The sequence below is a fragment of the Halobacillus sp. GSS1 genome (assembly GCF_017307035.1).
GTDB lineage: Bacteria > Bacillota > Bacilli > Bacillales > Halobacillaceae > Halobacillus > Halobacillus litoralis.
This window is the reverse complement of the sequence record NZ_JAFLHE010000001.1, coordinates 914,120-971,790: the sequence shown is the minus strand read 5'-3', so window position 1 is coordinate 971,790 and position 57,671 is coordinate 914,120. Positions and strand designations below refer to the sequence as shown.

Here is a 57,671-nt window from a genome sequence, read left to right as displayed (position 1 = left end):
GGCTCAGGTTGAACCTATGTATTTCAAGACGATCTTGAAAATCATCGGCATTGCCTATATCGCAGAATTTGGAGCCCAACTTATTCGAGATGCCGGGCTCAACTCCCTGGCTTCTAAAGTGGAATTAGCAGGGAAATTGTTTATATTAATGCTTGCCATACCGATTGTAACAGCTGTGATCGAGACCATTTTGAATTTCATTCCAGGTGCATAGGAAACTCGGGAGGGATGCCATGAAACGGATGTTGTTGTGTTGTCTAATCGTGATCGGTTGCTTGAACTCTCCAATCATCGTTGCTGCATCTCCCTCCCCTGCTGATCCTGATATTTCTATGCTCGATCATATATCTACAGAAGAGTTGGAGGACAATTGGAATCAATTGAACCAGCAGTATGGAGAGTATCTTCCCAATTTTCATACGAATAACTTTCGTGAATTTATCCAAAGTGAAAGTTCGGTTGAATCATCGGATTGGTTTTCAGGAATACTGGAATTCTTCTTTCATGAGCTTCTCTTCAACGGGAAGTTACTTGCTTCCTTATTGTTCTTAACACTTTTCAGTACTTTGCTTCACTCGGTGCAGTCGGCATTTGAGGATTCTGTAGTCAGTAAGATTGCATACATGGTGGTTTACCTTGTTTTGTTGACGCTTGCACTGGAGAGTTTTAGGCAAGTCATTGAATATACACTAGGGGCCATTGAACGAATGAGCAGCTTCATGATTGGGTTGATTCCTCTGCTTCTTGGAATCATGGCTTCCTTCAGTCACCTGATGTCCATATCCTTTTTTCACCCTATTATTATTGCTCTTGTCCAATCAAGCGGCCTGCTGGTCAAGTACTTACTGATTCCATTGTTTGCTTCCTCCGCTCTTTTGTTAATTGTGGGAAGTTTGAATGAGACATACAAAGTAGATCAACTGGCTGAACTTCTAAGAAAAACAGGTATGGCGATCATGGGAGTGTTTTTAACTATCTTTCTTGGTGTGATATCTGTTCAGGGTACAGTGACTGCGGTACAGGATGGGATCACAATGAAAACCGCTCGTTTTGTTACCGGAAATTTTGTTCCTGTTGTGGGGAGGTTGTTCACGGATGCCACCGATACAATCCTTGGGGCTTCCCTTGTACTAAAAAACACCCTGGGAATTGCCGGAGTGGTCATATTACTTGGAATCGCAATATTTCCAGCTATTAAGGTGTTAGCCATTGCTCTCATTTACAAAATTGCTGCAGCTCTTCTTCAGCCACTCGGGGACGGGCCGATCATTCAGGCGATGGACGTTGTCAGCAGGCACATTCTTTATATTTTTGCTGCACTATTAATGGTTTCTATGATGTTCTTTCTTGTCATCGTCATTATGGTGGCGGCTAGTAATATTACGATGATGGTCAGATAGGGTGGTGAATATGGAGTATCTCATTGAGTGGATCACAAAGATTGTTCTCTTTCTTTTATTGGCGATGGTAGCAGACGCCCTTCTCCCGTCCGGTGTCATGAAGAAGTACGCCCGTCTGGTCATGTCTATTTTGCTGCTACTGATCTTTATGGGGCCACTCTTACAAATTTTAAACATTGATCCTGAGAGTCTTATACAACGCGCTGACCAGACCATGCAGCAACAAATGGACGCAGAAGTATTTGAGGAAAATGTAGAAGCAAAGAAAAATGAAATACTCGAAGGACAAGATGCATATAAATTAGAACAAGTTACCCAGGCGCTTGCAGCTGAAATTGAAACGCCATTGAAAGAAGAACAAAACCTGGTTCTCGTCAATGCTGAAATGAGCTTCCATCAACAGCCTTACAGTTTAGAAACGTTGGACAAGCTGACCCTCACGCTTTCACGTGATGAACAGACCCAGTCGGTCGAAGATGTAGAGATCTCTATCATGGAAGAAGGGGAGACAGAAGAAGAAAAACAAGATCCAGAATTAATAAAATGGATCGCTGACTATCTTGACTTGAACAAGGAACAAATCATTATCCGCTGGGAGGATGAGGATGAATAAATGGTGGAACAAGCTGACGGAACCTCTATCTAACAAAGAGGGGAGAAAGCTGAATAAGACTAAGTATTTAATCGCCATTGGCATTATCGGAGTGTTGATAATTCTAACAAGCAATTGGTTCCAGCCGAGCGATTCTCCTTCACCGGCCCTCGATGAAGGAAATGTGCCAAGTCAAGCCGGGGAGAACGCAGCGGCTGCACAGACTCCTGAAATGACGGACTCTATTTCCCAGTTGGAAAAAGAGTATGAAAAACAGCTTAAGCCTCTTCTTGAAAACATTCAAGGGGTATCCGCTGTGGACATTATGATCAACCTGTCATCGACACATAAAAAAGTGTACGATAAAAATTTAATCGTCGGAAAACAAACAACCAAAGAAAATGATAAGAACGGAGGGGAACGTGAAATTGAGGATTATTCGAGAGAACAGCAGTTAGTTCTCGTCCGCCAAGGCGATCGGGAGGTTCCGCTGCTAACGCAAACATCTAAACCGGAGGTAAGCGGAGTTTTCGTAACAGCTGCGGGGGTCGATCAAATGCAGGTGAAAGCATGGGTGGTGGAAGCTGTCTCTAGAGTTTTGGATGTCCCGACTCACAGGATTTCTGTTTTGCCTAAACAATAAGGAGGGGTTACTTTGGTTAAAAAACAAACGGTTTGGTTGTTGACAATGTTGAGTCTCTTGATTGTGCTGAGCGTATATTACATGACTTCCCCGGACAATGGTGAAATGGCCTTTATACAGGAAGATGAATGGGCAGAGATTACAGAAGATGCTGCTGGCGAAGAAGGGGTAGAAACTACTGGCGATGGCACAGTCATCTCTCAGATTTCTACAGACGAGCTTTTCTCAGCCATCCGCCTCGATATGCAAAATCAACGGGATCAAATGCAAGAACAGCTATCAGAAATCGTTGCCTCCAGTGATTTTAGTACAGAAGAAAAAAATGAAGCCTTAGAAAAAATGGAGACAATCAAAGCCAACCAATCCAAAGAATCCATCATCGAAAATACCATTCGTGCCAGTGCTTCCTATGATGATGTACTAGTAAGAGCGGAAGATGATGTCGTCCACGTTACGGTGAAAGCAGCTGAACTATCGAAAACAGAAACGAACAACATCATCCAAATGGTCTCTGACGAATTTGGCCAGAAAGAAGTCCAAGTACAATTCCAGCCAGCAGGCTGAAAATAAAACAAAAGCCTCACTCCTTCAAAAAAGGAGTGAGGCTTTTGTGTCGTTTGTCTTCATTTATTAAGCTATCTGGCAGGATTGTAGGACACTCAGTTTCGAAATGTTTGTGTCTCGTTGCTGTATTGAGTGTCATGGGTGGCAGGGAAGCTACTCACTTTCCTGGGGAGATGACGGCAAGCCTTCTCGTGCTTCGCACTGTGGGGTCTTGCCAGCCAATCCATTCTAACAGGAGTCTCGCAGCCCCCATCAACTCAACAAAAGTATCGGTGCTGAGCTTTCCAGAAATGGGAGCTATTGTGGGATAGTTGTCAGAATATTACTGGAGGTTATTCTTGTAGCGAGTTGCAGGGAGGTGGTAATGTATAATAGAATATGAAGAGGTATTAGTACCAGTTTATAAAAAGTAACTTTACATAAGAGGGGTGCCACAAATGCTAAAGGTACAAGAAATCAGAGAAATCATTAAATTGATTGATCAATCCAATATCGATGAGTTTTCTTATGAAGCAAATGGAACTAAAGTTCACATGAAAAAGCCACAGGGACAGGTTGTTGCTGAACCAGTACAAGTCCAACAGCCAGTACAAGCTCCACCAGAAACAGAGCCTAAACAAGAAGCTGCCGTGCAAGCGCCTAAACAAGAGGTCAAAGAAGAAGCAGCAGAAAGCGAAGCTCCAAAAGCCCAAGGTAGTGCCGATTACGATGCAGAGGTGAAATCACCGATGGTCGGAACTTTCTATGCATCTCCTTCACCTGAAGAGGATGTGTATGTGAAAGTCGGAGACTCAGTTAAAGAAGATTCCGTCGTCTGTATCGTTGAAGCGATGAAATTATTTAATGAGATTGAAGCGGAAGTATCAGGGGAAATCGTTGAGATTCTCGTTAAAGACGGTGAACTAGTGGAATATGGTCAGCCGTTGTTCCGTGTGAAGTCCAAGTAAACGGGGGTTTGAGACGTTGATTAAAAAAGTTCTGATAGCAAACAGAGGAGAAATCGCTGTGCGTGTCATCCGCGCTTGTAAAGAGATGGGGATTGAAACGGTAGCGGTTTATTCCGAAGCTGACAAAGAAGCGTTGCACGTTCAGATGGCTGATGAAGCGTATTGTGTTGGACCGACGCTCAGTAAAGATAGTTATTTGAATTACACGAACATTATGAGCCTAGCTACATTGACGGAGACAGATGCGATCCATCCAGGATACGGCTTCCTTTCGGAAAATGCAGAGTTCGCTGAGATGTGTGAAGAGTGTAACATTACTTTCATTGGGCCATCCTCTTACGCCATTCAAAAGATGGGGACGAAGGACGTCGCTCGTGAAACGATGAGAGAAGCAGGGGTACCGGTTGTTCCTGGTTCATCAGGTATTATCAAGGATGAAGAGGAAGGGCTGAAAGTAGCTGAAGAGATCGGTTACCCAGTCATTATCAAGGCAACAGCAGGCGGGGGCGGTAAAGGTATTCGTGTAGCCCGCAACGAAGAAGATTTGAAAAAAGGAATTCGTATGACGCAGCAGGAAGCAGAGACAGCTTTCGGTAACCCTGGCGTCTATATCGAAAAGTTCATTGAAGATTTCCGCCACGTCGAAATTCAAGTACTTGCCGATAACCATGGTAACGCCGTACACCTTGGTGAAAGGGACTGTACCATTCAACGCCGCCTACAGAAGTTGATTGAGGAAACGCCATCTCCGGCGATTACGGAGGAAATGCGTGCGAAAATGGGAGATGCAGCAGTAAAAGCAGCTCTTGCCGTCAACTATTCAGGTGCGGGTACCGTTGAGTTCATCTATGACAAAGAAGATGATTCTTTCTACTTCATGGAAATGAACACAAGAATTCAGGTGGAGCACCCAGTTACGGAAATGGTTACAGGTGTAGATTTGATTAAAGAAATGTTATTGATTGCAGACAACAATGAACTTTCTTTCAAACAGGAAGAGATTGAATTCGAAGGCTGGTCCATTGAATGCAGGATCAATGCAGAAAACCCTCACAAAAACTTTATGCCTTCGGCGGGGAAAATCGATATGTACCTTCCTCCTGGAGGTCTTGGTGTCAGAGTGGACTCAGCAGCATATCCTGGCTACATGATCCCGCCTTATTATGATTCTATGGTCGCTAAGCTGATCACGTATGGTCGTGATAGAGATGAAGCGATTCGCCGGATGAAGCGTGCCCTTGATGAATTCGTCATTGAAGGGGTTCATACTACAATTCCTTTCCACCAACGGATGATGGAACATGAAGTATTTGTTGGCGGAGACTTTAACACAAAGTTTTTAGAGAAATATACTATAATGAAGGATGAATCATAAAAAGGAGTGGTCATTGTGAGTGATAAGCAATTGTTGAATGTGACAGATGGATCGACATTAGGTAACATCGAGATTGCTCCTGAAGTCATTGAAGTGATCGCTGGAATTGCTGTTTCAGAAGTGGCTGGTGTTGCTTCGATGAGAGGCAATTTTGCATCAGGCGTAGCTGAGCGTCTTGGTGGTAAGAAGAACCACGGAAAAGGCGTGAAGGTGGAGCTCACTGAGAATGGTGTCTTGATTGATGCTTATGTAGTCATGGATTATGGAATTTCCATACCTGACACGGCACAGAAAATTCAGGACAACACAAGGCAGGCGCTTAAAAACATGACAGCACTTGATATTAATGAAATCAATGTCCACATTGTCGGCGTACAAATGGAAACAGGGAAAGAGGAAGAAGTGGAAGTAGAAGAATTGTAAGAGTAATCAGAAAGGGGGAGACCCCTTTCTGATTTTTTGTTTTACTCCTGGCCCTTTCGATTTGATGAGCGGCAAAATTTTGCTATCACCTGATTACAATGGCTTTTATCAAGCTAAAATGTTATTATTCTAACGGATATTACCTTAAAGGAGAATGAAGATGAAACGACGCACAGCACGTGAAAAAGCTTTCCAGGCGCTTTTTCAAACGATTACGAGTGATATTGAAACCGATGAGGCCATTGCTCATGTAGTCGAAGGCCAGGAAGTGGACGAGTTTTTATATGATCTTGTACATGGAGTCATCCAAAATCGAGAAGAGTTGGATCAGTGGATTTCTGACAATCTTGACAATTGGACGTTCCCACGGTTAGCCAAAGTAGAGAAGACTGTCCTGCGCATGGCAGCCTACGAAATAAAATACAAAGAAGACGTCCCTTCGCAAGTAGCGATAAATGAAGCGATCGAGCTCGCAAAAATTTTCGGAGAAGAGGAATCCGGTAAGTTTGTGAACGGCGTATTATCTAAAATGGTTTAAACAAATAAGGGGGAAATGGGATATGTCAGCAGAAGTGATCTATGGAAAACAACTGGCAGAAGATCTGCGTCAAGAAATGAAAAATGAAGTGAGTGAACTGCATACAAAGGATATTCGTCCGAAACTGGTCGTTGTCATCTTAGGTGAAGATCCTGCTTCCATGTCTTACGTAAAAGGAAAGCAGCGCGCTTCCGAGAAAATCGGTATGGATTCTGATCTGATTGAATTACCAGTAGAAACTTCCGAACGAGAACTGCTGGACTTAATTGAAAAGTTAAACCAGGACCATACTGTTCATGGAATTCTTGTTCAGTTACCAGTACCTGACCATATTTCTGACCAAAAAATCATTGAAGCCATCCATCCAGATAAAGATGTGGATGGATTTCATCCGGCGAATGTCGGAAAAATGATGACAGGCCAGGACACCTTTTATCCATGTACACCATATGGAATCCTTGTCATGCTTAAACGCGCAGACATTAAGCTTGAAGGAAAGCACGTGGTCATCATTGGTCGAAGTAACCTGGTAGGGAAACCTGTAGGTCAATTGCTGCTTAACGAAAACGCAACCGTTACCCATTGTCACTCCCGTACTAAACATTTGCAGTCACACACGAAGCAGGCAGATATTCTTATCGTTGCTGCAGGTAAACCTTCCTTGATCTCTGGCGAAGATATCAAAGAGGGAGCGGTTGTGATCGATGTTGGAGTTAACCGTGTGGATGGTAAGCTGACAGGGGATGTGGACTTTGAGTCTGCGAAAGAAGTAGCTTCCCATATCACTCCCGTTCCTAAAGGTGTAGGTCCGATGACCATCACTATGCTCCTCCATAATACGATTAAAGCTGCTAAGCGAATTCATAATCAGTAAGGAGGATGGGTATGCAGGATCAGTACTTGAGCGTTACGGCACTAACGAAGTACATTAAACGTAAACTTTCAGGGGATCCGCATTTGAAAACGGTTTGGCTCAGAGGAGAAATTTCGAATTTCAAACACCACAGTCGAGGGCATATGTATCTTTCCTTAAAAGATGACCAGGCCCGAATTCAGTCTGTTATGTTTGCTGGGAACAACCGGTCCCTGAAATTCATTCCTGAAAATGGAATGAATGTCCTTGTCAAAGGGGAAATCAATGTTTATGAACCTATGGGACAATATCAGTTGTATATTAAAGAGATGCAACCGGACGGGATCGGAGCCCTTTATTACGCTTTTGAGCAATTAAAGGAACGATTGGAAAAAGAGGGCTTATTTTCACTTGAACGTAAAAAGCCTCTCCCTACATACCCAAAACACATTGGTGTCATTACTTCTCCGACGGGAGCAGCTGTACGGGATATCATGACAACGATAAAAAGGCGTTATCCTATCGTACCAGTCACAGTTTTGCCTGTCCTTGTCCAAGGTGAGCGAGCGGCCTCTTCTGTTGTCAATGCTATTCAATATGCGAACGAAAAAATGGATGTTGATGTGCTTATTGTTGGCAGGGGCGGTGGTTCTATTGAAGATTTATGGGGGTTTAATGAAGAGGTGGTTGCCAGAGCGATCGCGGCCTCTGAAATTCCCATCATCTCAGCTGTGGGTCATGAAACTGACACAACCATCAGTGATTTTGTGGCAGATGTAAGGGCAGCGACTCCTACAGGAGCTGCTGAAATTGCTGTTCCGTCAATTGTAGAGTTGAAGGATCAGGTCAAGTCGATGGATCATCGCCTCCATAGGGTAATGGAAGTGAAAAAGACAGAGGCCAAGCAGCAATTGGAACGTCTGAAAAAATCATATGCTTTTAAATATCCTGAACAGATGATGAAACAAAAAGAGCAGGATTTGGATCGGGTTATTGAACGTATGGCAATCCAAATGAAGCACCTCCATCAAGCGAGCCATGTTCAGTGGGGAAACATGGCTCGAAGGTTACGACAGCAAGGTCCGGAATTGAAGATTAAAGAAGGTGCAGAATCTCTGGAACGGCAAAAGAAACAATTGCAGAAGCGGTTTGAGTCCCTTTTTCAGCATAAAAAGGAACGCTTCTATACGAATGTCGATAAACTGACCTTAGTCAATCCTTTAGACATTATGAAGCGAGGCTTCGCTGTTCCCTTTGATTCAGCAGGAGACGTCATAAAAAGTACTTCTGAGATTACAAAAGGTCAATCCCTTTCCTTGAAAATGCAAGACGGAATCGTTGATTGTCACGTAACGGAGGTAAAGGAGGATGAAAATGACAGATAAGCAGGAAACCATCAGTTTTGAGGAAGCGATGAAACAGCTCGAAGAGATCGTGGAGAAGTTAGAAACAGGAGAAGTTCCCTTGGAAAAAGCGATTCAGTATTATCAGGAAGGCATGAAGCTCTCCAAGCTTTGTAGTGAAAAGCTTGGAAATGTGGAGACTCAAATGCAGCAGATCATGAATGAACACGGAGAGTTGGAACCCTTCTCTGTCCAGGAGGAAGACTGAGCAGTGCATTTAGCTGAATATCTTACAGAAAAAAGACAACGAATTAATCAGCAGCTGGAAATGCTTGTCCGCGACTATACGGTTTCAGGACGTCTTCAGGATTCCATGTTATATTCCATACACGCTGGGGGAAAAAGGCTGCGCCCTATTTTATTAATGGCGACTGCTCAAGCTTTTCGAGTTCCTGAAGAGAAAGTGATAGGAGTAGCCTCAGCCCTTGAAATGGTCCATACTTACTCCCTGATTCATGATGATCTACCTGCCATGGACGATGATGATTTAAGACGAGGAAAACCAACGAATCACAAGCGCTTCGATGAAGCAACGGCAATCCTTGCAGGAGATGCATTATTGACTCTGAGTTCACAGGTGATTACAGAAGATGCGGGTTTAAGTGATGCTGAACGCGTCTTTTTAGTCAGAGAATTGACGAAAGCCAGCGGTTCGAGAGGTATGGTTGAAGGTCAAATGCAGGACATGCTCAGTGAAGGTACTGAAATCACTTTAGAAGCCCTTGAAAATATTCATAGAAATAAAACAGGGCAATTGCTGAGGTTCTCTATCCTCGCTGGAGCGTATTTAGGCGGAGCGTCAGCAGAAGTACTAGAAGAAATGACCGAGATGGCTGAAGCCCTGGGTCTTGTTTTCCAAATTCAAGACGACATTCTTGATGTCACTGGTGATTCGGAGGTTATCGGTAAACCTGCAGGAAGTGATGAAGGCAACCATAAAAGCACTTATCCCAAGCTTCTGGGATTAGATGGAGCTATAGCTCAAAAGGATAAATATGTCCAAAAGGCTCAACAAGCTCTCAAAAATGCAGGAGTAGAGGGAACCACTCTTTCTGAGCTCATTCACTATTTGAGTAACCGTGATCATTGACGTGAATGATTTCGATTGAGCCACATGACAAAATGTGATATATTATCATTACAGAAGGAATGGTGCAGTATTCTAGTCGGCCCTCCGTTCCTGAAGGCGGGCCTAAAAATCCGCCGAAGGGCACATCGATGAAGTTCCTTGTGTTGGCTTGAGGCGCCCAGCCTTGGGTCGATGCTGGGAGTTAAGGTCGCAGGGCGATCCACAAAGGCATGTGGGCGTTGACCCTGCTTCCGCGGAGGCCCATTATTGTAATGGCATCTGAGCCAGATGCTGTTATGAAATGGGGTATGAACCTGCAGCATATGGAGTAACATCTATATGCGCAGCGTAGCCTGCCTTGAGTGGTTCTTGAGGGGATTATAGTCAGTGAACATCATGCAGCTTCAGATGGCCACTGAGGTGCTGGTGCAGAAACTATATGAAATCAGAACTGCAAAAGAGGCTAAGGAACGGCTAAAGGCTGTCGGGGAAATCCCCTAGACTGTTCCAAGGACATGATTTAGGAATTATAGTGCGGACTAAGTGGCAATCTAGTCCAGCTGCCGGAGACGGGGCTGAGTCGAGTTTAAAGGGGAACCGCCAGAATGGTGACATTCGGTACTCGACTGGGAAAACCTACTAGACCTAAGCCGCAATTTTTACTTAAATCATGACCATTCCTTTCCTTACATAAGACACGTCAATTTAGTGATATAGAGGGTATATATGGATAACAAATTAAAAAAATCTTTAAAATTCAGTTTGAGTATCGCCGTTATCACATTCGTGTTAGCGGCTATTTTTTCAGTTATATCTTCTTCCGTTTTAAGTGGTGTCGTATGGATCATCGGACTCGTCCTTGTATTCATTATCGTCTTTACGGGTGTCGTTTTCGATATGCTGGGTATCGCAGCCACCGCTGCACAGGAGCAGCCTTTCCATGCGATGGCGTCTGAAAAGGTGAACGGAGCTAAAGAAGCGATTGCTATAGTCAGAAATGCGGATCGATTTGCAAGTTTCTGTAATGACGTAATAGGGGATATATCTGGTATAGTTAGTGGTACGGCATCTGCGGTTGTGGTCATCCAACTGGCCAATAACTTCGGCTATAGTGATGGATCAACAGTGCAAATCGTAATATCTGTGATCCTGACAAGTATTGTAGCTGCACTTACTGTCGGTGGAAAAGCGCTTGGGAAATTTTTTGCCATCAATAAGTCCACGGATATCATTTTCTTCGCTGCAAAGGTCATTTCATGGTTAGAAAAGCGGCTAAAAGTTAGAATAGTAACAAGTGCGCCGTCGTCCACTAAAAAATCAAGATAAATACAAGGGGGTCCTTCAATGGATCTGTGTAAAATTAAAGACCCTTCAATTCTTAAGGGTATGAATACAAACCAACTAGAACAATTGGCAGATGAAACGAGGCAGTTTCTCATTGAAAACCTGGCAACAACAGGAGGACACTTGGGCGCGAACCTCGGAGTCGTTGAGTTGACCCTCGCTCTTCATAAAGTGTATAAAAGTCCGGAAGATCGTTTTTTATGGGACGTGGGGCACCAATCCTATATCCATAAGATTTTGACCGGCCGTGGTGGCCAATTCGAAACGCTCCGCCAGTACAAAGGCCTTTGCGGCTTCCCGAAACGCGACGAAAGTGAACATGATGTCTGGGAGACAGGCCACAGTTCCACATCCTTATCTGCAGCGATGGGAATGGCCATTGCAAGAGATTTGAAAAAAGAAAAGCATTCCATTTTACCGATCATCGGTGATGGAGCACTTACAGGTGGAATGGCTTTAGAAGCCCTGAACCATATTGGACACGAGAAGAAGAATGTAACCGTTATCCTTAATGACAATGAAATGTCGATCGCTAAAAATGTGGGGGCTCTTCACGGTGCGCTGGGAAGAATGAGAAGCGCAGGGAAATACCATCGCGTGAAAGACGACCTTGAGTGGGTATTAAAGAAAATTCCTGCTGTCGGAGGAAGAATTGCGCAGGCTGCTGAACGGTTGAAGGACAGCATGAAATATTTTGTTGTCCCTGGTATGTTCTTTGAAGAGCTTGGTTTTACGTACTATGGGCCAGTAGATGGTCATGATTTTGATGATCTCATCGAGAACTTGAATTACGCGAAAAAGACGGACGGACCTGTCATCGTCCATGTGATGACACAAAAAGGAAAAGGCTATCACCCGGCAGAGACTGACGTGAAAGATAAATGGCACGGGGTAGGACCATATAAGATGGAGTCCGGTGAAAAAATTAAACCTGTAGATGCTCCACCTGCGTGGAGTTCGGTTATCAGTGATGCTTTGAGCAAAGAAGCAAGGAAAGATGATCGGATTGTTGCCGTAACACCAGCAATGATTCTTGGATCTAAATTGGAAAAATTCGGTGAAGAATTTCCGGATCGACTCTTTGATGTGGGCATAGCTGAACAGCATGCAACGACAATGTCTGCCGGTCTTGCAACACAGGGTATGAAACCATTTTTGGCTATCTATTCCACTTTTTTACAAAGAGGATATGACCAGGTCGTCCATGATGTAGCAAGGCAAAAATTAAATGTAATTTTCGGCATTGATCGAGCGGGATTGGTAGGAGCTGATGGTGAGACACATCAGGGTGTTTTCGATATCGCATTCCTACGCTCTGTTCCGAATTTTGTGATTTCCATGCCTAAGGACGAAAATGAAGCGCAACACCTTGTTCACACAGCCACTCATTATGATGATGGTCCATTTGCGATACGTTATCCAAGAGGCAATGCAAAAGGTGTACAAACAGATGACCAGCCCGAAATCATTCCTATAGGAAGCTGGGAAGTCTTAAAAGAAGGAAAGGATGCTGTAATCCTAACCTTTGGTACGACCATTGATATGGCTCTTGAAGCTAGTGAAAAAATGGAAAAGGCTGGCCGTTCCGTAAAAGTCGTGAATGCGCGATTCATCAAGCCATTGGATGATGCCATGCTTCATGACATCATGAAAGCAGGTCTCCCAATCCTTACTGTAGAAGAAGGTGTCCTTCAAGGTGGATTCGGTTCAAGCGTTTTAGAGTTTGCAGAAGAAAATGAATATTCCTCTCAGTGGGTCAAGCGTATGGGTGTGCCGGATCGCTTCATCGAACACGGCAGTGTCCAAAAGCTTTGGGAAGAAATTGGATTAACCGCCGATCACATCGAGCAGAATTTAAAGCAAATGATACCGAATAAACAGCAAAGGGCTTAAATCTATGGGAAGAAAAGTAAGACTAGATGTATTATTAGTAGAAAAAGGGTACGTGGAAACACGCGAAAAGGCGAAACGGACCATCATGGCAGGGCTTGTTTTTCATAATCAAGTCCGCCTGGATAAGCCTGGTCAAAAAATCGAGGAAGACGCTGAGCTCACAGTCAAGGGTAAAGCAATTCCATATGTAAGCAGGGGTGGACTGAAGCTTGAGAAGGCTTTAAAAGTCTTCGATCTCTCCGTCCAGGATAAAGTAATGGTGGATATCGGTTCGTCAACTGGCGGTTTTACAGATTGCGGTCTGCAAAATGGAGTCAAGCTCAGTTATGCGATTGATGTCGGATATAACCAGTTGGATTGGCGTCTTCGTAACCATGAACAAGTCATTGTTATGGAAAGGACGAATTTCAGGTACGTGACGAAAGACAATTTGTCAGAAGGGCAGCCGCAATTTGCTTCGATTGATGTTTCTTTTATTTCGTTACGAATCATTCTTCCCGTACTGGCGACACTTTTGGACCAGGAAGGCGATGTTGTAGCCTTAATCAAACCTCAATTTGAGGCTGGACGTGAGCAGGTTGGGAAAAAAGGAATTATCAAAGACCCGTCGATACATAGACAGGTGATTGAGAATATTCTTGATTTTGCAACTCAACACGGCTATTCTGTACATGGACTCACTTTTTCGCCAATCACAGGCGGTGATGGGAATATCGAATTCCTCGTCCATTTACGTTTGAAAGAGGAAGGACAAGCTGGGATCTCCGAAGAAATCAATATCGGGGCGGTCGTAGAAGAGGCGCATGAAGCGCATCGTAAAAACGCATAATGAACGTAAAAGGGCTTATGAAAAGCCCTTTTCTTATGGAAGGACTGGAAACGGAGGATGGTCATGAACAAAGGACAACGTCATATCAAAATCAGGGAATTGATTACGAATGACGACATTGAAACCCAGGATGAGTTAGTCGATCGATTAAAGGGTATGGGCTATAATGTTACTCAAGCTACAGTTTCAAGGGATATAAAAGAATTGCACCTTGTTAAAGTACCGATGATGGATGGACGTTATAAGTACAGCCTGCCGGCAGATCAGCGTTTTAATCCTTTTGAAAAACTAAAACGCTTGATGATGGACGCCTTTGTCAGCATTGATCGTGCGGGTCATTTCATTATTCTAAAAACTCTTCCAGGAAACGCGAATGCTGTAGGGGCACTGGTCGACAATTTAGAGTGGGATGAGATCATGGGTACGATTTGCGGGGATGATACATGCTTAATCATTTGCCGTAGTGCGGAACAAACAGAAACGATTAGTGAGCAGCTGCTCAATATGCTATAACTGAGGTGAAAGTTTCATGCTAACAGAATTGTCTATTCGTGATTTTGCAATCATTGATCGAATTTCAATTACGTTCAAAGAGGGTCTCACCGTACTCACAGGGGAAACAGGTGCGGGTAAATCGATCATTATCGATGCCATACAACTGCTATCTGGTGGACGAGGGTCTGTCGAGTTCGTGCGTCATGGAACAAAAAAAGCTGAGATTGAAGGGTTGTTCACCGTTGGAACCGATCATCCCATTCATAAAGTGGGCGAAGAATTCGGTGTGGATATTGATGAAGATGGAATGGTCGTACTGCAACGCACCATCACCCATCAAGGAAAAAGCATTTGCCGGGTGAATGGGAAATTGGTCACACTAGCCATCATGAAAGAATTCGGTCATTCTTTAATCGACATCCATAGTCAGCATGAAACACAATCACTCATGGATCCGGACCGTCACATCGAGCTGCTCGATATTTTTTCGGACGATATGAAGTCTTCTTTGGAAGAATATCATCGGGTATATGACAAATACCGTGTGCTGAAAAAGCGTTACAAGGAATTGAGTGAAAATGAGCAGGAGATGGCACAACGGTTGGATTTGCTTGAGTTTCAACTGAGAGAACTGCAAGAAGCCGAAATGCAGCCACTGGAAGATGATGAACTTTCAGAAGAGCGAAAAAAGCTGATGAATTATGAAAAGATTTATCAAGGAATTCATGATGCTTATTATTCCTTATACGGGGAGCAAAAAGGCTTGGACTGGCTAAGCCATGCCATGACATCGCTTGAGAGCACAGCAGACGTGGATGACGAACTGAGCAAGCTTTCTGAAGAAATGTCGAATTCCTACTATATCATTGAAGAATTGACCTTCCAATTAAGCAATCAAATGGCAGCGCTTGAATTTGATCCTGAACGCTTAAATCAAATTGAATCACGTTTAAACGAGTTGAACCGTTTGAAAAAGAAGTATGGAGCTACGGTCGATGATATGCTTCAGTACGCTTCAAGGATTGAAGAAGAAATTGATGAGATTAAAAATAAGGATTCTCACTTGAATAAGATGGAAAGTGAAATCCATGAGCTGGGTCAGGATGCAGTGATGGAGGCGAAAACCCTTCACGACATCAGAACAAATTCAGCGGTCACTTTATCAGAATATATCCATGAAGAACTCAGGGATTTATATTTAGAAAAAGCATCTTTTGCTGTTGATATCAACTTGAAAGAAGGGCGTGAATCTGACCCTGAGCTTGATGGGCATCCCGTACAATTGCTCCCTAATGGTATAGATATCGTTAAATTTCTAATTACTACAAATCCAGGAGAACCATTAAAAGAATTACATAAAGTTGCATCGGGGGGAGAAATGTCACGAATTATGCTTGCTTTGAAACGCATATTTTCTCGTCACCAAGGCGTTACAAGTGTGATTTTCGATGAAGTAGATACAGGCGTAAGCGGTCGAGTAGCCCAGGCAATTGCTGAAAAAATCTACGGGATATCGGAAGGTTCACAGGTCTTGTGCATCTCACACCTCCCACAAGTAGCTGCTATGGCCGATACTCACGTGAGAATTGAAAAAAGAGTAGATAATGACCGAACTCATACAGCAGCAAAAGAATTGACATATGATGAAAAAGCGGATGAAATATCCAGGATGATTACAGGCGCAGAGCTTACAGAAACAACGGTTGAACATGCGCGTGAATTGCTCCTCATGGCTGATAAACATAAGAAAAGATAAATGAACAAAGGATAAGCGTATGGATGTAAAATCCATACGCTTTCTTAATGTATTCTTAGTCTCCACAAAATTTCATTGGATATTCCAATCTTTACATATACGTTGGAGAATGTTTCTACAGAAGGGAAAGGGTACTATAATTACTGTGATTATGCTCGTTTAAAAAAGCTTATGGAAGACCACATTATAAGTAAGCCATTTAGTTGGTACTGGAGTGATAAGGAGTGTGAACCCGTGAAAGATCAACAGACATTTAAATATATATGCGGTTCCGTTCTCCTGCTGTTCATGCTCATTTTACCCTTGATCGCCCCTGTTCATGATTATCTGTCCATCCCTACCGATGTAAAAATCAACGCATCCAATGAATCAGAAGCCCTTACTGAATTGGAAGAGACAGAAGCGTTGACCGCTTTTTCATCCACTGATGATCACCAAGTTTTTTATGAGTTCGCTGGAGTTCCTCTCAAGAAAACAGATGTCACTCAAATGCGTGATATCCGTTTGATCCCTGGCGGACAGTCCGTGGGTGTTGAATTGCATACAAAAGGAGTTCTCGTCGTCGGCCACCATTTAGTAAATGGAGAAACAGAGACGAAAAAATCACCAGGGGAGGAAGCGAATGTCCTAGTTGGTGACATTCTCCTAGAAGGGAACGGAGAAGAACTCAATAGTATGGAAGAGCTCTCCACCATCGTCAAAAAGTCAGGCGAGGCGGAGAAACCCATAGAACTAAAAATCAAACGAGGGAAAGAGATGATTTCTACCTCTTTAACCCCTGTTTTTAACGCCCAAGAAAAGGAATACCAAATCGGTCTCTATATTCGTGATTCGGCTGCAGGTATAGGGACAATGACGTTTTATGATCCAGAAACGAAGAAATATGGAGCCCTTGGCCATGTGATTTCAGATATGGATACGAAGAAGCCCATTGAAATCCATGAAGGCACGATTGTTCGCTCCCACGTAACTTCTATAGAAAAAGGAAGCCAGGGAATTCCCGGTGAGAAAAAAGCGAAGTTTTCGTTGCGCGATGACCGTTTAGGCACTATAACGAAAAATACACCTTTCGGAATTTTTGGTGAATTGGATGGGGATATGGAGAATGAAACGTATCCTAAAGGTGTCCCTGTCGGATTTGCGGAAGAAGTCGAAGAAGGACCTGCACAGATTATGACTGTGTTAGATGGTGAAGAAATGCAGACCTTTGATGTGGAAATCGTCAGTAACATGCCGAAAAAATCCGCAGTAACAAAAGGGATGATTGTCAAAATCACTGACCCTGAACTTCTTGATAAAACAGGCGGGATTGTCCAGGGAATGAGTGGAAGCCCGATTATTCAAAATGGAAAAATCATTGGTGCAGTCACCCATGTGTTTGTCAATGACCCAACCAGTGGGTATGGTGTACACATTGAGTGGATGCTACAAGAAGCCGGAATAGAATTATACGAAGATCATGCCAATAAGCAAAAAGCAAGTTAGAAGAGCCTACCTAAGGCTCTTCTCTTTTTATGCAATTCAATAAAACATTCGACAAATTTCGACAAATGATGAATAAGGATGTCGAATATATGCGAATTCGTGAGTAATTTAAAGCATTTTCAAGATAATCTCAAATATTGAAATTTTTTTGTTATAATAAAAGAGGGTTAAATTCCTGGATGTCGAATATGTGTATTACGGAAAAAAGAAGGACTATTTTGTAAGGAGGAAAATAAATGGAAAAGATTCGAGTCTGTCTTGCTGATGATAACCGTGAGCTTGTAAAGCTACTTGAGGAATATTTTGATGATGCGTCGGATATTGATGTTGTGGGCACGTCTTATAACGGAAAAGATTGTCTTCAAATGGTTGAGGAGAAGAAACCGGACGTCCTAATATTGGATATCATTATGCCTCATTTAGACGGTCTTGCTGTGTTGAATAAATTAAAAGATATGGACAAGCACCCTGAGGTTATTATGTTGACGGCTTTCGGTCAGGAGGAAGTCACGAAGAAAGCGGTAGAACTTGGAGCAGCTTATTTCATGATGAAACCATTCGACCTTGACCATCTTGGCGAGCAGGTTCGTCAGATTAAACACGCCGGTGATCCGATCAATCGTGCACTGGGGAACAGTTACACCTCAACCAAATCGAAAAAACCTGATCTTGATACAAGTATTACTCACATTATTCATGAAGTGGGAGTACCTGCACACATTAAAGGGTATCAGTACTTAAGGGAAGCCATTACGATGGTCTACCATGATCTTGAACTTCTAGGTTCCATTACAAAAGTCCTTTATCCCGACATTGCAACGAAATATAACACAACAGCATCCCGTGTGGAACGTGCTATCCGGCATGCCATTGAAGTAGCCTGGAATAGAGGAAATATCGATGCGATTTCTTCTCTCTTTGGTTATACAATCTCCAATACAAAAGCGAAACCTACAAACAGCGAATTCATCGCCATGGTGGCGGACCGCCTTCGTTTGGAACATAAAGCGTCGTAACGTTGATATAACAGGCTTTAATGGCTATCGGGTAAATGAGAGTTAACCAACTAACTTCTTTTTTAGCCCATAAATAAACATTTTGTTTACCGAAAGACATTTTCCTTTATTGGTTTGTAGATAAACCAGTGAAAGGAGGTGTCTTTTTTTTGTTGCTTACAGATATTGAACTACAGATGGATAACTTTATGCTGTACTGTTCCAGCAAAAACTTATCACAAAAAACTTTGAGAAGTTATGATCAAACTTTAAGGTTGTTCATTTTCTATTTGGATGATCAGTTTCAGATTACTGAAGTAAGTAAAGTGAAATCAGCACATATCAGACATTACATTAAATACTTGCGTGAACGGGGTAAATACACCGTTGTTTCAAGTGTAATTTCCAAAAAAGTGAATCACCCTGATCATAGGAACGATTTTAACAAGCCGTTAAGTGATACTACAGTAGCCAATTATTTACGTAACATTAAGGTGTTCTTTAACTATTTGTACAGTATTGAACACGAAATTAAAGTAAATCCAGTTGAAAGTATCAAAAACATAAAACCGCAACGAAAGCAGAAAACTTTATTGAAGACTGAAGAAATCGTAAATGTATTAAAACAATTTGATGTGACAACATTTCATGGCTATAGAAATTGGATTGTAACTCGTTTATTACTTGATACAGGGCTTAGGATTTCTGAATGTCTTTACTTAAGGCATGATCAAATTGATTTTAAGAACAAAGCCATATTAGTCACCAATTCAAAAAATAAACAAGAAAGGTACGTGTATTTCTCCTATAGGATGTCCACTGATTTGAAAAGGTGGCTTCAGTATCATGATCGATTTTCAAGTAGTGAGTACGTTTTCCCTACAATTCGTGGCACGGTATTGGAAATTAGAAATTTTGAGAAATCCTTAAGGGATGCTGGAAGAAGGGTTAATGTTTCAATACATCCGCACCAGTTGAGAAATAACTTTGCGAAGTATTATTTACTGAATGGTGGAGACTGGGTGACTTTATCCAGAATATTAGGACATTCAAGTGTAGAAGTAACTCAAAAAGCATATTTAGATTTTACCGATGCAGAAATTAGTAAGAAGTATCAGAAGCACTCACCTCTAAGCAATTTAAAAGTATGAGTGTAATTCGGTATGAATTGGAAGGAGTGTAATTGGCAAATAAAAATGCCACCCACTGCCATGGGTGGCTTACTAAAGAACTAGTAGGACTTCACAACTAAATAGCTGAGAAGCAAAGTTCACCTTCATATTATCCGAAAAAATCGGCTAGTGCAAGGCTTAGTTCCCTATACACTTTTTTAGAAGGAGTTGTTTCTCACTTGCTGGAAAGCCTAATAATAGCAAGTCAAAATAACCTTGTCAGGTTAGCTGAAGCCAATGCAGAAAGTTCAGCGTTCCCACATATAATCGTTCCTTGTTTAGGTTGTGGGAGACTACGTGAAAGCTACGTTAGTGCTAGTCGTGGACGAGTGTTGCAATTACGGTTGCAGTAGATCAAACCATAGTAAGATCACATAGTTGTGATTTGAAACTGTCAGGGGCACTTGAAACAATGTAGGTTTGGTATGGAGAAATCCAACGATTAAACAAGGTGCAAACACACGGAAACCTGAGTTCGATATACCATGTTGTGCAAATCGTTTACTACTTACAAGATAATTTATTTTTATTTTGTCTTGTAGGTAGCCAATTTTATGCACCAGCCGTTTTCCTGGATTCTCAACCCATGTTGGCAAAAACCATCTCAATACTACAAATATTTAAACAAGATTTTGTGAGTAATTATTTTGTAAATAGTATATCTTCAATTTCTTTTGTTGAAGATAAGAACATTTCATCTAGGAATTTATTTTTTCTTATGTGGTAATTATTATCCATTAAAAAATTCTTGAAAGAAAGAAACTTGTTTTTAGATTTATTTTTGTTTTCGAGTACTCTGAAGATTGGCCTTCTTCTTTCCATTAAATGACACAACATCTCAAATTCTTCTATATCAAGATGATAATGACCCTTGGGCTTAATGTTGAAATGGGACTCAAGCTGATCATGTATTTTATCTTCAAAGAAGGCTATAGTAGGGAAGTGTCCTTGTGTAACTACCATAAAATAGATATCTGTTACACCTTCAAGATTTTTATGGTTGTCTTCAAGTAATTCATTAATTCTGTCGTGAACTTGCTTTAATGGGGAAATTACCATCTTTTTAATATCCTTATTAATTGAGTGAACATCTCCATCAGTAATAGACGGTAACCTCAATCTGTAGCTTTTCACTTCAATAGCAAGTAATTTATTTCCTAACCTTATCATTAAATCAGGGGAATCTTTAGTTTTTTTATATCTGAACTCAGGAATTATAAGATACGGTAATTGGGTATGTTTAATAGCATTATCCATTAAAATTTCTGTATACTTTTCGAATGGTTTCCCATAGAAGTCTAAAAAAGACCTGTCTTCAAGTGGATATACATGCCTAACTTTATGAAATAAGCCTGAGAATAACTGTTCCTTTAATAACTTTTGACTAAAGGGTAAATATTCATTTTTATTAACTAACAACAAAGGTTTTTCCCTAAATTTTTGGAAATTCCAAGGTGTATCAATATTTTGTGAAGCCCATTTAGAAGCTTCATCAATATTAACAATTAGCGATGAAACTATTTCTTTTGAAGTTTCATGTAGATGTGACTTTGAGAAGGTACTTTCTATATTCTGGATCCATTGTTCTCCTAATACTTTTGGACTCATGAAAATTGCAATCAAACCAAAAATTACGGCTATATGTTCTTTGATGGAATATCCATATTTTATAACAAAATCATTATTTACATCTAAATAATTCTTTGAGTTCGATAAATCGTTTGCAATTACTGTATAAATAGCAAACGTTCTTGATATGGTATTCAAAGGGTTTTCTTCATGGTTAAATACATAATTACTAAACACCTCCGCATATAAACTTTCTTTTGATTTATTACCTAAGTAAAGGTAATCATTCGTCATTAAAGAAAGATTTACAAGTGCTGCAATATTAGTGTCAGTAATAGCAGATTTTAATTTATCTTTCCTTCCATAAACCAAAAACCACTTCCATAAATTTAATATACTTTGAGGTGGAAAAGTAACCGTTTCATCCAGTTTTTCAATGTTTTTAATGAGTTTATTGCGTGACTTGATACTTATCATGCTAGGGTTCTTTTCTCGTTCAATTATTTCATGCAATTTATTTAGATAAAGGTTTTTAAGTTTATGTTTTAATTCATTTTCATTATAATTGTCAGTTGAGATTTGTGACAGTAACACAAATGAGGTTAATGATGGCATTTCTTGAATTAGTCTTACTATATCTTCTTTTCTTTTCTTTTCCCCAAAGATATGTGAATAGGTAGATAGAATCCCAACATACTTCACCTAAAATCCCTCCTAAAACTTCCATATACATATTTTAACATTATTCATACCTTTTAAGGTATGTTCGAAGTATGTTGGAATTCTATCTATATTTCTTCTATATAGTTAGCACTTTAAGGGAGTGAATTGCTTTGGCTATAGTGAACTTCAATGTGTTAGTATAATCAGTATTATAAGCTAAAATAACTAATCTTTAGAATAGTGAGGGGGAGTATGATGGGGGAAAATTACAAGGATAACTCCATTAAAGAAAAAGTAGACCAGGAAAAAAAAGTAAAGCAAGAACTAAAGGAGGAACGAACAAATCAAGATAAAAATTTAAGCAAAGAAGAACAGTTTATCAATATGTTAGAACAAATATCACCACGTGAACTACTTGAAGACGTGTCACAGGGAAATCGTGCTAGCACACAGGATCTCAATTTGATAAGAAATATAATGACTGAACAAAAATTATCTCCTGGTGTAATGAATGTATTGATTCATTATGTACTTTTAAAAACTAACATGAGTTTATCAAAGCCGTTTCTAGAAAAAATCGCGAGTCATTGGAAGCGAAAAAACGTTGAAAGTGTTAGACAAGCTATGAACTTAGCTAAGGAAGAACATCAAAAATATATGGAATGGACAAAGGGAATAAAACATAAGGAAGGGAACGATAAAGTTACTTTTGAAGAAAAATACATATATTCTTTATACAATCGATATGGGATGAAAGAAGAAGTGTCTAGAGAAGTAATTGAGTTTTCTAGGGAAATTAACCAAGGCTTTATGATTTATTGGTTTATGAATAGAGTTGCAGAATTTCTGAACTATCATAACGCACAGAGTAGGAATGCCGCCCAGTCATTACTCAGAACTTTCTACCAAAAGTACATTGATCCGTTTGGTAGGTCTTAACTGTTTATATTTAGGTATACCCCCCATATTTTGTAGTATGGGGGGCATTATTAGTGTACACCTTCAAGATATTCTTCAAAAAGCCTTCGCATTCGTTTGCTAGGAATATATAAATTAATGGATTCACCATTTCTAATTCTACTTCTCCAAATCCACTGAATAAGTTCTGAAAGTGCATATAAATCTTCTTCAACCTCAACTCCCCTAGAGGTGAAAAACCTTTTCTCATAAGGATTCATGAAACGGTTAATGACGTATGCAAGTGATTCCTTATGGGCGAAGTTATTTGTTGCACGAGTGTTATGTGGTACAAAACATATCTTTCTTATTTTATTTACATCTGTTACATCTTTATAGTCTTTAGCTAAGCCAGCATAACATTTTCCCTTTAACTTTGGACGATCATCCTTGTAGGAAGTCCACATATTAACGGATGTCGCTGTTTTAGCATGTCTCTTAAAATAAGTGTGTAAGTTCCTTCGCATTCTTTCTTTTAATGAATTAGGTTTCTTTCTAAACCAACTGAAGGAAAGGTCATATTCATTTTCACCAATGTTATTTAATTTTCCATCGTATATGTTTATTAAGGGTTTAATTTTTTTACGTATGAATTCTTTTTCTTTAGCTTTGTAAGCAGAATGTTCTTCTAATACATATTCATTGTTAATGAACTGGACCCCTTTGTAGATATACTGGATATCGTACATGTCATAGTAATAACGTTGTTGCTGTGCTTTAAATAGGTACGTCATTATATATACATCCTTAAAATGGGAGAATACTGAAATAGGGAAAGTCCAAAACAGTATCGTATCATCAAAAAAATATAGATTCTCAGTTTTGGCTAGGTTTTTAACTTTATCGTACTCGGTTTCTTGATATTCACTTTCATCATTCCACTTCACTAAGCCACCGTTATCTTTTTCGACAGATACCATACCTGAATCAATAAGAAGCTTAAAGTCATCGTTGTTCATATCGTACCGTTCAACTACATCCATAGCTTCATCTAAAATAAGCGTATAATTAGTTGCTTTTAATAAATCGTGAATTTCGTCATCAACGTTCTGAAAGAGTTTGTGAGTAGCTGCTATATCTTTTTCATTGGTAATAAGTTGTTTTAAGTTAGCTAATTTACCTTCCCCCTTGTTTTCAGGAGAGTGAAAATTACGATTGGGTACGTTTTCTTTTATACGATCCACTTCTTTTAGAAATGGTGTAATATAAATGAAATTGGTATCCTGATGAGTTCGATTCATGTGCTGTAATGCCCAGGATGTTTTACCACTCCCCATGATGGAATCTATTACTGTAATATTACTTTGTTTCATTAACTATCATTCCTTTCTAGTGTTTATACTTCCTACACAACAGTTAGAAGGTAATCAGACAGTCAATTCAAAAGGTGGACAAATTTTTATGGGGATTTCATAAGTAAAGATTTATAATGTGAAAAAGCGAAAAATGTGCTATTTGAAGGGGTTTTAGGGTTTTTTAAGCCTTTTTTTACCTATAAAAAGGAAATTTTGTGGTTTGTGTACATAGAATACAGATTACAAAGAATTACCCCTTAAAAGAAGATAAGTAAATAGTGGACAGAATGTAATGCTTCACTTCGTTCAGCATTGCGATAGACAAGCTATCGCTATTATAAACAACAAAAAAAAAGAACTGATATTATACCCTGACAAATAGTAGTATCAGTTCATTAAATAGTATATATATTAGACTCGGAGAAGCTTTAGCTTCGACAAGTGCGGAGTGAGTGAAACTAACGAAGCAGGTGTTTTTATAATTATGTCTGAAAAGGATTTATTTGGAATTTCGTCGAAATTTATTTTATGACCTAAATTATTAAAGGTGGGATGGTATGAATAGAAATGTTAAGCTGAAAAACCTTTCAATGTTGGATACCTTTGAGGTACAAGGGTATTGGTGGCTTCCTGGTGAAAAAACAGAAATTGCAGGAACTCTATATTCAGATAGTACAGGTATTTATCTTGAAACCATAGATTTCGGTGAATTATTTGATGATGACCGTGACTATGGAATTATTCATGGTTTCACAGTAAAAGGTGAAGAAGTGACGCTGCTTAGAAATTTTATTATTAATCAGGAATTTAATATGCCGGGGATTTCGTATCAAAAATTCTTTTGTAATTACTTCATAGTAGGGGCGAATATTTCGGATATTAATACAGTGCTATTTAAATCAGTTAATGTATATAGTACTTATTTGACTAAATGGTTTGATAGCAGACCATATTTCACAGAAGATAACACAGGCCCTGAAAATAAAGGCTACACAACCCACTTTAGTCCACCAGAAATAGTAAAAAATTATTTAAGCAGTATAGGTGCAGAAATTCGGAACTCATATAAATGGAATTATAAAGATAGTCAGGAAGGAACTTATTCTGATTACAAAGAATCCTTTACCATTACTCCTGATCAATGGCAGACCTTCGAATGGTATGAAGATAAAATTAACGGTCTAAATAGATTAATAACCTTACTAATCGGTGAAGCAATTTTATTCGAAGATGTAGTTTTTGATGGAGAAGATGAAAACCTAGGATCAAGTGAAAATCCTAAAATAAGGCCAAAGAAATACCACCTTTTTTTAAATCAAGGTGATGTTAAAATCAAAGATAAAATGTCATCTAATAGAATGATATTCACCTATCGAGATATTAGCCATAAGATCGGCGAGATATGTAATAATTGGTTCCTCAAAGAAAAGGAACTAGGTAATGTTTTCAACTTATATTTCAGTGACTTCTTTAATGGTAAAGCAGATCTTGAAAATAAGTTTTTAAATGGAGTACAAACTCTTGAAGTGTATCACAGGGCATTAGGTTACGGGAAGATATTCGATGATGAAGTAAAAGAACAAAATATACACATAATCAATGAAGCCTTAGAAGGTGTTATTGAAGAAGATATTTTAACTGAAGTAAATAAGAAAATTAAACATTTAAACGAGTACTCATTAAATAAAAGGCTGAAAAATATTTTTTGTGATTTATTACACGATGATATTACAAAACATCTTTTCATTAGTAATAAAAAAGCGAAGTCGTTTGCTAACAGGGTCGTAGAAACTAGAAATTATTTGACTCATTATGATGAAGAAGGTAAAGAAAATAAGTTTGAAGGCATAGAACTGTATTATGCTAATGAACTTTTAAAGGTGGTTGCTGGTGTTTTGTTGTTTAAGGAATCAGGAATTGATGAAGAAGCAATACTTATGAAGATAAAAGGCAGCCATAAATTATCCCAGACGATCCCACAATCTAAGTCAGAGTTAAAAATAAGATAATTTTTTCTAAAAGGGCACTGATTACAAATACCAGTGTCTTTAATTTTGACAAAAGTGTGAATACCAAACACTTTAAAAGAAAGGATATATTCCATGAATTGAACGCAGGGCATGGAAACGAAAACGAGTCATAATTCTTTTATATGCTAAAGTGTGAAATTAAGAAAAAGACTGGTTAATTGACCAGCCTTAAACTTTTTTCTTTTTTGCACGGATCAGTGTGCTTTTTGATATGCCTGTAAGCTGTTCCACCTGTTTATATGAGTTAGTTTCTAACAGCTTCAGGGCATGACTTACTTGTTTCTTAGTAAATTTGTTTGGTCTCCCTTCCCTGAAATCATCTTTCTGCTTCGCGAGTGCTTTACCTTCTTGTGTTCTTTCTACAATCATATCTCGTTCAAATTCAGCAAACCCACTCATAATAGTGAATATTAGCTTACCAGTAGGGGTGTTCTCCACTAAACCCATATTAAGTATATGTACTTTTATTCCCTTTTTAAACAGTTCCCTGACAATCTGAATAGCATCCCCAGCAGAACGTGCGAACCTATCTAATTTAGTAACTGTTAGAGTATCCCCTTCATCTAGTAAAGCAAGAACTTTATTGAATTCAGGTCTATTTGCTTTTGTACCAGTGACTTTTTCGGAATAGATCAATTCACATCCAGCTTCTTTTAAGTCGGTTATTTGAGTTTCTAAATCTTGCAATGCAGTAGACACACGTGCGTATCCATATTTCATTAAATCACCACTTTATATGTAGTAACTTATGGCACTAAGTTATGACACAAGTTGATACCCTGATATTAAAGGGTTTGGTTATCGGTGTCAATACTTTTAAGTTATGACACTATTAAAGGGTGGAATGCTTTCTTTTTAGTACAAAGGGGACTGATAAGATAAATCCCCCATTCCTTATATAGCATACACAGAAAGGCACACAGGTGAATAGTTAAATAGATAGGCTTAAATCACCTGAATCAGTACAGGCTTTCCCAGCAACGTTGTTTGTACGCTGACCAGCACACTTCCACAGTATGAACAGGGATATAGGCACATTCGTATTCCATTAAGGAACATGAAGTTTTCACTGTTAAAACAGATCATTTTCAGCTTATTTATTAAATGTTCCTGAACAAAAGCCATCAAATAAAAGTTCGTGTTCCATTCATAGATTCATTCAGAAGCTAAACAGAAGCATTTCTTTATGAAGGTTTTATGATTAGATGATTGATAGCATTAGTGAAGATCGTTTGAAGCTGTCACAAGTCTTATATGAATGATAAGGGGGGGACAGGGGGACACCCTCATATAACACCACACACACCGCCCCTAAACCATATACATAATATTTTTGCCTTCCCAGATTTCCCTGAATATTTACAGAAAATTTTATGCCTTCAGTCCTTTCTAGAACTATCCATTACTTATTTTATTTAATATCACCTGGATACTTCATTATTTAATCTATAAAAAATACCTACACAGAATGAAGTTATTCCGCGTAGGCATGTAAATAAATATTAAGTTAATCTACTGTTTTTAAAGCTAATCTTACATCTCGTCCTACTAAAGAATCCCTTACCAACATACCTATTCGAAGTATTGCACGTTTTGAGAAAAAAGCGTTAGTACTATAGGACATTTGAACTTCACCATTTTCTGTCACTACTATAAAATGACCGACTCGGTTTTCAATTACTTTCCTTTTCGGATTATATTTATTAATCAGTTTTTGCGAGGCTTTGCCGGCGTTCTTTACAAACCCATCTTCTCGCAGTTCAGTGTTGTGTTCTTTGGTGATGTTTCTAATTGCTTCAATAGGTACTTCATAATAATCAGCTACCTGTTCAGTTGTTGCCATACTCATATTTGGAAGCAAAATTAAATCCTTAACCTTATCTAATGTATCAACTCTACTTATATAATCATCCCTAAGATTTATATCTTCAAAGAAGTTTATTTGTTCCATTTTAATCCCACCTTTTTTAGTTCTAGTTCCTACACAACAAAACATAATCAATAAGACGGATTTAAAATAATTTTTTAGGAAAATGCATTTTTATGTCCCATTTCCCCTGCATTTCATCAACTAATAGATAGACAGGTAATGCTGGTGAAATAGGCGTATGAAATGATATAGGACGCTGATCGAAAGCAAAAGCTGTCAAAAACAAATATAACCTTAGTAAAAACATAATTTATTAAAGTGGTTTGTTTCTTATTTTTCGTTCCATTAAACGTTTCTTTTGATTTAATCAACCTTCCCCAGAAGGGAAAAGGTATTTGGTGTGTATGGCATTGATCATTTAAGTGATCGGTGCTTTTTTCTTTTACTAAATAGTCATGATATATGACTTTTACATTAATCATTATTGCAAGAAAGGAAAGGCGAATATGAACCATGTGTTATTTAAACATTTAAGACAAGTTGCTGACTTAACTCAATCAGAACTATCTGTAAAGGTCGGATGCGAACAATCGTTAATAGCCAAAATCGAAAACGGAACAAAGCCAATTACTAGAAAGATGGAATCACGGTTTCAACTGGCATTGAAAGAAAAAGGTATTTCAGGTGAAGAAGTGATTCTATTACAGCAAATATTATCTAGTAAGAAAGGGACGGATAAAAATGTCACATAAAGGATTGATACAGAAACTGAACTTCATTGAAAAACGGCTTCTAAGTAATGAATACCATGAACAAAAGCCAATAATCACAGCAAAGATTTCTGATATTTATAGTGAATTGAAAGGCAAGACATATAAACATAGGGGCGTACTTTACAGCAGACAAAGCCCACAGAATGTTTCTGTTTATAAAGCATGGATCAAGGCTGGCAAATATAAGGCCTTATCTGATCTTCAGGAATTACAAACTGAAATCAGTAATGGAAAAACTAAACGTTCATTAGCAATTATTCAAAGATTGAAACAGTCGGACTTTCATCAAAAGGAAGTTACCGCAACCATTGAAGGTTTCAAAGGAAAAGGAAGAACCACACATAAAACTGTATTAACGCAAATATAAGGAAGGATGAAACAATAATGTCAAACGTACATCAACAATCTAAAAAGCTGGTGGCTGCAATTGAACCACCTGAAAAATTAACAGATCAACAAGTACAGCTTGTAAAGAACTTTGCACAGGCACGAATGGAAGAAGGATTTTCAATCGGTTCTTTTTGTCAAAACAATTCTATCAGTACAAAGACTTGGTACGGATGGAAAGAAGATGCTGACTTTATGGAATATCTTAATCAGGTGCAGGATTCAATGCTTCCAGAAGATGCAGTCAAAGCCTATGAAAATATTAAAAAGAAAGTCATTGAACTTGCAGGGAAACAAGGAAGCACATCAATTAAAGAAGTACAGCTTTTTAATGAAATGTTTCCAGCCGTTGTTGAATCAGATCGTAGAAAGCAATTAGAAGAACTTGGACTTGATGTAAACGGCAAGGAGAAGAAGGCAGGGCGAACGCCTACACCTGAAGAACGTAAAGCAAGGCTATTAAGCAAACTTAAAGGAAAGGAAGATGAATAATGAGTGTAATTCAATCAATGAAACAAGGTTATGCAGGACTAGAAGCTGATAAAGAAGTTCAAACAGATAAAACTGGTGCTGGTGAAGGTCAGGAAGAAAAAGCTAAAGAATTGACCACAGAAGAACATTTGAAAGTACTATCTGAATCAGTATTGCAACTTAAAGAAGAAATTGAAGAATTGAAAGGGGCAAAAAATAATGGCTAAAAAGGATTTTAAGCAGAAATTTAATGAAATGATGGGTCGTTATTCTAATAACGAAAAGAAGTATGAAGATGCACATGAAGCAAAACAACAGGAAATTATAGATATTCAAACGGATATTCAGGAAAAAGAATCTCATGTTTCAGCCTTGCATAAAATGAAGGCACTTGGTGACGTATCAGAAGATGCTTACAAAGTTGAAAAAGATGAACTGGACAGGTTAAAGGAAAAGAAAGATCAACTTCATGAAGATATGGAATTAATGGTGAAGTATAAAACGGATGATGCAAAAGCAATAGTTGAAGCTATGGAAGAAGAACAAGCTGAACATGCTGAAGAAAAAAGGCAAGAATATGAAGAAGTTAAAGCTGAAATTCTTCAGGCAAAACTTCAGTATCTTGAAAGCCTTCAGCAACTTTCCCAACGTTATAAGGAGTATAAAAAACCTTCCAGTAAGATTGGACGGCTTAAAGAACAATTAGGAATTAAAAAGGATTCATATGTAGGTGATACTTACAGTGAAATTGGACAGGTTTTCGCTGGTACTGAACCAATAGCCGTTGAAGTACTAAACGGTGAAGCCCATGAGGTCATGCAATTCGGCAATATCAATTCACATCTAAGATCAGCCGTTAAGCAGAAACAAGAACAAGGTTTTTTAAAATAACATAGAAGTAACATTCTAATATCATAGAAAAGCCCCTTCCTATACTGGTTGGGGATCTTTTTTTATGGAATTTTTTATATTAGTGTCTGTTTTACCTTTGGATGTTGTGTTGGATTTAGAATAAACGAAAAGGGGAAATTAAAATGAAAACAAACATTAAAAAAGGACTATTTATTTATGGCTTTATACCAGTTGATACAGCACATATAAAACTCGCTGATACACATACTGATGCTGGTTTAACATTTCATACAAAGGCTGATGGTGGATATGCAGTGTTAGCAGGAACAGATGAAGAAGGCATAGTAACAGAATTAACAATAGACCTTGAAAACTCACCTTATAATTTTATGAAAGATAGCTTTAATGAACAAACTATTTCCAGTGATGACGTTTTAGTAAAAGATGGTGAAATTATACCACCAGCAGAAGATGATTAAAGTTATACAGCCACACCCTCATCCCTATTAGGTTTGGGGGTCTTTTTTTGTACCTAAAAGATTAATATACTATAACCCCCTGCAAAGTGTACTGTATAATTAATATAACAGTTATTGGAAAGGGGTATTTCATGGGGAAAAATTATGACTTCCTAAAAAGGACGGATTTATCTGTAAATGATGACTTCTTGAAACCAGACCTAACCGAAGTAGAAAAGGAATTAAATGAAGCATTTGAAGAAAAAGAACGTAGGGAACAAGAAGCCATCCAGCGTGATATAGAAAGAACTGAATACGCTAGACAGACCGCAGAAAACACTTCTTATCTTCCTGCTATGCTTTGGGCAGTAAGGGAAGGAAACGAAATAAACAGGGAAGTTTTAGACCTTCATAAAGAAATGTTGAATGTTCTTACAGCAGAATCAAAAAAAGAAGCTGAAAGCATGGTTACTGAAATTGCGAATAAGGCGAAGAACACAAATGATAGTATAAATACAGCTATAAGCCTATATAAGCATGGGAACTCACTCATTCAATTTATGAGTAATGCTGGACTATTCGGTTAAATAAACAATAAGAACCCCTTATCAGTGTTTACTGGTAAGGGGCTTTTTTGTGTTCAATAATGTAGTTACAGCAAAACGAATGTAACCCTTAAACAATATGAAATTTCTTCTTGGGATTTTAGAGTTATTTATTTGCTGTTCATTCTGTCTTAGCTAATGCTTTTATTAAAGCTTTTCTGTGAACATCTTGAAGTACATCTTGATCAACTTCATTAATGTATGTTTGATATAAAGAAATCATTTGATGAAACAAGTCACTATTAGACGGTTTGGAACCTGTCATTTCTTTCATTGCTTCCTGTATATAAGTCAACTTCTCATAAGATTCACTATCTAACCTTACACTTACTACTTTATCTTTCTTTACGACCATAGTTAGTCACTCCCTTTACTGACCTTAAGTTACATTAAGTTAAGGCAGTTTAATGACACGTAAAACGGATCACCGTAATACTATTTTAAACATAATCGTTTAATAATAAAAGTGTTGTGTAAACAAATGACTACGTGGTATGTTTATAGTGTGGTGTAAACAAATAACTACACAAGAGTTTTAAGAACTATGGAAAACTACATTATAATAGGAAGGAACTTGATATATGGAAGGTATGTCTTTACATCTTACTAAGAACGGAAGAAAATACTTTTTAGATTCAGGTGGAGAAGTAAGCAGGATAGAATGTAGTAAGTGTAAACAGTTAAATGATGTCGATTCTTTCTATAAAAGTAAAAACGGCTTTATAAATAGAATGTCTATATGTAAAACGTGTGAGAAAAGATACCAACAGAAAAGGCGGGCGGAAAGAAAAGCTGGGGAGTCTGGGAAGAGTAAGCAAGGTGTTCAAGTGAATTACTATAACGACGTGGAGTTATTTCAAAGGGTACAAGATGTTTATAGTAAAGGTGAAGTGTTGTCTATTAAGAAGCAGTTTGATCAGTTTACAGAAAAACTGCCTATAGAAGGAGATTACTTATTAGCTATTGCCTATACAGACTTCCTGAAGAAGTACAGCACAGAATAAAAAGCATATGTAAGGTATTTAGCGGTCATTGTTTATGCAGAAACTTCTACTAAAGGAATCGTTTCTATTGACTGGCAGAAATGGTGTAATTATACTGATAGTAGGCTAGTGAACGCTGGCCACATAACATACTAACTACATACCAATAAATAAATGATCTTGAGAACAAATGTAAACTGTAAAACCCCACTATATCAACGGTTATACAATCTCCAATACAAAAGCAAAACCGACAAACAGCGAATTCATCGCCATGGTGGCGGACCGCCTTCGTTTGGAACATAAAGCAAGCTGAACGAAAAAGCACGAGAGATGTAAAGGACATCTTTCGTGCTTTTATTTTTGTGTTGTCATCAATTTAGTGATTTCTTGGGCAAGAATAACGTCTTCATATATACCAGCATCAATGTCGTCAATGTGGTTACTCAAGAAATTGAAAAGCTCTTCCTCTAATAAAAATATGCCGTCTCTGTTGATTAACCGGTAACTGAAAGGAAGGTCCAGGTATTGTATAATGACAAAGGTGTGTCCTTGATCTTCATACGTACATAGTATGGATAATTCACTATTTTCGGGATAATACCTGCATCCCCCAAAACCATCCCTTGTTAAAACCATAGAACCACCCTTCCTCTTATTATCCATCATATCTAAAAATACCAAAAGATGTAACAAATTTGTAGAATAAATGTAAAAATTCCCATGTTTCCGTCAATTTTCGCCGTTCTACTAATTTTTTTCTGAAATTTATTCAATTTTGCATCCCTTTTGTGATACAATTCTTAATTATTAATTATTAATTACTTTCGTTCTCTAATGGGGTGTTGTATCAATGAAAGTCGTAAAATTCGGAGGCAGTTCTCTTGCAGATGCCGGGCAGATTAAAAAAGTAAAGAATATTATTGATTTGGATGATGATCGCCGTGTGGTTGTGGTGTCAGCTCCGGGAAAACGTCATAGTAAAGATGAAAAAGTGACGGACCTCCTCATTGCATTAGGTACATCCATACAGATGGACCAGATGGATGAGGCCGTCTATAAAAAAATCATTGATCGTTTTCAATCGATGACAGAGGAGCTGAATCTCTCCTTACATGTAGCAGAACAAGTGAAGGATAAAATTGATGAGGCTATTAAGTTGGTGAAAGATGGTTCTGTGCATGCACTTGATGCTTTAAAAGCTTGTGGAGAGGATGGTTCCGCTCATATTGTAAGTGCTTATTTGCAAAAGATGGGTACGGATGCATCGTATGTGAACCCTAAAGAGGCGGGAATTCTCGTCCGGGACCAACCTGGCGGGGCGTTGGTGTTAGAAGAAAGCTTTGAAAAATTGTATAGCTTAAGGCATCGAAATGAAATCTTAGTCATTCCTGGATTTTTTGGGTTTACACCTGAAGGGGAATTGGTAACATTCTCACGCGGAGGATCAGATATCACCGGTTCCATTGTTGCAGCGGGGTTAAAAGCAGATCTGTATGAAAACTTTACGGATGTTGATTCCGTCTATTGCGTCAATCCGATGTTCGTAGATCAACCAAAAGAGCTCACTTCTTTAACTTACAGAGAAATGCGTGAGCTTTCCTATGCAGGCTTCTCTGTCTTTCATGACGAAGCTTTGATCCCTGCATTTAAGGAAAAGATTCCTGTGTGCATAAAAAATACAAATAATCCTTCGGCGCCTGGAACGATGATTGTGGCTGATCTACCTGAAAGAGAAAGTCATGTGGTGGGTATAGCAAGTGATGATGGTTTTTTGAACTTATATGTGAGTAAATACTTAATGAACCGTGAGATCGGATTTGGTCGCAGGCTGCTTCAGATTTTAGAAGATGAAGAAGTATCTTTTGAACACGCGCCTTCCGGAATCGATGACATGTCCGTCGTCATTCGTGAACATCAGCTTCCTCCTGAGAAAGAGGAGAAAGTCGTGAGGCGGATAAAGGATGAATTGGAAGTGGATACGGTCTTGATTGAAAGGGAAATGGCGATGATTATGATTGTAGGCGAAGGGATGAACCAAACGATTGGTATCGCCAGCCGGGCAGCCGTAGCTTTCCGCGAAGCAGAGGTTAACATTGAGATGATTAACCAGGGATCTTCAGAAGTTTCAATGATGTTCGGAGTCAAGTCCGAAAGCTTAGGCAAAGCTGTCCAATCGTTGTATCGAACGTTTTTTGAGTAGGCATCTTAACTTTTATTGGTGAGGGAAGTTATTATAGAATATGGCAGGGTTTTTAAAGACTTGATTTTGATTCTTTGGTGAAACTCCCAAAGAGAGCATCCAGACCTTAAAAGCATGATAGAGATGGTTTGATGCCTGCTTAGGAGGGGAAGAGCAGGAGCTCTATTTTTCCGTACAGGGGTTCGTTTCACCTTACATGAGATGGGGTGGTTGGGAAGCTCGCCACTCCCCCACAGGAAAGCGAGTAGCTTCCCAGCCGCCCCTGACGCTCAACACAGGGAACGAACCCAAAAACATCCCGAAACTGAGTCATCAAGTATAAAGAGCGTTTGTTCAATAAGAAAGAAAAACGAAGCAGTGATATTCACTGCTTCGTTTTTTTCTGTTGAGCCAATACTTTATTTAATTGTTCTAATGTGTGAACGTCATAGTCAATCGTTTTTGAAAGCAAATACCGAAATAACTCGGCTGTCATAATAGCATCATTCAATGCGTGGTGGCGTTCTCTTTTATCAATACCTACATATTTTAGCAAAGGGTCAAGCTGGTGCCTGACATTCGGCAGAAGCCATTGCGCCATAAGCTGAGAGTCGATCACGTGTGGTTCATAATCAGGCAGCTTCCATCTTCTCAGCATGGCCTTTAAGAACCGCATATCAAATTTTGCAGGGTGGGCTACTAGAACAGATCCTTCACTGAACTGCATGAAGTTTTGGAAACCCTCAATAAAAGGACTGGCATTATCGAGACGATCGCGGGATAACCCTGTTAACCGCAGCGTTTGTTTGTTAACAGGACGAATGGGACGGATCACCTGATGAAACTTCTCCATTCGGCAAGCGTGAAGTCCCTGTAGCCTTATGGCACCTATGGAGATGATCTCATGCCCAATCTCTGGTAGAAAACCGGTTGTCTCAAGGTCAAAGATGGTATAGTCCAAGTCCTTTAATGACTTCTGGTGAAAGCTTCCCTTCTTATTGAAAACGGTCAGCTGCTTTTCTAATTCATGATAGGTGTGCCATTTCAAATAAGGTTTTATCTTGAAATAGTACATGGGTTTCTCAAAAAGCAGATACTTGATGATTTGTAAGTCAACTGGAAGCATCATACCACCCGATTTCGGTTATAGCTCAATTCCAGTACCTGCTGCAGGCGCTTGGCGATAATGAGCGCTTCTCTGAGTGATCGACGTTCTTCTTTTTTCATTGGCCCGAGTTTTAAATCATTGCTCAACGGTTCTTCGTCGTCCAGTTGTTGAAGATTAGCCTTTAACCGGAACAACATAAGACGGTGCAAAGCTGTTTTTGCATTTTCCACATCCCGGGGGTGGAAACGCTCTTGTTCGGCTAATGCTTCTAACCTATTGACGGTATTAATCTCTTCAATTCCATATTTCATACTGTAAATACGGATCGCATTGACGATTTGCATAATCGCTGACTTCTTCAAGTTGAGTGTCCGTTTCTTACCAATCCCTGAAATTCTTCCGAATGGTTGGACAGGGACCCGAAAACGAAGTGTATCTTTCATAAGCAATTGATGAAGATTTAAGGATTTCTGGACACGTTTGGTTACATATTTCTTTAAGTCATACGCAAGGGAATAATCGCCTGTGATCGGACGAAAGTCCATAAAAATAGTGAAATCGCGGATTTCCTCTGCATCCATCTTGTTGATCCAGTGGTCGATACTCCCATGCCAATCACTCATTTGCTGACGCCATTTGGGTTCCTTTGCCATAATCCCGCCTGTACAGTATGGAAAACCGCATTCGTTCAACATATCGTTAATTTTATTAGTGAAGATTTCAAAGTATTTTTCAATTTTCGCTTTATGCTTACTGTTCTCATAGTCGGCAAGAATGATGGCGTTGTCCTGATCAGTAGAAAACGCCTGCTCTTTACGTCCTTCGCTGCCCATAACCAGGAAACAGTAATTCACCGGTGGTGCTCCATACCCTTCGCGAATCATTTCGTCTTCTGCAATCTGCACCACTTGTTTGTGGATACGATCGTTGTAGTTGGTCATCAATTCTGCAATGTCATAAGCGAACATGTGATCTTTAATCAAGCTCGCCACGAATTTTTGGAACCTTTCATTGTGAATCGGTGACAACGGTTTAATTTCTTCAATAGAAATCGCATTTGAAATTTTATAAGTGAGGTCGAAGTACACGGAATTTTTAATGGTGAAAAACGAGGACTGCCTCAAAATTCCAACGACCTTGTCCTTATGCAGAACAGGAATGATTTCTGTAGGGTGGTGTTTCAAATAACTTAAAGCATCATAGATGAATTCCTGCTCATTAATCTCATAGGCTTCCTCAGACATATAAGCTTTGACTGGGTTTTTGTGATCGTTCTCAAAGTAAGCTTTTAGTATTTCACCATATCCAATCATACCGAGCAACGATTGCTGATCATCGCTCACAATCAGAGCTTCAATCTTTTGCTGTTGTAACATACGGGCAGCTTTTTCGATCGAGGCTTCCGGGTGTATGAAAGTAGGTGGTTCCATATAAGCGTCTGCACGTTTTTTATAAAGTTCACGATCATCCTGCTCATCTGTTGTAGAGCTTTTATATTTTACTTCATCATATAAGCTTTTCATCAGATGACTAATGCCATCCATCACCACTTTCGAAAAGTGGTTGTTGTTGGACATCACTTTCAAGAAGGATTCGCGTTCAAAGCAAATGGTTTTGATTGGTTCTAACGCTTGAACAGAAAAACGCATTTCTCCACTTGTAAGTAGGATCATTACACCTACCAGGTCTCCCGGGTAATAGAACCTAACCGATAATTGTCGTCCGTTCGACCGATGCATGATGTTCTTAGCAAGTCCAGAGACCATGAAATGGATATCGATCGTGTCATCTTCCTGATCTTCATGGATGATGAATTCGTTCTTTGAAAATTCCCTGACCATGGCTTTACCAAAAACTTCATCAAACTCTTCCTCAGAAAGCAAATCGAATGGATATTGCTTTCTAAACATTTCAAACTCTGTCACAGAGCAAAACTCCTTCATCACAGTTGTTGTATTTCACGACGGTCTAATCCTTTTGTTTGAATCGACCTTTGGTCAAGTTTCGTTTTTTGTCCCTGTGGAGGATGAAGCCACCAATGAAGGCTAAACCTCCAACTACAAATAAAATCCCTGCAAGCCCTTGAATGGCGATGTGAAAAAAGATAGGGTGAAATTCCCCGAAAAGAGCATCGCGAATCAATTTTATTCCATAAACGGCGATAACACCTGGGGTAACTAATAAAAGTAAAGCAATTAATCGCATGTTCGTAACTCCTTTATTTCAATCCATGAATAAGTATATCAAATGGAGCGGCACGTTGGAACTATAGACACACTTGCTAAAACATGCAGAATAGGATACGATGAAATTACGCAAAAAGTTGCAGGGTGTGGTGAAATGAAACGTGTGTTGATTGTCGGAGCGGGGAAAGGCGGAACCGCCCTGTTGAAATTGTTAAAGAAAATGGACCGTATGTTAGTGGTCGCGGTAACAGACATCGACCCGGAAGCACCAGGGATTGCGCTTGCTGAGAGTTACGGAATTGCTACAGACCGCCGTTGGCAGGATTGGATACATAAAGAGATTGATATTGTGATCGAAGCTACAGGGGAAGAGCGTGTGTTCAATGAGATCCGAGAAACCAGAAAGCGCTCGACGGTCGTGATTCCAGGTTCAGTGGCTTATGTAACTGCAGAATTGTTGGAAGAAAAAGAAACGCTTGTGCAAAAATTGAAGCAGCAGACGGAAAACCAGCACCTGATCTTAAACAGCATTCACGACGGTATGATTGTAATTGATGAAAGAGGTGAAATCTCGTTCATCAATCGTAGTGCAGAGCGCATTGTGGATATGGAGCGCTCATCCATGATTGGAGAACCCATAAATGAAATCATACCCGATTCGAGGCTTCCTCAAGTCCTTGCTTCCCGGGAGGAAGAAGTGAACAAAAAGCTTGCCTTAGGCAATGGAAAGAAAGTAGTAACCACTCGTATTCCGATGATTGGACAGGATCAGAAAGTGATTGGTGCATTTGCCGTTTTCAAAGATATTACGGAAGTTGTCAACCTTGCTGAGGAAATCACAGACCTAAAAGAAGTGAAAACGATGCTCGAAGCCATCATTCATTCTTCAGACGAGGCGATTTCTGTTGTCGATGAAAATGGAAGCGGTTTAATGATTAACCCTGCTTATACGAGGATTACCGGACTTTCAGAAGAAGAAATCGTCGGGAAGCCGGCAACGGTCGACATATCTGAAGGCGAAAGTATGCATATGAAAGTCCTTCGTACCAGAAGGCCTGTCCGAGGGGTTCGTATGAAGGTTGGCCCCTCAAAAAAAGACGTCCTCGTTAATGTGGCCCCTGTCATTGTTGATGGGAAGCTGAAGGGAAGTGTCGGCGTTCTTCATGACGTCTCGGAAATTCAGGCGTTGACTAGCGAACTCAAAAGAGCCAGACAAATCATTCGCAGTTTGGAAGCGAAGTACACGTTCGATGATATCATCGGTGATTCTCAGGAAATGACCCTGGCTCTTGAACAAGCGAAAGTTGGTGCGCGTACGCCTGCTTCTGTATTGTTGAGAGGAGAGTCTGGGACAGGGAAAGAACTTTTCGCCCATGCGATTCATAACGAGAGCAAGCGGCGCCATAATAAGTTTATCCGAGTTAATTGTGCGGCCATAGCTGAGTCTTTACTGGAAAGTGAATTATTTGGCTACGAAGATGGTGCTTTTTCAGGTGCGAAACGCGGTGGTAAAAAAGGACTGTTCGAAGAAGCGAACCACGGGAGTATTTTTCTTGATGAAATCGGCGAATTGACATTGCCAATGCAGGCGAAATTGCTGAGGGTTCTCCAAGAGAATGAAATTATCCGTGTCGGAGGTACAAAGCCTGTTCATGTAGATGTCCGTGTAATTGCTGCAACGAATGTCAACTTGGAAAAAGCAATTATGAACAAGAACTTCCGAGAAGATCTGTACTATCGCCTGAACCGGCTCCCGATATACATTCCTCCCCTTCGTGAAAGGATCAAAGATGTCAAACTTCTGACTTACCATTTGATCCAAAAATTGAATGAAGATTATGGAAGGCATGTAACCTCAATTGATGAGGATGCTTTTCGTTTGTTGAAAGAATATGATTGGCCTGGAAATGTAAGAGAGTTGGAAAACATTATCGGCCGGGCTATGATTTATATGGAAAATATGGAAGATACCATCAAGGTAGAGCACCTTCCTCGGCTGAAAAAAGCCTCAACTGAATCAGGAAGACCTAAGGAAGAGGCCCCTTGGCTGGGAGAGACCTTGCAGCAGGCCGTTGATGAATATGAAAAAAGTTTGCTTGCTGATGCTTACCGGTCTCATGATTTTAATAAAACAAAGACAGCCAAAGCTTTAGGGATATCGATTCGAAACTTATATTACAAATTAGAAAAATATAATTTAGACAAAAATAGCATGCAGAATTTTTCATAATGCAATCTTTTGCAAGGTGAAAATCTTCAAGACTAACCTGTTTTAATGGTTACTGGAGTTGGCATGAATATTGCATGTTTATGAAGAGGGGAAGAGGTGACGCATGAAAAAGTTAGATGAGTTAGTCGATCAAATTGACCGTCGTTCACCTAAAACGGTCGCTGTTGCTCAAGCAGCAGATGATGAAGTATTGAAGGCAGTAAAAATGGCCCGGGCTTCCAACCTTGCTGATTTCTTTCTTGTAGGAGATCAAATGGAGATTGAAAACAAATCAAAAGCTGTGGGGTTGGATTTATCTCAGGAGGGCATTGAAGTGATTCATGCCAGTGAAAGGGATAGTGCAGGAGTTGCTGTGAAAGCTGTCCATTCCGGTGAAGCTCATGTAGTCATGAAAGGCCATATTGATACAAAATCTTTGTTGAAAGCGGTCCTGGATAAAGAGTACGGACTCAGGAAAGGTTCGGTGCTGTCTCACGTCGCATTATTTGAAATTCCAGGCAGGGATAAACTGATCTACCTTACAGATGCTGCGATGAATATCGCTCCTAATTTGGAGGAGAAAGCCCAAATCATCAATAATGCCGTAGAAGTAGCTACTCGTGCAGGCTGGGAAAACCCTAAAGTAGCCCCACTAGCAGCCGTAGAGGTAGTGAATCCTTCCATGACAGCTACTCAAGATGCTGCGATGCTCACTCAAATGAACAGGCGTGGGCAACTGAAGGGCTGTATCGTTGATGGCCCCCTTGCCTTTGACAATGCCATCGATCCAAAAGCAGCAGAACAAAAAGGAATCGTATCCGAAGTAGCGGGGCAGGCGGATATTCTCGTCGTGCCATCCATTGAAGTGGCTAATGCCTTGTACAAATCATTTATATATTTCGCCAAAGGAAAAGTGGCGGGCGTCATCAGCGGGGCTAAAGCTCCGATCGTATTGACGTCTAGAGCAGATGATGCTCAAAGTAAAATTTATTCACTGGCCTTAGCTCTACAAGCCAGTCAACAATAGGAGGAAACATAATGAAAATTTTCAGCTATATGCAAGAGTACGATTACGAGCAATTGTTATTTTGTCAAGATGAACAATCCGGTTTGAAAGCAATCATCGCCATTCATGATACAACACTAGGGCCTGCTCTCGGAGGCACACGTATGTGGACATATGCTTCTGAAGATGATGCCGTGGAAGATGCTCTGCGTCTGGCAAAAGGGATGACTTACAAAAATGCTGCAGCGGGACTTAATCTCGGCGGAGGGAAAACAGTCATTATCGGAGATCCTAAAACAGAGAAAAATGAAGAAATGTTCCGTGCATTCGGTCGTTATATTCAAGGCTTGAATGGTCGTTATATTACTGCAGAGGATGTAGGAACGACTGTCCAGGATATGGACTTGATTCATGAAGAAACGGATTATGTGACAGGGATCTCTCCAGCATTCGGCTCTTCCGGAAACCCATCTCCAGTGACTGCTTACGGAGTGTATCGTGGAATGAAAGCAGCAGCAAAAGAAGGATTCGGCACAGATTCCTTGGAAGGTAAAACAGTAGCTGTCCAAGGTGTCGGAAATGTCGCCTTCACTCTTTGCCGTCATCTTCATGAAGAAGGAGCCAATCTTATTGTTACTGATATCAATAAGGAAGCCGTTCAGCGTGCGGTAGAAGAATTTGGAGCAAAAGCTGTTGATCCGGACGATATTTACAGTGTGGATTGCGACATTTACGCTCCTTGTGCTCTTGGAGCGACGATTAATGATGAAACGATTCCTCAACTGAAAGCGAAAGTCGTGGCTGGTGCAGCGAATAACCAATTAAAAGAAACGAAGCATGGCGATATTCTGCATGAAAAAGGCATCGTTTATACGCCGGATTATGTCATTAACGCTGGAGGCGTCATCAACGTAGCTGATGAGCTACACGGATATAATAAAGATCGTGCGATGAAGCGAGTAGAAACGATCTATGACAACGTATCACGCGTATTTGAAATTTCACGTCGGGATAACATTCCAACATACGCAGCCGCAGACCGTATGGCAGAAGAGCGAATTGAACGTATGCGCAGGTCCCGCAGTCAATTCCTTCAAAATGGTCAACACATCTTAAGTAGAAGACAGAACGGTTAACGGGGGTTTAGGGATTGCAAACACATCGTATTCTGGTCATTAATCCAGGTTCCACATCTACAAAGATTGGAGTCTTTGATGATCAGGAAGTCGTTTTTGAAAAAACCATCCGTCATACGACGGATGAGATCAGCTCATATAAGCGCGTGATTGATCAATATGATTTCCGTAAGCAGGTCATTCTTGAAGAGCTCGACCGCGAAGGCATTAACATCAGCAAATTAAGTGCAGTTTGCGGAAGAGGAGGATTGCTGCGTCCCATCGAAGGTGGGACGTACGAGGTCAATGAGGCGATGCTTGAGGACTTGAAAAATGGATACAATGGTGAACATGCGTCGAATCTTGGAGGGATCATCGCCAATGAAATTGCTCAAGGGTTGAACATTGGAGCTTATATTGTCGACCCGGTCGTGGTGGATGAACTCCATGAATTGGCTCGTGTTTCCGGTGTCCCTGAAATACCAAGAAAAAGTATTTTCCATGCCCTTAATCAGAAAGCTGTGGCGCGAAGAGCGGCAGCTGACCTTAGTCTGTCTTACAAAGATGCCCGCTTAATCGTCACTCATATGGGCGGAGGGATCACTGTGGGAGCGCACGTTGGCGGCCGGGTGATTGACGTCAACAATGGATTGCACGGAGATGGCCCTTTTTCTCCAGAGAGGGCAGGGACCGTTCCTGCCGGTGACCTCGTTTCCTTATGCTTCTCCGGCCAGTATTACCGAGATGAAGTGATGAAGAAATTGGTCGGGCAAGGAGGCCTTATGGCGTACCTGGGTACAAATGATGCCCGCGATGTCGAAGAGATGGTAGCAAAAGGTGACCGAAAAGCGAAAGTTGTCTTTGATGCCATGGCTTATCAAATTGCCAAAGAAATTGGAAGTATGAGTGCCGTTATGGAAGGCAGAGTGGATGCAATTGCGCTCACTGGCGGGCTAGCGTACGGAAAAGCGTTCGTTGAAGAAATTTCCAAACGTGTGCATTGGATTGCAGATGTCCTCGTCTATCCTGGTGAGAATGAGCTGGAAGCGTTGAATGAGGGGACGCTACGTGTCCTGAATAAAGAAGAGGTTCCAAAACAATATCCTAACTTTCAAGAATAGGAAGGAGAGTCCAAGGTGGCACAAGAATACGATTTGGTCATTCTCGGAGGTGGCACTGGCGGTTATGTCGCTGCCATCCGAGCTTCAAAATTAGGCCTGAAAACAGCGATTGTAGAAAAAAGAGAACTTGGTGGGACATGCTTACATAGAGGGTGCATCCCTTCTAAAGCATTGCTTCGAAGTGCGGAAGTATTTAAACAGACGAAAGAAGCGGATCAATATGGGGTGTCAACAGAAAACCCAACCTTGAATTTCACGAAAGTCCAAGAACGGAAACAATCGATTGTAGACACACTACATAAAGGTGTTCAAGGATTGATGAAAAAAGGGAAAATCGACGTCTTCGAAGGTTTTGGAAGAATTTTAGGCCCTTCCATCTTTTCACCGACAGCAGGGACGATTTCTGTGGAGATGAACAACGGGGAAGAAAATGAAATGTTGATTCCTAAAAATGTGTTAGTAGCGACAGGTTCTCGTCCTAAATCTTTGCCGGGGCTAGAAATCGATGGTGAAGTTGTCATGAGTTCTGATGAAGCTCTTCATATGGAAGAACTTCCTGAATCCATCATTATCGTCGGTGGGGGTGTCATTGGAATTGAATGGGCATCCATGCTTGCAGACTTTGGTGTTCAAGTGACGGTACTCGAATACCTGCCGCACATTCTCCCTACCGAGGACGAAGATATTTCCAGGGAAATGTTGAAGCAGATGAAAAAGAAAGGCGTCGATATCGTGACGAGCGCCAAGGTTCTACCGGATACGATCGAAAAAGACAATGGTGTGAAAGTAAATGCGGAAGTTGACGGAGAGACAGTTACTTATGAAGCTGAACGAATGCTGGTTTCTGTCGGTCGATCAGCCAACGTCGATAATATCGGTCTTGAAAACACGGATATCCAAGTGGAAAACGGGGTAATCAAGACGAATGATGTCTATCAGACGAAAGAGAGCCACATTTACGCCATTGGTGATGTTATCGGTGGTATGCAACTGGCCCACGTGGCTTCTCATGAAGGCATGATTGCCGTTGAGCATATGGCTGATCAAAACCCACATCCGATGAAACAGGATCAAGTGCCATCCTGTATCTACTCCAACCCTGAAGTTTCAAGTGTTGGCTTGACAGAAAAAGCGGCGAAAGAAAAAGGATTTGATGTGAAAGTAGGCAAGTTTCCATTCCAGGCGATCGGAAAAGCTCTCGTTCACGGAGAAACGGATGGCTTTGTAAAAATCGTAGCTGACAAAGAAACGGACGATCTGTTAGGTGTGCATATGATCGGACCTCATGTCACGGACATGATTTCGGAAGCGGCTTTGGCTCAAGTTCTTGATGCGACACCATGGGAAATCGCTGAAACGATCCACCCACACCCAACGCTCTCTGAAGCAATCGGGGAAGCGGCTATGGCCGTCGACGGCAACCAAATCCATGGATAAATATGAAGGAGGGATCCTCATGGCTGAAAATCGCCATAAAGCTCTAGGTTTAAGTGATGATCAAGTGTTGGACATGTTTCGCACGATGTTATTAGCAAGAAGAATCGATGAACGTATGTGGTTATTGAACCGCGCAGGTAAAATTCCATTCGTCATTTCCTGTCAAGGTCAGGAAGCTGCTCAAGTAGGGGCATCCTATGCTCTTGATCGTGAAAAAGACTATGCTCTGCCTTACTACCGTGATATGGGTGTCGTTCTTTCATTCGGTATGACTGCTCAGGATTTAATGCTTTCCGGCTTTGCAAAAGCAGAAGATCCAAACTCGGGTGGACGTCAGATGCCAGGTCACTTTGGTCAAAAGAAAAACCGGATTGTTACCGGCTCATCGCCCGTTACTACACAAGTGCCACACGCCGTAGGTATCGCTCTTGCAGGGAAGATGGAGAAAAAAGACTTCGTTTCTCTCGTAACTTTCGGTGAAGGATCTTCCAACCAGGGGGATTTCCACGAAGGTGCCAACTTTGCGGGTGTACACAAGCTTCCTGTTATCTTTATGGTTGAAAACAATAAATATGCCATTTCTGTTCCTGTATCAAAGCAGTTGGCCTGTGAAAAAGTTTCTGATCGCGCCATCGGTTATGGCATGCCTGGGTTCACAGTGGACGGCAATGATCCACTAGCTGTATATGAAGCAGTGAAAGCAGCAGCCGATCGTGGACGTAATGGAGAAGGGCCGACATTAATTGAGACTGTGTCCTACCGTCTTACTCCGCACTCCAGTGACGATGATGACCGTACTTACCGTGAACGGGAAGAAGTGGATGAAGCGAAGAAAAAGGATTCGATCGTCACTTTTGCCCAGTACTTGCGTGATACAGGTGTACTGACGGACGAGAAAGAACAGGAAATGAATGACGAAATCAGTGAAATCGTCAATGAAGCGACTGACTATGCCGAGAATGCGGCTTATGCGGAAGCGGAATCTGCAATGAAATATGTGTACGAAGAGTAAGGAGGGGGAGCAATAATGGCAGTTATATCTTATATTCAAGCCGTCACTCAAGCTTTGAAAGAAGAAATGAAGCGGGATGAAAAAGTGTTCGTCCTTGGTGAAGATGTTGGAAAACGTGGAGGCGTATTCCGCGCGACTGATGGTCTTTATGATGAATTTGGTGAAGACAGAGTTCTTGACACACCACTAGCTGAATCTGCAATCGCAGGAGTTGGAATTGGTGCAGCGATGTACGGTATGCGTCCAGTAGCTGAAATGCAGTTCGCTGACTTTATCATGCCGGCGGTCAACCAGATTATTTCAGAAGCCGCTAAAATCCGGTACCGTTCCAATAACGACTGGAGTGCACCAATAACGATTCGCGCCCCTTATGGCGGCGGTGTTCACGGAGCTCTTTACCATTCCCAATCCGTTGAAGCGGTTTTCGCGAATCAGCCTGGATTGAAAATCGTGATGCCGTCGACTCCTTATGATGTCAAAGGTTTGTTAAAGGCCTCCATCCGTGATAATGACCCGGTTCTTTTCTTTGAACATAAACGCGCCTACCGTCTGATCAAAGGAGAAGTACCTGATGAGGATTATACGCTACCAATCGGTAAGGCGGATGTAAAGCGCGAAGGTTCCGACATTACGGTTATTACGTACGGTTTATGTGTCCACTTTGCTTTACAAGCAGCAGAGAAGTTGGCTGAAGAGGGCATTGATGCACATATCCTCGACTTGCGTACCGTGTATCCTTTAGATAAAGAAGGTATCATTGAAGCAGCATCCAAAACGGGTAAAGTTCTTCTTGTAACGGAGGACAATAAAGAAGGTGGAATCATCTCAGAAGTGTCCGCAATCATCAGTGAGAATTGCTTGTTTGACCTGGATGCTCCTGTCCAGCGTCTTGCTGGCCCGGATGTCCCATCCATGCCTTATGCTCCAACCATGGAGAAGTATTTCATGATGAATCCGGATAAAGTTGAAAAAGCGATGAGAGATCTCGCGGAATTTTAATTGAAGGAGGAGATTCCCTGTGGGTTTAGAAAAAATCAACATGCCTCAGCTTGGTGAAAGTGTCACAGAAGGAACGATCAGCACATGGCTTGTTCAGCCTGGAGATCAGGTAAATAAGTATGATCCCATTGCAGAAGTCATGACAGATAAAGTAAACGCAGAAGTCCCATCTTCTTTTTCCGGCGTGATCAAAGAGCTCGTCGCATCTGAAGGAGATACCATTGAAGTCGGTGAACTCATGTGCTACATCGAAGTAGAAGGGGCAGGATCTGCTGAAGAATCTTCATCAGAAGAAAATAAACAAGCTCCTGCACAGGAAGCACCCGTCGCTGAAGAAGAACCATCAAAAGCTTCCAAAAAACCTGAGAAAAAACAGGACAAAGGAAGTAAAAAGCGGTATTCTCCAGCGGTCATGACGCTTGCACAGGAACATGACATTGATTTGAATCAGGTTGATGGTTCCGGTCGAGGTGGACGAATTACGCGCAAAGATATTGAGAAAATTGTTGCGAGCGGAGAGATTCCTAAAGCAGGGGAAGAAAAAGCAGAAGCACCCGCTGAGCAGCCTGCAAAAGCTGAGCAGAAAGCTGCACCATCACCAGCTCCTTCATCACAGACGCCGAATGTACAAGCGGGTGAAGGCGACATCGAAATTCCTGTGACAGGTGTAAGAAAAGCTATTGCAGCAAACATGGTGAAGTCGAAGACCGAAATTCCACATGCCTGGATGATGGTCGAGGTAGATGTTACGAATTTGGTGGAACTTCGCAATGCAAAGAAAAACCAATTCAAACAGCAGGAAGGCTTCAGTCTGACGTATTTCGCTTTCTTTGTAAAAGCTGTCGCTCAAGCATTGAAGGAATACCCGCAGTTGAACAGTATGTGGGCAGGAGACAAGATTATCCAGCGCAAAGCCATCAACTTGAATATTGCTGTAGCTAAAGATGACCAATTGTTTGTTCCTGTCATCAAAGATGCGGATGAAAAGAGCATCAAAGGCATCGCTAAAGACATTACAGACCTTGCCAACAAAGCCCGTCAAGGCAAGCTGACATCGAAAGATATGGAAGGCGGTACCTTCACCGTTAATAACACAGGCTCTTTTGGTTCCGTACAATCCATGGGTGTGATCAACCACCCTCAGGCTGCTATTTTGCAAGTGGAATCCATTGTGAAAAAGCCGGTTTACCAGAATGGCATGTTCGGAGCTCGTGACATGGTCAATCTATGTCTATCGTTGGATCACCGGGTTCTTGACGGCCTTGTAGCCGGCAACTTCCTTGCCCGTGTGAAAGAGATCTTAGAGAAAATGTCAGAAGATAACACATCTGTATACTAATGCAATCAAGCTGTCCACCAACCATGGAGGACAGCTTTTTTATCATCCTATTCCACCAGTGCAAGCCATTTTCTCACGTATCAAAATATTGATAGAAGGTATATGTGAGGGGAACTGCTCTTATGGATTGAGGGTTTTTACGTTTTCAACACTCTATATGGTAAGGGGCGTTTGGGAGGGAAGAAACCCCATGGGATAACAATCCCTTTCCAAATGTCCCTAAGCTCTTTCAAGTATCTAAAAATCATAGACAATTCAATTGAAAGATGTCAGATATCTTGGTAAAATGTTCTTAGCATTTCTATAAAGGGGCCATGTCAAATGGATTTTAATATTTTTATGAACGATGTTGTTTCAAAAGCACGTGAAGAAATTACCCAAGCGGGATATACGGAACTGACGACATCTGAGGAAGTCGATCAGGCACTAAATAAAGAAGGTACAACCCTAGTAATGATCAACTCCGTATGTGGATGTGCAGGTGGTATTGCCCGTCCAGCTGCTGCACATGCGATTCATTACGATAAGCGTCCGGATCAGCTTGTTACTGTTTTTGCAGGGCAGGATCGTGAAGCTACGGATCGCGCCCGCGAATACTTTGAAGGCTACCCGCCATCTTCTCCATCTTTTGCTCTTTTGAAGGACGGTAAAATTCAGACAATGGTCGAGCGTCACGACATTGAAGGCTTTGAACCTATGGAAGTTATCGGAAAGCTTCAGCGCAGTTTTGAAGAGTATTGCAAAGAAGTATAAGAATACAATAGGCGTAGGATCTTTGTTTAAAAAGCAAAGATCCTTTTTTACGTAAAATCTTCAGCTTACATAATCGGACGCTTAATCCTCTCAGGTCAGCGTATCCAGAAAGAACGGAGGTGAACACAGGATTGAAAATAGGATATCGGACCATTAAGACGGCATTGGGAACACCATTTGCCATATGGATTGCTCAGATGCTGCAGCTCGAGAATTTCGCATCAGCAGGGATTTTGACCATTCTCTGTATCCAAATTACAAGAAAACGGTCCTTTTTAAGTGCGTGGCACCGCTTTTCTGCTTGTTTATTAGCGATGGGGTTTTCATTCGCTTTTTTTGAGCTGTTGGGATACAATCCCATTTCTATTGGATTGATGTTGTTTGCCTTTATTCCTGCAACGGTGTGGTTTAAAATTACACCTGGAATCGTAACCAGCTCAGTCATCATCCTGCATCTATACGGTTCAGGGGATATCGGCTGGAGTATTATATGGAATGAAGTGTTGTTAATTACGGTGGGAATTGGAACCGCCCTGCTTCTCAATTTATATATGCCGAGCCTGGAGAAGAAGTTGAATCAGTATCGAAAACAGGTGGAGAGCAACTTTTCCATTATTTTGAGAGAAATTGCTCAATTTTTAAGGAATGGAGATAATGATTGGTCAGGCAAGGAGCTGACAGAGACCGCCAATCTTCTGGAAAAGGCGAAGTCCCTTTCTTATCGGGATGTAGAAAATCATTTGCTGCGTTCCCACAATCATTTTTATCACTATTTTCATATGCGGACGAAACAGTTTGAACTCTTGGAACGTATGCTTCCTCTCGTTTCCCGTATATCGACATCTGATGCACATGGTATTCGCATGGCAGCGTTTTTTGATGACTTAGCCGATGCTGTTCATCCCGGTAATACAGCCCTGATCTATTTGAGAATGTTGAAAGAGATGAAAGAAGACTTCCGTGAAGACCGACTGCCGGAAACACGGGAAGAGTTTGAAGTAAGAGCCAGCCTCTTTCATTTATTAAATGAGATAGAGGACTATCTGATCATTAAGCGTTCCTTCAAGAAGAGTGATGTATAGAGGGTACATGTGAGGGGAAACTTTTAGTAAAAGAGGATGATTGCTTTGTACAGCTTCCTTTTAATATTAAGTTTGTTAAACCCATTACTACCACCACACACGCCGGCTGATCCGGTTATTATTGTAAATAAAGCAACCCATGAGGTTGTGCTCTACCAAGGCGGAGAGGTTCTCTTTAAGGCTCCTGCGGCCATAGGGAAGACGAAGGATTTGACGCCGGAGGGCGAGTTTAATGTGAAAGTGAAAGCCAAAGATCCATATTACCGTAAAAAAGACATCCCGGGTGGTGACCCAGAGAATCCACTGGGGAGCCGGTGGATCGGGTTTGATGCACGAGGGACAGATGGCAGGATTTATGGCATTCATGGAACCAATCAGCCGGATTCCATCGGTAAATCAGTCTCTGCGGGTTGTATCCGGATGAATAATCAAGATGTAGAGGTTCTTTTTGACCTTGTTCCTGCTGAAGCGGAAGTATGGATTGTAGATAGTGATAAAAAAATGCCGGACTTATATCGCTTCTGGGAAGAACGCAAATTACAAAAACAACTCTAGAAACTAAGAAAGCCGAAAAGATGGACGATCCATCTTTTCGGCTTTTTTCATTCAATCATTTATTTATTATAAGAAGAAACTCGCGCCAGCCAATGCACTAGATAGGAGCATAGACAAAATCATGACATAGATCACGACTTTCATACGGCGTTCGCGTTTTGAACGTTTTTTTGTAGCCAAGGTGTATAACCTCCTTCTCAGTCAATCCTACTGACATTCTACCTAAAAAAGAGAAATTGGACAAGGGCGTGAAATCATTTACAATAAAATTGTGAATGATAGTAATTTTTAGATAGGTAAGCGCTTTATTTCTGGTATGCTAGTAGTGTGAATGGACTGAATAAGGAGGCCTTTCTTATGAACAGATCATCAAGTGACCAACACCCTAAGCAAAAATGGGAAAAAGATGTAGAAAAAACAACGGAGCGTTTTCCTGAACGGAAAGAAGCGTTTCATACAAGCTCAGAAATTCCGGTCGAACGATTATACACGCCGGAACAGATGAATGAGGATTACATAGAGGAGATCGGCTTTCCAGGCCAGTATCCTTATACGAGAGGAATACAGCCGACCATGTATCGAAGTCGCTATTGGACAATGCGTCAATATGCTGGGTTCGGTTCGGCAGAAGAAACGAACGAGAGGTTCAGGTACTTATTGAAACAAGGACAGACTGGTTTATCAGTGGCTTTCGACCTGCCGACACAAATCGGCTATGATTCTGATGACCCGATGGCTGATGGGGAAGTTGGGAAAGTCGGTGTAGCTATTGATTCATTAAAGGACATGGAGCAGCTGTTCGATCAGATTCCACTCGATCAAGTAAGTACATCGATGACCATCAATGCTCCAGCCAGTATCCTGCTTGCGATGTATATAGCTGTAGGAGAGAAGCAGGGAGTAGCACCTGAAAAACTGACAGGAACGATTCAAAACGACATCTTGAAAGAGTATATCGCTCGTGGTACGTATATCTATCCACCGAAACCTTCCATGAGGCTGATTACAGATATATTCGGTTACTGTCAGGAACATTTACCGAAATTCAACACCATAAGTATCTCCGGCTATCATATCCGGGAAGCTGGTTCCACAGCTGTGCAGGAAGTCGCCTTTACGATAGCGAACGGCATGGCTTATGTAGATGCGGCGATAGAGGCTGGGCTGGAAGTCGATCAGTTTGCACCACGGCTTGCCTTCTTCTTCAATGCTCACAATCAATTTTTTGAGGAAGCGGCCAAATTCCGGGCAGCCCGCCGCATGTGGGCAAAGATCATGAAAGAACACTATGGAGCAGAAAATCCAAAAAGTTGGAAGCTCCGTTTCCATACGCAAACAGGTGGAAGTACACTCACAGCTCAGCAGCCGGACAACAATATTGTGCGTGTCACATTACAAGCACTCGCTGCTGTTATGGGAGGAACGCAGAGCCTGCATACCAACTCACGGGATGAAGCTCTTGCCCTTCCGACAGAAGATTCCGCACGAATTGCGTTACGCACACAGCAGATCATTGCCAATGAGAGCGGGGTAGCGGATACCATCGATCCACTCGCTGGTTCTTATTTCGTTGAGTCTCTTACCGACCAGATTGAAAAAGAAGCAAATGCTTACTTAGAGCGCATCAAAGAATTCGGTGGAGCGGTCCAGGCTGTCGAAGAAGGATATATGCAGCGTGAAATTCATAAAGCAGCATATGATGCCCAAAAACGGATTGAATCGAATGAAGATATCGTCGTCGGAATGAACGAATTCAAGCTGGAAGAAGAAATACATGCAGACTTGTTACGTGTAGATGAAGCACTGGAACAAGCTCAGATCAAGAAAACACAGGAAATAAGATCTTCACGCGATCAGGAATCCGTCGAGCAATGCCTCAATGCCCTTAGGGAAGCGGCGAAAGGGTCGGAGAATGTCATGCCGCATATTGTGGCCGCTGTGAAAGTTTATGCCACAGTTGGGGAAATCGCGAATGTTTTACGAGAGGAATTTGGAGAATACACCGGAATGTAGGAAGGGATGATGAGGTTGAAACCAATACGTGTACTTATAGCGAAACCAGGGTTGGACGGACATGACAGAGGTGCTTTAATCATCGCCCAGGCGCTCAGAGACCATGGCATGGAAGTTATTTATACAGGACTGCGGCAATCCGCCATTCAAATTGCAAGAGCCGCCATTCAGGAAGACGTGGATGTCGTCGGACTTTCTTCTCTTTCCGGTGCTCATAAATCATTGTTTCCAAAAGTGGTCCAAGCACTGGAAGAACAAGGGGCTTCGGACATTCCCGTCATTGGAGGCGGAGTTATACCTGCAGAAGATATTCCTTTTCTTGAGGAAAAAGGAGTCAATAAAATCTTCACCAGTGGGTCCCCGACAGATGCAATCGCTATTTACATTAAGCAGCTCCTTAACAAAGAAACCATAGAGGCACCGAAGAGAATCGCTCATATCGGTATAGCTGTGGAAAGCATAGATGCAGCACTGCCTTTTTACCAGCATAACCTTCAGTTGGAACTTGAAGCTGTTGAAGTCGTGGAATCTGAGCAGGTCCGCGTGGCTTTTCTGAAAATTGGTGAAACGATGTTTGAATTGCTGGAGCCACTGAGTGACGAGTCGCCTATTCGATCGTTTTTAACGAAAAAAGGAGAAGGTGTCCATCATATTGCTTTGGAAGTGGACGATCTTACGAAGCGTTTGAATCAGTATAAAGAACAAGGAGTACGTCTCATTCACGAACAGCCAAAACAGGGCGCACATGACAGTCAGATCGCCTTTCTGCATCCGAAAGCAGGAAATGGTGTCCTGTTTGAACTATGCCAGTATGGAGGGGAGGAGTAACCGTGGATATTTTTGATAAAATCAATGAACTCTATGATAAACGCCGCCAAGTTGAATTAGGAGGTGGAGATGAACGGATTGACAAACAGCACGATAAGGGGAAGTGGACAGCAAGGGAACGCATCGAACACCTGTTGGATGAGGAGTCCTTCATTGAGCTGAATCCATTTATTGAACACCGGCATGATGCCTTTGGGATGGATGGAAAGTCTGCCCCGGGTGAAGGGGTCGTGACAGGGTTTGGTAAAATTCATGGACGTGATGTGTATTTGTTCGCTCAGGACTTCACGGTGTACGGTGGAGCCCTAGGGGAAATGCACGCGAAAAAAATTGCTGCAGTCATGGACCTTGCTGCGAAAAATGGAACCCCGTTCATTGGATTGAACGATTCCGGAGGAGCTCGTATCCAGGAAGGGGTATCTTCCTTAGACGGTTATGGACAAGTCTTTTATCGTAATTCTATTTATTCTGGCGTCATCCCACAAATATCGGTCATTATGGGGCCATGTGCTGGAGGAGCCGTTTACTCTCCAGCCATCACTGATTTCGTCATCATGGTAGAGAAGACATCGCAAATGTTTATTACCGGTCCGAAAGTCATTGAAACCGTTACTGGTGAGCAGATTTCCGCAGAAGATTTGGGAGGTGCCGGTGTTCATAATTCTTTGAGTGGGAATGCTCACTTGAAAACTCCTGATGAAGCCTCTGCTTTGGATGCCGTCCGGGATCTTGTCAGTTACCTGCCTCAGAACAATGAAGAACTGACACCTGAAGTAGAAGTTGAGCTTGATGATGACTTCAGACCTGACATCACAGATAAAATTCCTTTTGATCCGATCCGTCCTTACGACGTGCGTATCGTTATCGATGAGTTTGTTGACGAGGATTCATTCTTCGAAATTCATAAGGACTTTGCAAAGAATATTGTTGTAGGATTTGCGCGTCTGCAGGGGAAGACCGTGGGACTTGTTTGTAATCAACCGAAGTACATGGCCGGCGGACTTGATATCGACTCCAGTGATAAAGCAGCCCGCTTCATTCGGACGTGTGATTCCTTTAATATCCCTCTCATTACATTTGAAGATGTGACTGGTTTCTTCCCTGGCATCAAACAGGAACATGGAGGAATCATCCGTCACGGTGCGAAAATTTTATACGCTTACTCCGAAGCCACTGTGCCGAAACTGACGGTTATTACTAGAAAAGCGTACGGTGGAGCCTATGTCGCGTTGAACAGTAAATCGATTGGAGCGGACCTCGTCTATGCGTGGCCAAACGCGGAAATTGCCGTTATGGGTCCAGAAGGAGCGGCGAATATCATTTTTGCAAAAGAAATCAAAGAAAGCGATACACCAGAAGAAACGCGCCAAAATAAAATCAATGAGTACAGGGAACGCTTCGCAAACCCTTACGTTGCAGCGGGACTTGGGATGATCGATGATGTCATCGATCCAAGAGAAACGCGTTCTACATTGATTAAAGCTTTGGACATGCTGAAAAATAAACAGGAAGACCGTCCTTATAAAAAGCATGGCAACATCCCTCTATAATTGACACAGTCCACTCGTTCCGCTAACGTACTAAGAGGAATGTGTTTACATATTGAAGGAGGCAAATATAGATGGTAGCCATTAACAAAGAACGCTTACTGAATGAATTTCTGGAATTGGTTCAAATCGATTCAGAAACAACCCAGGAAGCTGAAATCGCTAAAGTACTAAAGAAAAAATTCCAGGACTTGGGTTTAGAAGTGCTTGAAGATGATGCAGCCTCGATTACAGGTCATGGGGCAAACAACCTTATTTGTTATCTAGAAGGATCTAAAAAGGACGCAGAACCGATTTATTTTACTTCTCACATGGATACAGTGGTACCAGGGAATGGGGTTAAACCTTCCATTGAAGATGGTTATATCGTGACCGATGGTACTACAATCCTTGGAGCGGATGACAAAGCGGGAGTCGCTGCAATCCTTGAAGCGATCCGTTCTCTTCAAGAACAAAACATTGAGCATGGAGACCTGCAGTTCGTAATCACTGTTGGAGAAGAAAGCGGTCTTGTCGGCGCTAAGGCTCTTGATGCTTCCATGCTCAAGGCAAAATACGGGTATGCCCTTGATAGTGATGGACAAGTCGGCAATATTATCGTAGCGGCTCCTACACAAGCGAAAATTAATGCGATCGTAAAAGGGAAGACAGCTCATGCAGGAGTTGCTCCTGAAAAAGGCATTTCAGCGATCACACTCGCTTCCCGAGCAATTGCTAAAATGCCGCTTGGGCGGATCGATGACGAAACAACAGCGAACATCGGCCGCTTTGAAGGTGGTCAGAAAACGAATATTGTATGTGATCACGTCGAGGTCTTAGCTGAAGCTCGTTCCCTCAATCCTGAAAAAATGGAAGCGCAAGTAGAAAAAATGAAAAAAGCGTTCCAGGAAACAGCGGAAGAAATGGGTGGCGAAGTCGAACTTGATGTCGAAATCATGTATCCTGGCTTTAAGCAACAGGCGGGAGATCAAGTCGTAGAAGTCGCACGTTCTGCTGCGAAGCGAATCGGTCGTGAAAGTGAACTATTAACAAGTGGCGGCGGCAGTGATGCCAATGTCATCGCAGGTCACGGCGTTCCTACGGTAAACTTGAGTGTAGGATATGAGGAAATTCATACAACTAACGAGCGTATGCCTGTCAGCGAACTTGAGAAAATTACAGAGTTCGTAACAGCGATCGTTGAAGAAGTCGCACAATAATAAGCCAGGACTCCCTGAATTTCAGGGAGTCTTTTTTATGAACTACTATTGAGGTATTACACATAAGCTCCCTATTCTTGAATACTCAGTTTCGAGACTTCTGTTGGGTGGATTGGGGCTGCGGGGAATAGCTCGCTTTCCGCGGGAGCGCGGTGAGCCTCCTCGGACTGCGTCCTGTGGGGTCTCACCAAGCACTTTTATCCCGCAGGAGTCTCGCCATTCCCCTCCGCCCCTTTGCTATATAACTATCTCGAAACCACTTTCCAACCTTCAGCTTTTCAGTTTGATGGGAGTACCCTAAAAGCTTGTTACAGAGCGTTTTATGCCTACAACAATCGGGATAGAGGAAGACCTTCCAACTTGGCAAAGGGGTTCGTTTTCCCTTTTATCGAATGGGGTGGTTGGGAAGCTGCGAGACTCCCGTGGGAGAAAGGAGATCGGCGAGATCCCGCAGGGCGTAGCCCGAGGAAGCTTGCCACTCCCCCACAGGAAAGCGAGTAGCTTCCCAGCCACCCCTGACGCTCAACCCGGGCAACGAACCCCGGAAAGTCTCGAAACTGAGTCTTACACAATCCTGCCAGTTAGCTTAATAATACGATGATGAGTTTTATGAGTTAGACAAACAATAATTGAAGCGTTTATGAACAATAACAAAGCGTGTCATGATATAATAGAGAACAAATGTTCCAATGGAGGAAGAACGTTATGCAGTCCAAATGGTATCCAAAAAAAGGCCGCGTCATTTTTCATGTTGATATGAACAGTTTCTATGCATCTGTGGAAGCAGCCTTTGATCCATCCTTGAAAGGGAAGCCGCTTGCCATTGCAGGAAATCCTGAAGAAAGGCGCGGGATCATTGTCACAAGCAGCTATGAAGCCCGCAAATATGGGGTCAAAACGACGATGCCTTTAGGAGAGGCCAGAAGGTTGTGCCCTGAACTTGTTGTTATGGGACCGACGTTTGAACGATATCGTACAGCATCCAAAGAAATGTTTAAAGTGTTGGCTGATGTGACACCGCTCGTTCAGCCGGTATCAATAGACGAAGGTTATATGGATATAACCGACTGCGCAGAGCAAGGTTCACCTCCGGAAATAGCCGAGCGGATACAAAAGCGGATTTATGACGAGCTCGATCTGCCTTGCAGTATTGGGATCGCTCCTAATAAATTTTTGGCAAAAATGGCTTCTGATATGAAAAAGCCTATGGGAATTACGATCTTACGGAAAAGAGATCTTGAAACAAAATTATGGCCTTTACCGATAGAAGAAATGTACGGAGTGGGAGCGA

Annotated in this window: 58 protein-coding genes and 1 pseudogene (2 of these 59 running past the window's edge); 49 read left to right on the top strand and 10 right to left on the bottom strand. The window is 41.2% G+C overall.

Translation table 11 applies throughout. The features are described from left to right. The 21 genes from spoIIIAD to J0K78_RS05035 form a co-directional block, all read left to right on the top strand. On the top strand, positions 1-214 hold the 3' portion of the coding sequence (spoIIIAD, locus tag J0K78_RS05135; RefSeq protein WP_160914936.1) for a stage III sporulation protein AD. Its footprint begins 179 nt before the window's first position; 214 of the gene's 393 nt are visible here — the last part of the coding sequence; its start codon lies off the left edge, out of view; its stop codon occupies positions 212-214. A gap of 19 nt (positions 215-233) precedes the next feature. Continuing rightward, positions 234-1,400 (top strand): stage III sporulation protein AE, encoded by a 1,167-nt coding sequence (gene spoIIIAE, locus J0K78_RS05130; RefSeq protein ID WP_206945688.1) that lies wholly within the window; start codon positions 234-236, stop codon positions 1,398-1,400. A gap of 10 nt (positions 1,401-1,410) precedes the next feature. Next, a complete protein-coding gene (gene spoIIIAF, locus J0K78_RS05125) occupies positions 1,411-2,013 on the top strand; it encodes a stage III sporulation protein AF (RefSeq protein WP_206945687.1) in 603 nt (200 codons plus the stop codon). Beyond that, complete coding sequence (gene spoIIIAG / locus J0K78_RS05120; RefSeq protein WP_206945686.1) at positions 2,006-2,635, top strand: stage III sporulation protein AG; 630 nt, start codon at positions 2,006-2,008, stop codon at positions 2,633-2,635. Before spoIIIAF ends, spoIIIAG begins: the two co-directional genes overlap by 8 nt. A gap of 12 nt (positions 2,636-2,647) precedes the next feature. After that, positions 2,648-3,199, top strand: coding sequence for a SpoIIIAH-like family protein (locus J0K78_RS05115; protein ID WP_160914929.1), 552 nt, complete (start codon positions 2,648-2,650; stop codon positions 3,197-3,199). A gap of 437 nt (positions 3,200-3,636) precedes the next feature. Further along, on the top strand, positions 3,637-4,146 hold the full coding sequence (accB, locus tag J0K78_RS05110; RefSeq protein WP_206945685.1) for an acetyl-CoA carboxylase biotin carboxyl carrier protein: 510 nt from the start codon (positions 3,637-3,639) through the stop codon (positions 4,144-4,146). Between the two features lie 16 nt (positions 4,147-4,162). Then, positions 4,163-5,521 carry an acetyl-CoA carboxylase biotin carboxylase subunit gene (accC, locus tag J0K78_RS05105; protein ID WP_160914925.1) on the top strand — a complete coding sequence of 453 codons (1,359 nt, stop codon included), beginning with the start codon at positions 4,163-4,165 and terminating at the stop codon, positions 5,519-5,521. Between the two features lie 15 nt (positions 5,522-5,536). After that, entirely contained in the window at positions 5,537-5,944 is a 408-nt protein-coding gene (locus tag J0K78_RS05100; RefSeq protein ID WP_160914924.1) for an Asp23/Gls24 family envelope stress response protein, read from the top strand. A gap of 160 nt (positions 5,945-6,104) precedes the next feature. Beyond that, a complete protein-coding gene (nusB, locus tag J0K78_RS05095) occupies positions 6,105-6,482 on the top strand; it encodes a transcription antitermination factor NusB (RefSeq protein ID WP_206945684.1) in 378 nt (125 codons plus the stop codon). Between the two features lie 22 nt (positions 6,483-6,504). Continuing rightward, on the top strand, positions 6,505-7,356 hold the full coding sequence (folD, locus tag J0K78_RS05090) for a bifunctional methylenetetrahydrofolate dehydrogenase/methenyltetrahydrofolate cyclohydrolase FolD (RefSeq protein ID WP_206945683.1): 852 nt from the start codon (positions 6,505-6,507) through the stop codon (positions 7,354-7,356). An 11-nt stretch (positions 7,357-7,367) separates the two neighbouring features. After that, positions 7,368-8,720, top strand: a complete 1,353-nt coding sequence (gene xseA, locus J0K78_RS05085; protein WP_206945682.1) for an exodeoxyribonuclease VII large subunit — start codon at positions 7,368-7,370, stop codon at positions 8,718-8,720. Further along, on the top strand, positions 8,710-8,946 hold the full coding sequence (locus J0K78_RS05080; RefSeq protein WP_089651772.1) for an exodeoxyribonuclease VII small subunit: 237 nt from the start codon (positions 8,710-8,712) through the stop codon (positions 8,944-8,946). The genes xseA and J0K78_RS05080 overlap by 11 nt, the downstream gene beginning before the upstream one ends. Positions 8,947-8,949: 3 nt before the next feature. Then, positions 8,950-9,828 (top strand): polyprenyl synthetase family protein, encoded by an 879-nt coding sequence (locus J0K78_RS05075; protein WP_370551061.1) that lies wholly within the window; start codon positions 8,950-8,952, stop codon positions 9,826-9,828. A gap of 705 nt (positions 9,829-10,533) precedes the next feature. Beyond that, entirely contained in the window at positions 10,534-11,133 is a 600-nt protein-coding gene (locus tag J0K78_RS05070; protein ID WP_089651773.1) for a hypothetical protein, read from the top strand. A gap of 18 nt (positions 11,134-11,151) precedes the next feature. Continuing rightward, complete coding sequence (dxs, locus tag J0K78_RS05065; protein WP_206945681.1) at positions 11,152-13,044, top strand: 1-deoxy-D-xylulose-5-phosphate synthase; 1,893 nt, start codon at positions 11,152-11,154, stop codon at positions 13,042-13,044. A gap of 4 nt (positions 13,045-13,048) precedes the next feature. Then, positions 13,049-13,873: a TlyA family RNA methyltransferase gene (locus J0K78_RS05060; protein WP_206945680.1), complete on the top strand. Its 825-nt coding sequence runs from the start codon at positions 13,049-13,051 to the stop codon at positions 13,871-13,873. A gap of 63 nt (positions 13,874-13,936) precedes the next feature. Continuing rightward, positions 13,937-14,386, top strand: coding sequence for a transcriptional regulator AhrC/ArgR (ahrC, locus tag J0K78_RS05055; RefSeq protein WP_089651776.1), 450 nt, complete (start codon positions 13,937-13,939; stop codon positions 14,384-14,386). Between the two features lie 16 nt (positions 14,387-14,402). After that, positions 14,403-16,124: a DNA repair protein RecN gene (gene recN, locus J0K78_RS05050; RefSeq protein WP_206945679.1), complete on the top strand. Its 1,722-nt coding sequence runs from the start codon at positions 14,403-14,405 to the stop codon at positions 16,122-16,124. Positions 16,125-16,358: 234 nt separating this feature from the next. Beyond that, positions 16,359-17,609: a SpoIVB peptidase gene (spoIVB, locus tag J0K78_RS05045; RefSeq protein ID WP_370551060.1), complete on the top strand. Its 1,251-nt coding sequence runs from the start codon at positions 16,359-16,361 to the stop codon at positions 17,607-17,609. Between the two features lie 236 nt (positions 17,610-17,845). Beyond that, complete coding sequence (spo0A, locus tag J0K78_RS05040; protein ID WP_160914906.1) at positions 17,846-18,625, top strand: sporulation transcription factor Spo0A; 780 nt, start codon at positions 17,846-17,848, stop codon at positions 18,623-18,625. 176 nt (positions 18,626-18,801) lie between these two features. Further along, complete coding sequence (locus tag J0K78_RS05035) at positions 18,802-19,755, top strand: tyrosine-type recombinase/integrase (protein ID WP_206945915.1); 954 nt, start codon at positions 18,802-18,804, stop codon at positions 19,753-19,755. Between the two features lie 663 nt (positions 19,756-20,418). On the opposite strand, the gene J0K78_RS05030 is transcribed toward J0K78_RS05035, so the two are convergent. Further along, positions 20,419-22,047, bottom strand: coding sequence for a hypothetical protein (locus J0K78_RS05030; RefSeq protein ID WP_206945678.1), 1,629 nt, complete (start codon positions 22,045-22,047; stop codon positions 20,419-20,421). A gap of 216 nt (positions 22,048-22,263) precedes the next feature. Between J0K78_RS05030 and J0K78_RS05025 the strand changes: the two genes are divergently transcribed. Then, positions 22,264-22,947 carry a DnaD domain protein gene (locus J0K78_RS05025; protein ID WP_242517694.1) on the top strand — a complete coding sequence of 228 codons (684 nt, stop codon included), beginning with the start codon at positions 22,264-22,266 and terminating at the stop codon, positions 22,945-22,947. A gap of 50 nt (positions 22,948-22,997) precedes the next feature. Here the strand turns inward: J0K78_RS05025 and J0K78_RS05020 are convergent, their stop codons facing one another. After that, entirely contained in the window at positions 22,998-24,278 is a 1,281-nt protein-coding gene (locus J0K78_RS05020; protein WP_206945676.1) for a hypothetical protein, read from the bottom strand. 539 nt (positions 24,279-24,817) lie between these two features. Here J0K78_RS05020 and J0K78_RS05015 point away from each other — a divergent pair. Continuing rightward, entirely contained in the window at positions 24,818-26,269 is a 1,452-nt protein-coding gene (locus J0K78_RS05015) for an ApeA N-terminal domain 1-containing protein (RefSeq protein WP_206945675.1), read from the top strand. Positions 26,270-26,458: 189 nt separating this feature from the next. Here J0K78_RS05015 and J0K78_RS05010 read toward each other — a convergent pair whose 3' ends face one another. Together J0K78_RS05010 and J0K78_RS05005 are read right to left on the bottom strand one after the other, a co-directional pair. Beyond that, positions 26,459-27,010 (bottom strand): recombinase family protein, encoded by a 552-nt coding sequence (locus J0K78_RS05010; protein WP_206945674.1) that lies wholly within the window; start codon positions 27,008-27,010, stop codon positions 26,459-26,461. Between the two features lie 787 nt (positions 27,011-27,797). Continuing rightward, positions 27,798-28,241, bottom strand: a complete 444-nt coding sequence (locus J0K78_RS05005; RefSeq protein ID WP_206945673.1) for a hypothetical protein — start codon at positions 28,239-28,241, stop codon at positions 27,798-27,800. 425 nt (positions 28,242-28,666) lie between these two features. Between J0K78_RS05005 and J0K78_RS05000 the strand changes: the two genes are divergently transcribed. The 7 genes from J0K78_RS05000 to J0K78_RS04970 all read left to right on the top strand — a co-directional run bounded on the left by J0K78_RS05000 (position 28,667) and on the right by J0K78_RS04970 (position 31,688). Beyond that, positions 28,667-28,912 carry a helix-turn-helix domain-containing protein gene (locus tag J0K78_RS05000; protein WP_206945672.1) on the top strand — a complete coding sequence of 82 codons (246 nt, stop codon included), beginning with the start codon at positions 28,667-28,669 and terminating at the stop codon, positions 28,910-28,912. Continuing rightward, positions 28,902-29,300 carry a hypothetical protein gene (locus J0K78_RS04995; protein WP_206945671.1) on the top strand — a complete coding sequence of 133 codons (399 nt, stop codon included), beginning with the start codon at positions 28,902-28,904 and terminating at the stop codon, positions 29,298-29,300. The genes J0K78_RS05000 and J0K78_RS04995 overlap by 11 nt, the downstream gene beginning before the upstream one ends. A 17-nt stretch (positions 29,301-29,317) precedes the next feature. Next, positions 29,318-29,812 carry a phBC6A51 family helix-turn-helix protein gene (locus J0K78_RS04990; RefSeq protein ID WP_206945670.1) on the top strand — a complete coding sequence of 165 codons (495 nt, stop codon included), beginning with the start codon at positions 29,318-29,320 and terminating at the stop codon, positions 29,810-29,812. Then, positions 29,812-30,018 carry a hypothetical protein gene (locus tag J0K78_RS04985; RefSeq protein WP_206945669.1) on the top strand — a complete coding sequence of 69 codons (207 nt, stop codon included), beginning with the start codon at positions 29,812-29,814 and terminating at the stop codon, positions 30,016-30,018. Before J0K78_RS04990 ends, J0K78_RS04985 begins: the two co-directional genes overlap by 1 nt. Beyond that, the gene (locus J0K78_RS04980; RefSeq protein ID WP_206945668.1) at positions 30,011-30,682 is read left to right on the top strand and encodes a hypothetical protein; all 672 of its coding nucleotides are present in this window, start codon (positions 30,011-30,013) and stop codon (positions 30,680-30,682) included. Before J0K78_RS04985 ends, J0K78_RS04980 begins: the two co-directional genes overlap by 8 nt. A gap of 143 nt (positions 30,683-30,825) precedes the next feature. Next, positions 30,826-31,122, top strand: a complete 297-nt coding sequence (locus J0K78_RS04975; RefSeq protein WP_206945667.1) for a hypothetical protein — start codon at positions 30,826-30,828, stop codon at positions 31,120-31,122. 131 nt (positions 31,123-31,253) lie between these two features. Then, a complete protein-coding gene (locus J0K78_RS04970) occupies positions 31,254-31,688 on the top strand; it encodes a hypothetical protein (RefSeq protein WP_206945666.1) in 435 nt (144 codons plus the stop codon). Positions 31,689-31,827: 139 nt separating this feature from the next. Here J0K78_RS04970 and J0K78_RS04965 read toward each other — a convergent pair whose 3' ends face one another. Next, positions 31,828-32,061, bottom strand: a complete 234-nt coding sequence (locus J0K78_RS04965; RefSeq protein WP_206945665.1) for a hypothetical protein — start codon at positions 32,059-32,061, stop codon at positions 31,828-31,830. Between the two features lie 226 nt (positions 32,062-32,287). Between J0K78_RS04965 and J0K78_RS04960 the strand changes: the two genes are divergently transcribed. Beyond that, a complete protein-coding gene (locus J0K78_RS04960) occupies positions 32,288-32,710 on the top strand; it encodes a hypothetical protein (protein WP_206945664.1) in 423 nt (140 codons plus the stop codon). Between the two features lie 199 nt (positions 32,711-32,909). Beyond that, positions 32,910-33,005: pseudogene (locus J0K78_RS04955) on the top strand (sporulation transcription factor Spo0A); the annotation flags it as partial. Positions 33,006-33,046: 41 nt separating this feature from the next. On the opposite strand, the gene J0K78_RS04950 reads toward J0K78_RS04955, so the two are convergent. Then, positions 33,047-33,328, bottom strand: coding sequence for a hypothetical protein (locus J0K78_RS04950; RefSeq protein ID WP_206945663.1), 282 nt, complete (start codon positions 33,326-33,328; stop codon positions 33,047-33,049). A gap of 214 nt (positions 33,329-33,542) precedes the next feature. On the opposite strand from J0K78_RS04950, the gene J0K78_RS04945 reads away from it, so the two are divergent. Beyond that, the gene (locus J0K78_RS04945) at positions 33,543-34,892 is read left to right on the top strand and encodes an aspartate kinase (protein ID WP_206945662.1); all 1,350 of its coding nucleotides are present in this window, start codon (positions 33,543-33,545) and stop codon (positions 34,890-34,892) included. Between the two features lie 364 nt (positions 34,893-35,256). Here J0K78_RS04945 and J0K78_RS04940 read toward each other — a convergent pair whose 3' ends face one another. The 3 genes from J0K78_RS04940 to J0K78_RS04930 are packed head-to-tail and all read right to left on the bottom strand — an operon-like array spanning position 35,257 to position 38,184. Further along, positions 35,257-35,997, bottom strand: a complete 741-nt coding sequence (locus J0K78_RS04940) for a 3'-5' exonuclease (protein WP_206945661.1) — start codon at positions 35,995-35,997, stop codon at positions 35,257-35,259. Beyond that, positions 35,997-37,904: a DUF294 nucleotidyltransferase-like domain-containing protein gene (locus tag J0K78_RS04935; RefSeq protein ID WP_206945660.1), complete on the bottom strand. Its 1,908-nt coding sequence runs from the start codon at positions 37,902-37,904 to the stop codon at positions 35,997-35,999. The genes J0K78_RS04940 and J0K78_RS04935 overlap by 1 nt, the downstream gene beginning before the upstream one ends. A 43-nt stretch (positions 37,905-37,947) precedes the next feature. Next, entirely contained in the window at positions 37,948-38,184 is a 237-nt protein-coding gene (locus J0K78_RS04930; protein ID WP_206945659.1) for a DUF2627 domain-containing protein, read from the bottom strand. Between the two features lie 135 nt (positions 38,185-38,319). Here J0K78_RS04930 and J0K78_RS04925 point away from each other — a divergent pair, with 135 nt between their 5' ends. The 11 genes from J0K78_RS04925 (at position 38,320) to J0K78_RS04875 (ending at position 50,793) form a co-directional block, all read left to right on the top strand. Next, on the top strand, positions 38,320-40,395 hold the full coding sequence (locus J0K78_RS04925) for a sigma-54 interaction domain-containing protein (protein ID WP_206945658.1): 2,076 nt from the start codon (positions 38,320-38,322) through the stop codon (positions 40,393-40,395). A gap of 103 nt (positions 40,396-40,498) precedes the next feature. Next, complete coding sequence (yqiS, locus tag J0K78_RS04920; RefSeq protein ID WP_206945657.1) at positions 40,499-41,401, top strand: phosphate butyryltransferase; 903 nt, start codon at positions 40,499-40,501, stop codon at positions 41,399-41,401. 11 nt (positions 41,402-41,412) lie between these two features. Next, a complete protein-coding gene (bcd, locus tag J0K78_RS04915) occupies positions 41,413-42,516 on the top strand; it encodes a branched-chain amino acid dehydrogenase (protein WP_160914893.1) in 1,104 nt (367 codons plus the stop codon). Between the two features lie 14 nt (positions 42,517-42,530). After that, on the top strand, positions 42,531-43,616 hold the full coding sequence (gene buk, locus J0K78_RS04910; RefSeq protein WP_206945656.1) for a butyrate kinase: 1,086 nt from the start codon (positions 42,531-42,533) through the stop codon (positions 43,614-43,616). 15 nt (positions 43,617-43,631) lie between these two features. Continuing rightward, positions 43,632-45,053, top strand: coding sequence for a dihydrolipoyl dehydrogenase (gene lpdA / locus J0K78_RS04905; protein ID WP_206945655.1), 1,422 nt, complete (start codon positions 43,632-43,634; stop codon positions 45,051-45,053). Positions 45,054-45,072: 19 nt separating this feature from the next. Then, positions 45,073-46,065 (top strand): thiamine pyrophosphate-dependent dehydrogenase E1 component subunit alpha, encoded by a 993-nt coding sequence (locus J0K78_RS04900; RefSeq protein ID WP_206945654.1) that lies wholly within the window; start codon positions 45,073-45,075, stop codon positions 46,063-46,065. Positions 46,066-46,080: 15 nt separating this feature from the next. Then, the gene (locus J0K78_RS04895) at positions 46,081-47,064 is read left to right on the top strand and encodes an alpha-ketoacid dehydrogenase subunit beta (protein ID WP_160914885.1); all 984 of its coding nucleotides are present in this window, start codon (positions 46,081-46,083) and stop codon (positions 47,062-47,064) included. 19 nt (positions 47,065-47,083) lie between these two features. Then, a complete protein-coding gene (locus J0K78_RS04890) occupies positions 47,084-48,403 on the top strand; it encodes a dihydrolipoamide acetyltransferase family protein (protein WP_206945653.1) in 1,320 nt (439 codons plus the stop codon). Between the two features lie 321 nt (positions 48,404-48,724). Then, positions 48,725-49,156 (top strand): BrxA/BrxB family bacilliredoxin, encoded by a 432-nt coding sequence (locus J0K78_RS04885; RefSeq protein ID WP_160914881.1) that lies wholly within the window; start codon positions 48,725-48,727, stop codon positions 49,154-49,156. 131 nt (positions 49,157-49,287) lie between these two features. Further along, positions 49,288-50,238, top strand: a complete 951-nt coding sequence (locus tag J0K78_RS04880; protein WP_206945652.1) for an aromatic acid exporter family protein — start codon at positions 49,288-49,290, stop codon at positions 50,236-50,238. Between the two features lie 36 nt (positions 50,239-50,274). Next, entirely contained in the window at positions 50,275-50,793 is a 519-nt protein-coding gene (locus J0K78_RS04875) for a L,D-transpeptidase (protein ID WP_206945651.1), read from the top strand. A 66-nt stretch (positions 50,794-50,859) separates the two neighbouring features. On the opposite strand, the gene prli42 is transcribed toward J0K78_RS04875, so the two are convergent. After that, positions 50,860-50,973, bottom strand: a complete 114-nt coding sequence (gene prli42, locus J0K78_RS04870; RefSeq protein ID WP_226590761.1) for a stressosome-associated protein Prli42 — start codon at positions 50,971-50,973, stop codon at positions 50,860-50,862. 177 nt (positions 50,974-51,150) lie between these two features. Here prli42 and J0K78_RS04865 point away from each other — a divergent pair, with 177 nt between their 5' ends. From J0K78_RS04865 to J0K78_RS04845, 5 genes are all read left to right on the top strand, one after another. Further along, positions 51,151-52,806 (top strand): acyl-CoA mutase large subunit family protein, encoded by a 1,656-nt coding sequence (locus tag J0K78_RS04865; protein ID WP_206945650.1) that lies wholly within the window; start codon positions 51,151-51,153, stop codon positions 52,804-52,806. 6 nt (positions 52,807-52,812) lie between these two features. Then, positions 52,813-53,634, top strand: coding sequence for a methylmalonyl-CoA epimerase (gene mce, locus J0K78_RS04860; protein ID WP_370551059.1), 822 nt, complete (start codon positions 52,813-52,815; stop codon positions 53,632-53,634). Further along, on the top strand, positions 53,610-55,184 hold the full coding sequence (locus tag J0K78_RS04855; protein WP_202412501.1) for an acyl-CoA carboxylase subunit beta: 1,575 nt from the start codon (positions 53,610-53,612) through the stop codon (positions 55,182-55,184). The genes mce and J0K78_RS04855 overlap by 25 nt, the downstream gene beginning before the upstream one ends. A 71-nt stretch (positions 55,185-55,255) precedes the next feature. Further along, on the top strand, positions 55,256-56,380 hold the full coding sequence (locus J0K78_RS04850; protein WP_206945648.1) for a M20/M25/M40 family metallo-hydrolase: 1,125 nt from the start codon (positions 55,256-55,258) through the stop codon (positions 56,378-56,380). Positions 56,381-57,085: 705 nt separating this feature from the next. Next, on the top strand, positions 57,086-57,671 hold the beginning of the coding sequence (locus J0K78_RS04845) for a DNA polymerase IV (RefSeq protein ID WP_206945647.1). The gene runs 662 nt beyond the window's last position; 586 of the gene's 1,248 nt are visible here — the first part of the coding sequence; the start codon lies at positions 57,086-57,088; the stop codon falls past the right edge of the window.

Bases quoted from the DNA above. Each gene is read 5' to 3' on its own strand.
- spoIIIAF (WP_206945687.1), top strand. From the start codon at position 1,411: ATGGAGTATCTCATTGAGTGGATCACAAAGATTGTTCTCTTTCTTTTA.
- spo0A (WP_160914906.1), top strand. From the start codon at position 17,846: ATGGAAAAGATTCGAGTCTGTCTTGCTGATGATAACCGTGAGCTTGTA.
- J0K78_RS04985 (WP_206945669.1), top strand. From the start codon at position 29,812: ATGAGTGTAATTCAATCAATGAAACAAGGTTATGCAGGACTAGAAGCT.
- J0K78_RS05060 (WP_206945680.1), top strand. From the start codon at position 13,049: ATGGGAAGAAAAGTAAGACTAGATGTATTATTAGTAGAAAAAGGGTAC.
- mce (WP_370551059.1), top strand. From the start codon at position 52,813: ATGATGAGGTTGAAACCAATACGTGTACTTATAGCGAAACCAGGGTTG.
- J0K78_RS04980 (WP_206945668.1), top strand. From the start codon at position 30,011: ATGGCTAAAAAGGATTTTAAGCAGAAATTTAATGAAATGATGGGTCGT.
- J0K78_RS04930 (WP_206945659.1), bottom strand. From the start codon at position 38,184: ATGCGATTAATTGCTTTACTTTTATTAGTTACCCCAGGTGTTATCGCC.
- J0K78_RS04925 (WP_206945658.1), top strand. From the start codon at position 38,320: ATGAAACGTGTGTTGATTGTCGGAGCGGGGAAAGGCGGAACCGCCCTG.
- J0K78_RS04875 (WP_206945651.1), top strand. From the start codon at position 50,275: ATGATTGCTTTGTACAGCTTCCTTTTAATATTAAGTTTGTTAAACCCA.
- J0K78_RS04965 (WP_206945665.1), bottom strand. From the start codon at position 32,061: ATGGTCGTAAAGAAAGATAAAGTAGTAAGTGTAAGGTTAGATAGTGAA.
- J0K78_RS04975 (WP_206945667.1), top strand. From the start codon at position 30,826: ATGAAAACAAACATTAAAAAAGGACTATTTATTTATGGCTTTATACCA.
- J0K78_RS05070 (WP_089651773.1), top strand. From the start codon at position 10,534: ATGGATAACAAATTAAAAAAATCTTTAAAATTCAGTTTGAGTATCGCC.
- J0K78_RS04895 (WP_160914885.1), top strand. From the start codon at position 46,081: ATGGCAGTTATATCTTATATTCAAGCCGTCACTCAAGCTTTGAAAGAA.
- J0K78_RS04850 (WP_206945648.1), top strand. From the start codon at position 55,256: ATGGTAGCCATTAACAAAGAACGCTTACTGAATGAATTTCTGGAATTG.
- J0K78_RS05080 (WP_089651772.1), top strand. From the start codon at position 8,710: ATGACAGATAAGCAGGAAACCATCAGTTTTGAGGAAGCGATGAAACAG.
- recN (WP_206945679.1), top strand. From the start codon at position 14,403: ATGCTAACAGAATTGTCTATTCGTGATTTTGCAATCATTGATCGAATT.
- J0K78_RS05005 (WP_206945673.1), bottom strand. From the start codon at position 28,241: ATGGAACAAATAAACTTCTTTGAAGATATAAATCTTAGGGATGATTAT.
- J0K78_RS05020 (WP_206945676.1), bottom strand. From the start codon at position 24,278: ATGAAACAAAGTAATATTACAGTAATAGATTCCATCATGGGGAGTGGT.
- nusB (WP_206945684.1), top strand. From the start codon at position 6,105: ATGAAACGACGCACAGCACGTGAAAAAGCTTTCCAGGCGCTTTTTCAA.
- spoIIIAG (WP_206945686.1), top strand. From the start codon at position 2,006: ATGAATAAATGGTGGAACAAGCTGACGGAACCTCTATCTAACAAAGAG.
- J0K78_RS04885 (WP_160914881.1), top strand. From the start codon at position 48,725: ATGGATTTTAATATTTTTATGAACGATGTTGTTTCAAAAGCACGTGAA.
- J0K78_RS04970 (WP_206945666.1), top strand. From the start codon at position 31,254: ATGGGGAAAAATTATGACTTCCTAAAAAGGACGGATTTATCTGTAAAT.
- J0K78_RS04865 (WP_206945650.1), top strand. From the start codon at position 51,151: ATGAACAGATCATCAAGTGACCAACACCCTAAGCAAAAATGGGAAAAA.
- accB (WP_206945685.1), top strand. From the start codon at position 3,637: ATGCTAAAGGTACAAGAAATCAGAGAAATCATTAAATTGATTGATCAA.
- J0K78_RS05015 (WP_206945675.1), top strand. From the start codon at position 24,818: ATGAATAGAAATGTTAAGCTGAAAAACCTTTCAATGTTGGATACCTTT.
- dxs (WP_206945681.1), top strand. From the start codon at position 11,152: ATGGATCTGTGTAAAATTAAAGACCCTTCAATTCTTAAGGGTATGAAT.
- J0K78_RS04950 (WP_206945663.1), bottom strand. From the start codon at position 33,328: ATGGTTTTAACAAGGGATGGTTTTGGGGGATGCAGGTATTATCCCGAA.
- folD (WP_206945683.1), top strand. From the start codon at position 6,505: ATGTCAGCAGAAGTGATCTATGGAAAACAACTGGCAGAAGATCTGCGT.
- yqiS (WP_206945657.1), top strand. From the start codon at position 40,499: ATGAAAAAGTTAGATGAGTTAGTCGATCAAATTGACCGTCGTTCACCT.
- J0K78_RS04995 (WP_206945671.1), top strand. From the start codon at position 28,902: ATGTCACATAAAGGATTGATACAGAAACTGAACTTCATTGAAAAACGG.
- J0K78_RS04855 (WP_202412501.1), top strand. From the start codon at position 53,610: ATGCCAGTATGGAGGGGAGGAGTAACCGTGGATATTTTTGATAAAATC.
- J0K78_RS04990 (WP_206945670.1), top strand. From the start codon at position 29,318: ATGTCAAACGTACATCAACAATCTAAAAAGCTGGTGGCTGCAATTGAA.
- spoIIIAE (WP_206945688.1), top strand. From the start codon at position 234: ATGAAACGGATGTTGTTGTGTTGTCTAATCGTGATCGGTTGCTTGAAC.
- J0K78_RS04900 (WP_206945654.1), top strand. From the start codon at position 45,073: ATGGCTGAAAATCGCCATAAAGCTCTAGGTTTAAGTGATGATCAAGTG.
- J0K78_RS04940 (WP_206945661.1), bottom strand. From the start codon at position 35,997: ATGCTTCCAGTTGACTTACAAATCATCAAGTATCTGCTTTTTGAGAAA.
- ahrC (WP_089651776.1), top strand. From the start codon at position 13,937: ATGAACAAAGGACAACGTCATATCAAAATCAGGGAATTGATTACGAAT.
- J0K78_RS04960 (WP_206945664.1), top strand. From the start codon at position 32,288: ATGGAAGGTATGTCTTTACATCTTACTAAGAACGGAAGAAAATACTTT.
- J0K78_RS05025 (WP_242517694.1), top strand. From the start codon at position 22,264: ATGGGGGAAAATTACAAGGATAACTCCATTAAAGAAAAAGTAGACCAG.
- J0K78_RS05000 (WP_206945672.1), top strand. From the start codon at position 28,667: ATGAACCATGTGTTATTTAAACATTTAAGACAAGTTGCTGACTTAACT.
- J0K78_RS04945 (WP_206945662.1), top strand. From the start codon at position 33,543: ATGAAAGTCGTAAAATTCGGAGGCAGTTCTCTTGCAGATGCCGGGCAG.
- bcd (WP_160914893.1), top strand. From the start codon at position 41,413: ATGAAAATTTTCAGCTATATGCAAGAGTACGATTACGAGCAATTGTTA.
- J0K78_RS05010 (WP_206945674.1), bottom strand. From the start codon at position 27,010: ATGAAATATGGATACGCACGTGTGTCTACTGCATTGCAAGATTTAGAA.
- xseA (WP_206945682.1), top strand. From the start codon at position 7,368: ATGCAGGATCAGTACTTGAGCGTTACGGCACTAACGAAGTACATTAAA.
- J0K78_RS05035 (WP_206945915.1), top strand. From the start codon at position 18,802: ATGGATAACTTTATGCTGTACTGTTCCAGCAAAAACTTATCACAAAAA.